Origin of the sequence: Coleofasciculus sp. C1-SOL-03 (assembly GCF_040220555.1) — a bacterium.
GTDB lineage: Bacteria > Cyanobacteriota > Cyanobacteriia > Cyanobacteriales > Coleofasciculaceae > Coleofasciculus.
The window spans coordinates 1-51,900 of record NZ_JAVJUO010000130.1; the positions used below are offsets into that span (position 1 = coordinate 1).

General features: G+C 45.6%; 35 protein-coding genes and 2 pseudogenes. 16 read left to right on the top strand and 21 right to left on the bottom strand.

What is annotated here, in order from left to right; translation table 11 throughout:
- The coding region (locus RIE73_RS20110) for a DUF4114 domain-containing protein (RefSeq protein WP_446402867.1) at positions 1 to 1,328 on the bottom strand (1,328 nt) is incomplete at its 3' end.
- A 369-nt stretch (positions 1,329 to 1,697) separates the two neighbouring features.
- Between RIE73_RS20110 and RIE73_RS20115 the strand changes: the two genes are divergently transcribed.
- The gene (locus RIE73_RS20115; RefSeq protein WP_446402868.1) at positions 1,698 to 1,949 is read left to right on the top strand and encodes an AbrB/MazE/SpoVT family DNA-binding domain-containing protein; all 252 of its coding nucleotides are present in this window, start codon (positions 1,698 to 1,700) and stop codon (positions 1,947 to 1,949) included.
- A 418-nt stretch (positions 1,950 to 2,367) separates the two neighbouring features.
- Here RIE73_RS20115 and RIE73_RS20120 read toward each other — a convergent pair whose 3' ends face one another.
- Together RIE73_RS20120 and RIE73_RS20125 are read right to left on the bottom strand one after the other, a co-directional pair.
- Positions 2,368 to 2,565, bottom strand: a complete 198-nt coding sequence (locus RIE73_RS20120; RefSeq protein ID WP_446402869.1) for a hypothetical protein — start codon at positions 2,563 to 2,565, stop codon at positions 2,368 to 2,370.
- Positions 2,566 to 2,728: 163 nt separating this feature from the next.
- Positions 2,729 to 3,661: a PEP-CTERM sorting domain-containing protein gene (locus RIE73_RS20125; protein WP_446402870.1), complete on the bottom strand. Its 933-nt coding sequence runs from the start codon at positions 3,659 to 3,661 to the stop codon at positions 2,729 to 2,731.
- 682 nt (positions 3,662 to 4,343) lie between these two features.
- On the opposite strand from RIE73_RS20125, the gene RIE73_RS20130 reads away from it, so the two are divergent.
- The 3 genes from RIE73_RS20130 to RIE73_RS20140 all read left to right on the top strand — a co-directional run bounded on the left by RIE73_RS20130 (position 4,344) and on the right by RIE73_RS20140 (position 9,103).
- Entirely contained in the window at positions 4,344 to 5,681 is a 1,338-nt protein-coding gene (locus RIE73_RS20130; RefSeq protein WP_446402871.1) for an AAA-like domain-containing protein, read from the top strand.
- A gap of 167 nt (positions 5,682 to 5,848) precedes the next feature.
- A complete protein-coding gene (locus RIE73_RS20135) occupies positions 5,849 to 8,302 on the top strand; it encodes a CHASE2 domain-containing protein (protein ID WP_446402872.1) in 2,454 nt (817 codons plus the stop codon).
- 30 nt (positions 8,303 to 8,332) lie between these two features.
- Positions 8,333 to 9,103, top strand: a complete 771-nt coding sequence (locus RIE73_RS20140; RefSeq protein WP_446402873.1) for a DUF928 domain-containing protein — start codon at positions 8,333 to 8,335, stop codon at positions 9,101 to 9,103.
- Between the two features lie 46 nt (positions 9,104 to 9,149).
- Here RIE73_RS20140 and RIE73_RS20145 read toward each other — a convergent pair whose 3' ends face one another.
- Together RIE73_RS20145 and RIE73_RS20150 are read right to left on the bottom strand one after the other, a co-directional pair.
- Positions 9,150 to 9,698 carry a Uma2 family endonuclease gene (locus RIE73_RS20145; RefSeq protein WP_446402874.1) on the bottom strand — a complete coding sequence of 183 codons (549 nt, stop codon included), beginning with the start codon at positions 9,696 to 9,698 and terminating at the stop codon, positions 9,150 to 9,152.
- An 85-nt stretch (positions 9,699 to 9,783) separates the two neighbouring features.
- A complete protein-coding gene (locus tag RIE73_RS20150) occupies positions 9,784 to 12,768 on the bottom strand; it encodes a CHAT domain-containing protein (protein ID WP_446402875.1) in 2,985 nt (994 codons plus the stop codon).
- 235 nt (positions 12,769 to 13,003) lie between these two features.
- On the opposite strand from RIE73_RS20150, the gene RIE73_RS20155 reads away from it, so the two are divergent.
- The 3 genes from RIE73_RS20155 to RIE73_RS20165 are packed head-to-tail and all read left to right on the top strand — an operon-like array spanning position 13,004 to position 14,016.
- Positions 13,004 to 13,324, top strand: a complete 321-nt coding sequence (locus tag RIE73_RS20155) for a DUF433 domain-containing protein (protein WP_446402876.1) — start codon at positions 13,004 to 13,006, stop codon at positions 13,322 to 13,324.
- Positions 13,325 to 13,376: 52 nt separating this feature from the next.
- Entirely contained in the window at positions 13,377 to 13,640 is a 264-nt protein-coding gene (locus RIE73_RS20160; protein WP_446402877.1) for an AbrB/MazE/SpoVT family DNA-binding domain-containing protein, read from the top strand.
- Entirely contained in the window at positions 13,627 to 14,016 is a 390-nt protein-coding gene (locus tag RIE73_RS20165) for a type II toxin-antitoxin system VapC family toxin (protein ID WP_446402878.1), read from the top strand. Before RIE73_RS20160 ends, RIE73_RS20165 begins: the two co-directional genes overlap by 14 nt.
- A 242-nt stretch (positions 14,017 to 14,258) precedes the next feature.
- On the opposite strand, the gene RIE73_RS20170 is transcribed toward RIE73_RS20165, so the two are convergent.
- The 3 genes and pseudogenes from RIE73_RS20170 to RIE73_RS20180 all read right to left on the bottom strand — a co-directional run bounded on the left by RIE73_RS20170 (position 14,259) and on the right by RIE73_RS20180 (position 21,904).
- On the bottom strand, positions 14,259 to 18,332 hold the full coding sequence (locus tag RIE73_RS20170) for a two-partner secretion domain-containing protein (RefSeq protein WP_446402879.1): 4,074 nt from the start codon (positions 18,330 to 18,332) through the stop codon (positions 14,259 to 14,261).
- Positions 18,333 to 18,544: 212 nt separating this feature from the next.
- A pseudogene (locus RIE73_RS20175) lies at positions 18,545 to 19,201 on the bottom strand (adenylate/guanylate cyclase domain-containing protein); the annotation flags it as partial.
- Between the two features lie 1,161 nt (positions 19,202 to 20,362).
- Positions 20,363 to 21,904, bottom strand: a complete 1,542-nt coding sequence (locus RIE73_RS20180; RefSeq protein WP_446402880.1) for an FAD-dependent oxidoreductase — start codon at positions 21,902 to 21,904, stop codon at positions 20,363 to 20,365.
- A gap of 459 nt (positions 21,905 to 22,363) precedes the next feature.
- Between RIE73_RS20180 and RIE73_RS20185 the strand changes: the two genes are divergently transcribed.
- On the top strand, positions 22,364 to 23,479 hold the full coding sequence (locus RIE73_RS20185) for a hypothetical protein (RefSeq protein ID WP_446402881.1): 1,116 nt from the start codon (positions 22,364 to 22,366) through the stop codon (positions 23,477 to 23,479).
- A gap of 573 nt (positions 23,480 to 24,052) precedes the next feature.
- Here the strand turns inward: RIE73_RS20185 and RIE73_RS20190 are convergent.
- Positions 24,053 to 24,454: a CU044_2847 family protein gene (locus RIE73_RS20190; RefSeq protein ID WP_446402882.1), complete on the bottom strand. Its 402-nt coding sequence runs from the start codon at positions 24,452 to 24,454 to the stop codon at positions 24,053 to 24,055.
- Positions 24,455 to 24,884: 430 nt separating this feature from the next.
- Here RIE73_RS20190 and RIE73_RS20195 point away from each other — a divergent pair, with 430 nt between their 5' ends.
- Positions 24,885 to 27,239, top strand: a complete 2,355-nt coding sequence (locus tag RIE73_RS20195; protein ID WP_446402883.1) for a tetratricopeptide repeat protein — start codon at positions 24,885 to 24,887, stop codon at positions 27,237 to 27,239.
- A 44-nt stretch (positions 27,240 to 27,283) separates the two neighbouring features.
- Here RIE73_RS20195 and RIE73_RS20200 read toward each other — a convergent pair whose 3' ends face one another.
- Positions 27,284 to 27,604 carry a DEP domain-containing protein gene (locus RIE73_RS20200; protein ID WP_446402884.1) on the bottom strand — a complete coding sequence of 107 codons (321 nt, stop codon included), beginning with the start codon at positions 27,602 to 27,604 and terminating at the stop codon, positions 27,284 to 27,286.
- Between the two features lie 183 nt (positions 27,605 to 27,787).
- Between RIE73_RS20200 and RIE73_RS20205 the strand changes: the two genes are divergently transcribed.
- Positions 27,788 to 28,111, top strand: a complete 324-nt coding sequence (locus RIE73_RS20205) for a DUF433 domain-containing protein (protein WP_446402885.1) — start codon at positions 27,788 to 27,790, stop codon at positions 28,109 to 28,111.
- A 7-nt stretch (positions 28,112 to 28,118) separates the two neighbouring features.
- Positions 28,119 to 28,475, top strand: a complete 357-nt coding sequence (locus RIE73_RS20210) for a DUF5615 family PIN-like protein (protein ID WP_446402886.1) — start codon at positions 28,119 to 28,121, stop codon at positions 28,473 to 28,475.
- A 197-nt stretch (positions 28,476 to 28,672) separates the two neighbouring features.
- Here RIE73_RS20210 and RIE73_RS20215 read toward each other — a convergent pair whose 3' ends face one another.
- The gene (locus RIE73_RS20215; protein WP_446402887.1) at positions 28,673 to 30,772 is read right to left on the bottom strand and encodes a mechanosensitive ion channel domain-containing protein; all 2,100 of its coding nucleotides are present in this window, start codon (positions 30,770 to 30,772) and stop codon (positions 28,673 to 28,675) included.
- A 153-nt stretch (positions 30,773 to 30,925) separates the two neighbouring features.
- Between RIE73_RS20215 and RIE73_RS20220 the strand changes: the two genes are divergently transcribed.
- Positions 30,926 to 31,501, top strand: a complete 576-nt coding sequence (locus RIE73_RS20220) for a hypothetical protein (RefSeq protein ID WP_446402888.1) — start codon at positions 30,926 to 30,928, stop codon at positions 31,499 to 31,501.
- An 8-nt stretch (positions 31,502 to 31,509) separates the two neighbouring features.
- Here the strand turns inward: RIE73_RS20220 and RIE73_RS20225 are convergent, their stop codons facing one another.
- Positions 31,510 to 32,103: an FHA domain-containing protein gene (locus tag RIE73_RS20225; RefSeq protein WP_446402889.1), complete on the bottom strand. Its 594-nt coding sequence runs from the start codon at positions 32,101 to 32,103 to the stop codon at positions 31,510 to 31,512.
- 246 nt (positions 32,104 to 32,349) lie between these two features.
- Between RIE73_RS20225 and RIE73_RS20230 the strand changes: the two genes are divergently transcribed.
- Positions 32,350 to 34,335 (top strand): protein kinase domain-containing protein, encoded by a 1,986-nt coding sequence (locus tag RIE73_RS20230; protein WP_446402890.1) that lies wholly within the window; start codon positions 32,350 to 32,352, stop codon positions 34,333 to 34,335.
- A gap of 170 nt (positions 34,336 to 34,505) precedes the next feature.
- On the opposite strand, the gene RIE73_RS20235 is transcribed toward RIE73_RS20230, so the two are convergent.
- From RIE73_RS20235 to RIE73_RS20275, 9 genes are all read right to left on the bottom strand, one after another.
- Positions 34,506 to 35,981 carry a hypothetical protein gene (locus RIE73_RS20235; protein WP_446402891.1) on the bottom strand — a complete coding sequence of 492 codons (1,476 nt, stop codon included), beginning with the start codon at positions 35,979 to 35,981 and terminating at the stop codon, positions 34,506 to 34,508.
- Positions 35,971 to 36,324, bottom strand: a complete 354-nt coding sequence (locus RIE73_RS20240) for a hypothetical protein (RefSeq protein WP_446402892.1) — start codon at positions 36,322 to 36,324, stop codon at positions 35,971 to 35,973. The genes RIE73_RS20235 and RIE73_RS20240 overlap by 11 nt, the downstream gene beginning before the upstream one ends.
- A 32-nt stretch (positions 36,325 to 36,356) precedes the next feature.
- Positions 36,357 to 39,548, bottom strand: a complete 3,192-nt coding sequence (locus tag RIE73_RS20245) for a CHAT domain-containing protein (protein ID WP_446402893.1) — start codon at positions 39,546 to 39,548, stop codon at positions 36,357 to 36,359.
- A gap of 555 nt (positions 39,549 to 40,103) precedes the next feature.
- Positions 40,104 to 40,310 carry a hypothetical protein gene (locus RIE73_RS20250; RefSeq protein WP_446402894.1) on the bottom strand — a complete coding sequence of 69 codons (207 nt, stop codon included), beginning with the start codon at positions 40,308 to 40,310 and terminating at the stop codon, positions 40,104 to 40,106.
- Positions 40,311 to 40,402: 92 nt separating this feature from the next.
- A complete protein-coding gene (locus RIE73_RS20255; protein WP_446402895.1) occupies positions 40,403 to 41,065 on the bottom strand; it encodes a phage tail protein in 663 nt (220 codons plus the stop codon).
- A gap of 2 nt (positions 41,066 to 41,067) precedes the next feature.
- Positions 41,068 to 42,252 (bottom strand): AAA family ATPase, encoded by a 1,185-nt coding sequence (locus RIE73_RS20260; RefSeq protein WP_446402896.1) that lies wholly within the window; start codon positions 42,250 to 42,252, stop codon positions 41,068 to 41,070.
- Between the two features lie 388 nt (positions 42,253 to 42,640).
- A complete protein-coding gene (locus RIE73_RS20265) occupies positions 42,641 to 42,832 on the bottom strand; it encodes a hypothetical protein (RefSeq protein WP_446402897.1) in 192 nt (63 codons plus the stop codon).
- A 163-nt stretch (positions 42,833 to 42,995) separates the two neighbouring features.
- Positions 42,996 to 46,100, bottom strand: coding sequence for a phosphoenolpyruvate carboxylase (ppc, locus tag RIE73_RS20270; protein WP_446402898.1), 3,105 nt, complete (start codon positions 46,098 to 46,100; stop codon positions 42,996 to 42,998).
- 99 nt (positions 46,101 to 46,199) lie between these two features.
- Complete coding sequence (locus RIE73_RS20275) at positions 46,200 to 46,439, bottom strand: hypothetical protein (RefSeq protein WP_446402899.1); 240 nt, start codon at positions 46,437 to 46,439, stop codon at positions 46,200 to 46,202.
- 221 nt (positions 46,440 to 46,660) lie between these two features.
- Between RIE73_RS20275 and RIE73_RS20280 the strand changes: the two genes are divergently transcribed.
- From RIE73_RS20280 to RIE73_RS20290, 3 genes and pseudogenes are all read left to right on the top strand, one after another.
- The gene (locus tag RIE73_RS20280) at positions 46,661 to 49,699 is read left to right on the top strand and encodes a DUF1574 domain-containing protein (protein WP_446402900.1); all 3,039 of its coding nucleotides are present in this window, start codon (positions 46,661 to 46,663) and stop codon (positions 49,697 to 49,699) included.
- Positions 49,700 to 49,911: 212 nt separating this feature from the next.
- Positions 49,912 to 51,429, top strand: coding sequence for an MBOAT family O-acyltransferase (locus RIE73_RS20285; RefSeq protein ID WP_446402901.1), 1,518 nt, complete (start codon positions 49,912 to 49,914; stop codon positions 51,427 to 51,429).
- 142 nt (positions 51,430 to 51,571) lie between these two features.
- Positions 51,572 to 51,900, top strand: a pseudogene (locus RIE73_RS20290) (photosystem II q(b) protein); the annotation flags it as partial.

A 51,900-nucleotide genomic window follows, 5' to 3' on the forward strand; every position in this document is an offset into this window, starting at 1 on the left:
ATTCGGCTATAGTCAATATCAGGATTATTGTCACTGAAACCTGTATCAATAATGCCCACTAACGGCTGATTTTCCTGGGGAAACTCATACTCAATAGGTTCAGAATCAGTTGTCGGGTCAGTGATAATTTCACTGGTGTTAACGGGTTCATCGATAACAACATCCGTTGATTCATCAGTCGTGGGTTCGGTAACGATTTCACCCTCATCAGGCGTATCTGGAGTAATATAAGGTCTGGCATATTCAATCAACGCTTCACCCATATCCGTACCACGCCAATCGTGATTGGGGTCAACCACATCATCCATCAACGCGGCTTTACCTGTCGCCCCCCGCACCTGGAAAACAACATCGTTATAATCCTGGTCATTCCAATCAGCATCTACGCGCAAATCTTCCATGACAAATGTGCTACCATCGCCCGTGACATCGGCGATTTGTCCGGTATGAAACGCATCTTCTGGATTCGCGGTTGCCATGGAAAATAGAGGACGGATTGTACCCTCCGCATCCGGGTTATCAAATACCTGCTGTACTGTACCATTAGGTACTAGCATCACGCCAAATTCATCTCCTGGACGCATTTGGACTGTTTTTACACCCAAATAGTCGCCAGCATTGTTATCTGCTTCTCCAAGTTCACCGGAAAACCGTGCGCCTTCTGTTTGATCTGCAATAGCAATATGACCTAATTCTGAATCACTCAATGCACGAGAGGCGGCTTCCTGGATAAATTCCTCTGAACCGGGTTCAAATTCATTCATGCCATCTAAACTAAAGATGGCTAATTCTCCCTGATAGCTACCCCCATCAAAGAGGAAATCAATACTCACCTCCCCAGTTTCGCCGACGGTGAATGTGCCAGACTCAAAGGTAGGATTGATAAAGGGAATGTCTTCGAGTTGATCGGTTAAAAGTGGCGTCTCTGGCGTTGTTTCGGCACTGCTATCAGCCGTATCTTCTGGGGTTAAATCGACATCCCCATCCATATTGCTAGAGGTTTGACTTTCCCCATCTGAGATATCCCACTCCTCACCCAATTCTGGGAGTTCAGGGGTATCAATGTCCATTGTCGCTAAGTCGGGTGTCTCATCAATGCCATCCACCAAACCACTAGGAGTGTACATAGGTTCGAGGATAAAGGCTTGTAGCAATACCGGGGACTTATCATCCAGGGATTGGGGATGGGGTGGTGATTTTGACCCGAATAAACCCTGCCAAAAACTCGTCAGCCATCGAAAAACAGGATTGTGCCGCGCCTTATTGTCCGATGCTGGAGAGGGGACAGTGGCTGTTGGTTTGCTTGTCGATACTTCTAAACGGTTCATAGCATTCGTTTCCTTAAAATTATGATCGAGAACTATATCCATTAAAAAGGGGTTTCTGGGTGCAGAACCCCCCGTTAGGTATCAACTTCAATCGGGTTATTGCTATCAAAAGGTATCAAAAGCTATCAGGAGGTATCACAACCAGACAGTTACCCCCTTTTGAGGAGGCGATTGAAATCGCTGCTACACAAACCAAGTCCGCCTGCGCGGACTGAATTATAACGGGGGTGGGGATAATTGATTTTTAGATAATTTGGATAAAATAAGGATATCGACCGTTTATTCTCGGCGTAAGCGATCACACAACGAGAAAACATTAGTTTGTTGGTTCCGGATAAACGATAAAAATTGCTATATGATTGAAATCAAATGATTCAGGTTGACGCGATGACTGTGGCTCAAGTGAGTAGCAACTATGAAATTGAGATTCCGGTGACGGTTCGAGAAGCATTAAAGCTGAAGCCGGGGGATGCCTTAGAAATCAAAGTCGTGGATGGTGCTGTGGTGATGATGCCCGTTCCCAGTTACACATCGCGCCTGTTTGCCAAGCATCAAAATCTCTGGCAGGGGGTGGATGCTGTTGCCTATATTCGTGGGGAACGGGAGTCATGGCGTGATTAGATGACCTGGATGGGGTTGCGATCGCTCTTTTGAGAAGAAATTAGCGTTAACCGGGAGAGAGAGGGCGATCGCGTGGGAGTCCAGGTATTTGTAGGGGCGGGCGCGAGCCGCTTAATTTTGATGCTTGTGATAAGGTTTCAACAAAACCCGCCCGGACTCAAAATGGAGGTGTGTTTTAGGCGATCGCTTCTGCGTTTATTTTGAGCTATTGCCTTAGCTTGTATGATTGATTGTATTCCCATCATGTCTATCATTATCTCTGGCAAACTGGTATAAGGGCACAACAGTGTCGTGCCCCTACGAACAGGAATTTTTTTGCTGGAAATCTATCGATGAATTTTTCCAACTATATTAACAGATTGTGCGTAGGGGCGCACCGACGTGCGCCCTATTCCCAACCTGCGCCCTACCCTGCATTCTATGTTTCAGCGCTCAATTCTCGCGACTTTTGCCTCACCATTCCCGCAATTACGGCTTGTTGTAATTTCATAAAAGCGTTGATGTCTTCTAAACCATATTTTGTGGTTTGGAGTAATTGCCGGAGTTGGTCTTCTGCTTCAACGCTAAGATAACCATTGGTGAGCGCTTGTTGGACAATTTGTCGAATTAAAATCATCGTCTTTATCCCTCCTTGGAAACTGTCATAAACGACGGGTAGTTAACCTGGCTCAAGACTCTAAATTTTCACGGAAATAAATCGGCGCTGGGGCGGGTTTAGTTTAATCTGGGTGCAACCGAAAAGTTGTAGAGACGTTGCATGCAACGTCTCTACAATTTGTTTAAATCCGACGACGCTTGCGAAGTTGACTGGCAAAAATCAAACCTACAGTGACTAACCCAAACACTGTACCCGGTTCAGGTACAGATTCACAGTAATCCCGTTCACAAATACCGGATTTTTCAAATTTAAACGCAATATTGTGGTTGCCATCAAACTGATTTAAGTCGTAACCTGCCGTTATTAAATCAGAATCGCTCAGATATATAATATCGGCAATAAACTCTCCTGATCCAATAGAGTTGAGACTTTGACCTTGATCAAAATAAGTTGTTGTGGCGGGTAAATCCCCGAAACTGGGTTCACATAAACCGGGAATACAGTCTCGGGTAACCACAGCATTATTATAGGCTTCTATGCTGCCAAAACCATTGTTAATTCCTGTAACACTTTTGGCGGTAACATTGGCGTATAGACCCACTTCGGGTGCGCCGGAATCACTGTTGGGAGAGAAACGAACGGCAAATAAATCACCCGCGTCACTGGCGGTGGTAAAGTCTTGATCAGTCAAGTTGATGAATAAATCACCCCAACCCGTATTCCCGTCATCCGCGTCAGTTCCCTCCACACCGGTTAAGGGCATATTGCCATTGAGGACAACTAAAATGCTATCAACTGTTTCCTTGACAGACATCCCGTAGAGTTCATAGCGATTATCTTTGCCGCCAACGATATTGCCATCAACGCCATCATTGGGGGAATCTTGACTATGATCCCAGGGGGCGTCATCACTCGGTTTTGGTCTGGGTTTTTTGCCGGGATCAAGTGCGCCGCCATCGTTGAGACATTCTTCAAAGATACTGAGAACAGAGCCTTCATTTAAGGCTCGTAATGTGGCAGATTGGGCGGCTTCTCCTGTGGTGAAAATTAAGCCAAATGCAGCGGTTAAACTAATTAGTTTTGCGCCAATTAAGGGTATGTTACGATTAGACATGATTTTCTCCTTAAACTGGTATGTAGTCAGGGCTTTAGCCCTAAATTCTGTTGGTTTTCATGGCGGGGCTGTAGTCAGAGCTTTAGCCTATCAACGCACGTTGGTTAATCCCTTGGAACGAAACCAAAATCGGGTTAGCTAACCTGGTGCGTTACGCTTCGCTAACGCACCCTACGACTAGAATACTGCCTAGTGTACAGGAGTTGGCGTTTTCTTTGTAAACCGATACAAACTCAGGTTCGTCATTTTTCATTTGTCCTTGGAAAATAGAGAATCCGGCGTGATTAGACTTGCTTCGCTCCAATTCGTGGATTTTTAGACTACTCTTATTAAAGAACAGATTTACTCGCCCTAACCCCCCGCAACCTATCAATTTTCCCGCTAACCCATGACACGGAAATTGACAGAAGGTATCAAAAAGGATCAAAAGGTATCAAAAGGTATCACCGTTTTGAGTCAGGATGGGTTTTGTGGAAAAGTTATAGCGCTACGCGCTAGGCAATAGGCAATAGTGAAGAAAAAAGCTTATCTTACCAGGGATTGACCCTTCGACTTCGCTCAGGGTCAAGCGATTTTAATTTTTTGTCATTTGTCCTAACTAGAGTGCGTAGTGCTATATCGGTGGTATCCTCTAGTTATAGGCTACACTCGCCCCTACAGGTGATTACAGGGAAATGGCTATATGTTGTGGGATGCATTTCTAACACGAGTCGCTGATGCTCATGATTTGTTTGAAGAAGATGAGCGACAAGCTTTCTTGGTTCGGTTTACTGAGCGAAATTTACCCCGTTCTGATATCCAAGTCGCACAGGATTTGAATATTAGTGAAGTGACGCTGCAACGGCGGCTGGGAAAGGGAGTGTATACTCATTTAGTCACCAGTTGTCCTCAGCTTAATACCGATAAAAAGGGAAAATTTAAGATTGTCAGAGATTGGTTGAAAAAGGGGTATGTTCTCTGTCAAGGGAATGGTACTATGGGAATACAAAAAATGGCGGTAAGTTCACCCGCTCCAATCGCCAATCATCCTTATGTCGAACGTCCCCCGCTTGAATCGCTGTCCTATCAAACTCTTTTTAAACCCGGTGCGTTGATTCGGATTAAAGCATCCCGACAAATGGGGAAGACGGAGTTAATGGCAAGGATTTTGAATGCCGTTCAACAACAAGGCTATCACAAAGTCTATTTAAATTTTTGCCAACCGGAAGAATCGGTAGTGCAAGATCTGGATCAATTTTTGCGTTGGTTGTGTATCAGTGTCAGTCGTCAACTACAAAAACCGCTGCAACTCCAGGACTATTGGGATGTGGATCTTAGTAGTAATGATAACTGTTCGGCTTATTTTCAGGACTATTTATTAGAACAAATTGATCGCCCCCTCGTTTTGGGTTTAGACACGGTTGATCGACTTTTTACCCATTTGCCGATTGCACAAGATTTCTTTGGAATGCTGCGGGCATGGCATGAAGATAGTAAAATTATTGATAATTGGCAAAAACTGCGATTAATTGTGTCTCATTCGACCGAAGCTTATATTCCGCTAGATATCAATCACTCACCGTTTAATGTGGGAAGAACGATTTCCCTACCCGAATTTACAGCCGAACAGGTGACTGAGTTAGCTCAACAGCATAAACAGGTATTAAGTCAGCAGGATGTGACTTTATTAATGAATCGCGTGGGAGGACATCCGGGTTTAATTAAAAAAGCGTTGGTTGAACTACAACCATTGGGGACAATGACCTTAACTCAGCTATTGAATGAAGCGGCGACGGAATCAGGGATTTATGGGAGTTATTTACGAAAGATTTGGCGCGAATTGCAGGACAATCCAGCCTTGATTCCGGCGCTGAAAAAGGTGATTGAAGCCAACCATAGCGTGAAATTACCCTCCAAACTTGCTTATCAGCTTGAAAGTCTTGGACTGGTGAATTTAACTGGAAATCAGGTAATGATGCGATGTGAGCTTTATCGTGACTATTTTGGTTCTCGCTTGGCGAATTTTGGGGAGGTTTCGTAGTTCGTAGTAATGGCTTTAGCCTTTGACGGGAGGCGTAGCCTCCCCAATAGCATTCCCTTAAGAGGAATGTCATTGACTTAAGTCTGGTGGGCAATGCCCACCCTACGGTATATCTGGGAACGAGAATGACAAATGACGAATGACGAATGACAAATGACGAATGACAAATGACGAATGACTATCATGTAGGCGGAAGCTTACCCCCAAATGCGACAAGCTATGTCATGCGTTCAGCAGATAAAGAACTCTATGAAGGATTAAAAGCTGGCGAATTCTGCTATATCCTCAATTCCCGACAAATGGGTAAATCCAGCTTACGAGTACACACCCAAAAACGCCTCGAAGCCGAAGGAATTGTCTGTGCGGTAGTTGATTTAACTCGGATTGGGCGTCAGGCGAACGAACAACAATGGTATAAAGGAATTGCTTATCGTTTAGTCAGTGAATTACGACTGGCGAACCGCGTCAAATGGAAACTGTGGTGGGATGAACATGACTCCTTATCACCTGTACAGCGGTTGGGAGAATTTATTGAAGCGGTTGTCCTCGATATTATCCCTCAAAATTTAGTCATTTTTATTGATGAAATCGACATTACCCTAAATTTATCCTTCCCCACCGATGATTTCTTTGCCTTAATTCGATCCTACTATAATGGACGAGATACGAAGCAACGCTATCAGCGTTTAACCTTTGCATTGTTAGGAGTCGCCAGCCCATCGGATTTAATCCAAGATAAAACCAAAACGCCGTTTAATATTGGCAAAGCGATAGAATTACGGGGATTTAAACTCGATGAAGCGCTAATTTTAAGCCAAGGATTTGCCGGAAGGGTGAAGCATCCCCGAAAAGTGCTAGAAGCGATATTATATTGGACAGGGGGTCAACCCTTTCTTACCCAAAAATTGTGTCATTTGGTACAACTGTCCTGTGACTCTCAGTTAGACAAAATTATCGATAAGGGGAGGTTGAGTCAAGTTATCGATTTTCGCGATAATTTTAGCCGTAAACCTCTAAGGATAAATCCGGCGAATTTCCCTAGATTAGGGGGTTTATCAAGAAGGCTTATGAGTAAAATTCGCCCCGACACCAATGAACAGGAATTCGTCAAACAAATCGTGCGATCGCAGATTCTGCTAAACTGGGAATTCACCGATCATCCCGAACATCTCAGAACCATCCGCGATCGCATTCTCCTCAGTCACCATGGCGTCATCCCATTACTCCGCCTCTATCAACAAATCTTACACCAAAGGGAAATCCCCGCCGATGAGAGTCACACCCAACAGGAATTGCTACTCTCAGGATTAGTGATTCAGCGTCAGGGTAAACTGAGAGTTCATAACCCCATCTACAAATCCATCTTTAATCGCCAATGGGTCAACGCTCAACTTCCAGCACAAAACGACCATTCTGTCAAGACCCCAGCTTGGACAATTCCGATCCTCAGTGGGGTTGTCAGCATTGCGGTGATTGGAGTGCGATCGCTCGGATTATTGCAAGGGTTAGAATTACAAGCCTTGGATGGATTAATTCGGTTGCGCCCAACTGAAACCCTAGACTCGCGCCTATTGCTCGTTAAAATAACCGAAGCCGACATCAACAACTACCGCCATCCTTTATCCGATGACGTGCTAGTCAAATTATTACAGAAACTGGAATCAATGCAACCGCGAGTAATCGGCTTAGATATCTATCGAGATAACCCCATTCATTATCGCGACACACAGCGAGACGCTTCCCTCGACTTACCCACCTATCTACACCAAACCAATCGAGTCATTCATATCTGTAAAGTTAGCAGTGAAAGCGATAAAGGAACTGCATCCTTCCCCCATCTTCCCTGGCGAAATCTCGGCTTTAGCAATGTATTAGTGGACAGCAAAAACACCGAAACCGGTCCACTACGCCGCCAGCTATTCTATCAAAAAGTTCCTTCAACCTCACCCTGTCCCACCCCCTACGCCCTTAACGTTCAACTCGCCTTTCGCTATTTAGCCGCCGAGGGGATTTTACCGACATTTACCACCAAAAACGGCAACTTACAGCTTGGAGACATCATTTTTGCCGATTTAAAACCCCGTGCTGGCGGATATCAACGCTATGATTTTAGAGGTCAACAAATCCTCCTCAATTACCGTGCGGTTCACCCCATCGCCCAATCCGTGACACTAACCGAAGTTCTCCAAGATAAAATTAATCCCCAATGGGTCAAGAATCGGGTAATATTAATAGGCGTTACCGCCACCAGCATCAAAGATAGTTTCTCTACCCCTTATGGAGAAATGCGCGGCTTAGAGATTCAGGCGCATGGCGTGAGTCAGATACTCAGCGCGGTACTCGATCAACGTCCCTTAATTCAACCGGGGAATTTCTGGAGTGAGGTATTGTGGATTGGGGGATGCTCCTTAATGGGCGGACTATTGATTCAGTTAATCCCCAAACGCCCCTACCAAATCCTCGCCACAGGCACAGCATTAATTCTATTATCAGGACTAAGTTTAATCCTATTAATTCACGGCTATTGGATACCCCTAATCCCATCCGCGATCGCCTTAATTGTTTGTAGTAAGGGAACCTTAGCCTTTTACCAGCCTCAAATCGTGACGACACAAGTATAACAAAAAACAAATAAAAAGGACAAACAACAAATGACCAACAAACTATTCAACCTTGCCATCATACCCCTTCTGATCATCGCCCAGAAATCCCCCCTCGACGCCCTCATCTTCAAGCAACCGCCACCCCCACCGGATAAAGACACACCGGGACAACAATCGGATTCAGGAACCCGTGGACCCTGTGACGCACAGCCCTCGCAAACTGATAATGAATTAGTCGCCCTTATCCCCGCCATTGAAAAACCAGCGCCAGAAAATTCTGGGATCAGCTTATCAGAAACTCATGTTTGGGGATTAACCCAGAGTAAACATCCAACATTGTGGTTTTATCTTCCAGACACAGCAACATCGGCTCAAGTCGCCCAATTTAGCCTCGAAAATGAAGCCGATTATCAAGCAAACTTTCAATTCAATCTCCCCCAAACTCCCGGAATTATAAACCTAGCCATCCCCACCAATGAACCCCCACTGGAACCCGGTCAATGGTATCATTGGTCACTAAAACTCTATTGCGATACTCCAGCATCCCCGCCTAACTTCTTGGTTGATGGCTGGATTAAACGGGTAGAGATTGAGACACCCTTGAACGGTGATACGCCCCAAGACAAAATTGTCATTTATGCTCAAAACGGTTTATGGTTTGACACCCTCACCGAACTAGCCAACCTCCACCGCAAAAAACCCCAACACACCCAAACAGCCTGGGCGAACTTACTAGAATCTATCGGTTGGGAACAACTTACCGAAATGCCGATTCTTCCCTGCTGTACCTTGGAAACAATCGAAATTGATCATCAATAATTCCTTTTGTTCCAGATGCGCCATGGTACGTCTGGAACAAGATGCCCTATATATCTGCCCAAAATCGATCAATTGACACCTCAATTGTAGAAAATGCCTGGGATACAATCGTACCTTGACTGATTACCAATGACTCTAAATAATCGTCTGACTGAGGATGTCGAAATATATGAATGTGATGCGCCCTGACATTAACCACCCAATACTCTGGAATACCTGCCAAAGCATAAGTTTTTTTCTTATCATTGAGATCATACTCTAAGGTAGACTGAGAAATTTCAATCAGCCAAAAAATATCCTGAGGATAAGGATGGCGCTGGCGATATCGTTGTCGAGGCGGTTGCACAATGGCTATATCCGGTTGGGGTTCAGAATCGGATAGAGTAATCGGATGTGCTTCTCGAACTACGGCTAATCCTTGTAACAACGAACGTAGATAGTGAACGCTTCCTTCAGTTATATAACTATGAATGGGTCCTTCTGGAGGCATTTCCACTAATTCTCCTTGCAAAAGTTCCACCTGACGGTTGCCAAGAATGCCTGTCTCAATCAGACTATGGTAGTCGGTTACTGTCCATTTGACTAGAGTTTTCATAGTAAAAAGAGTTGGGAGGTAATGAGTATTGTATCGCGTCCCTACAGTTTTAATTTATCAAATTATATCCCACACCAGGATGAATTTATCCAGGAAATAACGAGAGCCAATTTCCGATTAATACAAAGGGCGCCCAATAATAGGGATGCCGATAATTCGCATTGTTTAAAAATTCATTCTGAACCATCTGTATCGCTTCCGCTTTGCTCATCGGTTCCGTGGAATTAGTCAACTGTTCATAGAGTAACCGAATAAAATCAGTCGTTGATTGATCATTCACATCCCATAACGTTCCAATCGTACTCCGCGCCCCAGCCCGAACCGTTATTCCCGCCAGCCCTAATGTCGCCCGACTATCCCCATTGGCAGTTTGACAAGCACTCAACACTAACAGTTCAATCGGATCAGGTAAATTTTCCTCGCGACTTTTGAGATAGTGACTTAATTCATTCACCTGAATCCGTTTATCCCATGCCAAAATAAAGGTTTCATTGGGATTAGAACTAAATTGTCCGTGGGTGGCGAAGTGAACAATAGAAAAGGGACGGGCGTTAATTTTAGATTGCAAGGCTTGACTGGTAAATGCATCATTCATCAACTTGACATCTGAGGGAATTTGTGACAATTCTATTTCAACATTGGTGAGGGGAGTAAAGCCTTGATGGGCCCGAAATTGCGATCGCACCTGAGATAGTCCAAAAGCCAGCGTCTGTAAGGGGTACTGGGAGAGGGGTACAGGGGACAGTAATTGAGGTTCTCGATTCAGCGCGATCGCATATTTTTCAATTAGGTACTGATTCCCATCCCAAAGCACCGCCATGGGAACGGTTTGTAAGGCACCATCGAGGACAAAAACTAAGGTATTTATCCCATTCGCTTTAAGCTGAGATTCAAAGGGAGCAACTAACCAATTATAGATCGGTTGAGAGGTATTTTGAATCGCTTTAGTATAGCGAGAAGTCCGTTGAGGATTAGTGAGTTGAGTGCGGAGTTGATCAACTCTTTCTTCCACCTGACGAGGGGAAAGCTTGACGCGATGGTGTTGTAAGGTTGGCTGGGTTCCAGATTGAGAATGACTGGGATTAATTTTCGATTGCGATGGTGTAGAGACGTTGCATGCAACGTCTCTACAGTGAGGTAGTTTAAGCATAACCTCTAATCGATCCTCTAAAAGAATCGTATAAATAACCGCCGTATTCGGGGCGTGTTCATCGACAATTGTGTCAATTAAAGCCGGATCTGATGACGCACAGGCTTCTTGTAAGTAGTTCTCTAATTCCGCTAATTGCAGTTGGGCTAAAACCTCTCTGGCTTGGATTAAATTTTGCGGTGATGGCGTTTCATCTCGCAACAGCAAATCAATCAATTCCCGATAAATCGGCTCAACTTCATCGCGAAAAGAAAAGCGAACATCAGGATTAAGAGTCGCTAAATCTGGGCGAATCGTATTGACAGTATTAACGGCGGCTTGATAAGCGGCGATCGCGCCCAATCCTCCCTCAATATTTTCCTGGGCTTTCCGTAAGCGTCCCAGTTGCCATTGCCATTGATAAGCAATATCCCACGCCTGAATCGATTGGCTAATTTGAATCGCTTGATTTGTTAACTCCTGGGCATTTTCTAGGTTCTGAGTCGATTCATAGAGTTTACCACTAATCCCCGTCGCATAAGCCTCACTACGCCGATCCTCTAACTCGTGAGATTGTTGAATAATCTGTTGATTTTTGTCAAAGGTTGCCGTTAATAAACTATCCAATCTTGTCCAAATGCTGTGACGATAAATTTTGGGAACCTGTACCTGGTTTTGGCTAACCGTTTGCTGAATTTGGTTTAACGTAACCAGAAGTTGAGCAAACTGAATTTGGCAATCAATAGCGGTGTGATTAGTGGGTAATGTGGTGATCTTGGCTTGAATTTGGGTTAAAATCGGCAGTTGCGGTACAAGTTTGTCCTGCCACCATATTTGAGCATTTGACCAGTGCCGCTGCTTAAGTAACCAGTGTTGGGTATTAAGTAAAACACTCAGGTAATTTAGCTGAGATTGGAGCGGAATTAGGGACGAATTAGATAGAGTTATTGCCTGTTGATAATAATCACCAGCTTGAGTCACAGCATCCAGAACAGGTTGAATATTCTGGAGAGAGGGGCGAGTTCGTTCGTAGAGACTGCGCTGGTGATGATAAGTATCCTTCGCCCAGTTTCCCAACTGGAAATACGCTTCAGCCATCGCGTCTGTATTATCCAAGCTTTGCGCCAGAGTCAAACTTTCATCTAATAAGTATTTAGATTGTTCTAAATTAGTTAACGTATTGAACGGGAAAGATTCTTTTAAAGACAACCAATTAGGATCAGACAGATTAGAATTACCCACAACCCGCACCAATTCTCCCAAACGAGACCAAGCCGTAAATTTAAGCAAAGAATCCGGTTGGCGTTGTAGACGCATAGTTGCCAGAGTTAGCGTTTTAAATGCCTCCCGTAACTGTCCTATATTTTGCAACGCTTGGGCTTGATTAATCAAGCTACCAATACTTCCGGTTTCATCCCCCAAGCGGGTGTAGAGGCGATGTACCTTTTCCCAGGTTTGTAGAGCATCAGCTGCATTACCCAGAGCGAGTTGTAAATGTCCTTGATTATTAAGAACTTGAGCCAAAATTAAAGATTTATCCGGCGAATCAGGAAGAGATTGGAGTTGGTTAAAACTGAGTGCGATCGCGTCTTTCGCCTCTTGCCATTTTCCCAATTCTTGAAAAGCCAAAGCCAGATAACTTAAAACTCGCGCTTGTTGAAGTTGATTCCCTGCATCAGCCAATTGAGATACCGCTTCTTCCCAGAGACTTACCGCCTCTGTAAATTGTCCATTTTGATAATACCCTTGACCTTGTTGAACTAAACCATTGACATCAACAATAGGAGTTTGGCTAAGAATTCGGGGAGGTTCGGTACTCAGTGCCGATTGACGAATCAGATAAGTTTGACCCAAACCAATCAATAGAGTAAAACAGACAGCGATAACCCCATACTTAAAGAATAATTTCAGATGACGCCATAAAACCATCAATTTAGTCATAATTTATAATAACAATCATTCACCCTTATTCGTAATTGCGCTTGTAATTGCGCTCGTAGTTGCGCTTGTAGTTGCGCTTTAGCGCCAGTTCATCGTCACGCTTTCCCCCCAATAGCGGCGGAAAAAAATAACTTACCGCCAACAAAAGTGGAATTGCGATCGCAGAACCCCGCTCTCTACTGTACACATAATATGATAAAATTACAAAAGTATTCTTCTTGCCCAAGACAAAAATATGCGGCTTCAACCCATAAGCACAGAACATATCGCCATCGATCCTAACTATTGCTTCGGTAAACCTCGCATTGCTGGTACAAGAATGCCAGTAGCGACTATTGCCAAACTCTATCTAGAGATGGGAGAATCCCTAGAAAATATTGCTCAGGAGTATGATTTACCCTTGGAATCCGTTGATGCTGCCATTGCGTATTATTACGATCATCGGGAAGAAATGGACCGTCATACAGCCGAAAGTGAAGCTTATGTTGAACAAATGAAGCGCAATAGTCCTCCTTCCCCTCTCCAGGAAAAGTTGAGAGCGATTCGCGATCGCTGATGCGACTGTTATAATTTATACAGATTCCCAATTGTTAAGGCTTGAGCAATTTATGGAAACAATAAAAATATCGTCTCAAGGTCAAGTTATACTTCCTAAGTCTCTGCGAGAGGCTCATCACTGGGAAGCCGGACTTGAATTAATCGCGATTGAAATGGGAGATGGGATTCTTTTGAAACCGAGGAAACCTTTTCCAGAAACGACATTAGATGAAGTCGCAGGCTGTTTAAAGTATAATGGAACGCCTAAAAGTCTTGAGGAAATAGATGAGGCAATTCGCCAAGGTATAGAGGAATTATGGCATGATCGCGGTTGATACGAATGTTGTGGTTCGGCTATTGACTCAAGATGATGAGTTACAATTCAACAAGAGTGTCGAACTTTTTAGAGAACCAGCAGTTTTTATTCCAGATACCGTGATACTGGAAACAGAATGGGTTTTACGTTTTGCTTATAAGTTTAAACCCGCTAATATTTGCCAAGGATTGAGATATCTTTTTGGTTTGTCGAATGTTTATATTACTAATGCTCGGTTAATGGCTCAAGTAATTAATTGGCATGAGAATGGTTTAGATTTTGCTGATGCTTTTCATCTAGCACAGAGTCAAGATTGTTCAGGATTTTATACCTTTGATGATAAGTTTTGTAAAAAAGCTCAAGGGTTAAGCAACTGTCGGATGAATAAGCTGTGAAACTCTAATCTATTTAGGACTTACACAAAGCCTCTACGTGTAGGGTGTGTTAGCGTAGCGTAACGCACCTTTGCCACGATATGTGGTGTAGCTGCGTAAGTCTTGTTATTGTCAGATATTAGAGTTAAACGTGTTTCTGGCTATCCAGGGCGCACGTCGGTGCGCCCCTACGGGACAATCGCGTCATTCGGTACAGGACAAATCGGGGTTTGCCAGGAACTATACAGCGTCGGATTCGGAACTTACGCCACCAATTCCACCTCTCCATTCTCCTTAATAATCCATCCTTGCGCTTCAATAATTTGAGTCGATTTTCTCTCCGTTTGCGGATTATTTCCCCCTGAATTCACCCGATTGTCCCTCGAACGTATCGGATCACGGAAATCAACCCAACCCTGATTATAACCCCCATTATTAATGGGATTAGGCGGTAAACCCCCGCGCCCAGAAATAATAAATTCACTGCTTCCACGCCGTTGACCCACTTGACATCGGGCTTCAATTGGGTCTACAGGTTGTAACTGAGGTAAAGGTTCCAGTTGAGGGCGAGTTTCCGTATTAACCTCTACCGTTCCATCAATTCCTAATTCAGAACTCGCCGTGAAATCACTCTCTGGAGTGCGGCGGTCTTCAAATTGGCGAAACCCTTCAATCAGTAAAGCCGTCGCCGAAATTGTCCCACCTTGACCCGCAAATGCATTAGCCACGACATCACTATTTTCTGAGAGAATCGCCCAAATAATTCCCCCAGCATTAATCGTAATATTACCCCCATTTGCCGTACCAAAGGCTTCCGCCGCAATTTCACTATTGAAGCGCATAATAATAGAATCGGTCACATCTAAACGAATATTCCCCCCTTCACTAGCTGTCGTTGTTGCCCGCAAGCGTCCTTGATTGGTTAAAAAGATCGAATCCGCCGTAATCTCCAAATCCCCAGACGTGCCAGAACCACTCCCACTCACGGTTAATTGTCCGCCATTTTCCACAGTTAAACGACCCGTATTCAGCGTGATTCCTCTGGCATTTGCCAAACTTCGAGACTCAAAAAATAAGCCACTTCCTGAACCGTTAACGTCTACGGATTCTGAAGCGTTAACCTCTATAATTCCGCCCTGTCCCGAATCAAAGGTTGTCGCAGATATTTCTCCACCACCTTGGAGAACTAATCGTTCTGTGTCAATCTTCAACTCTCCCGCATTACCGGAACCCGACGAATCAAAGACTAAACGGCTAGGGGTTTGACCATTCGGTGACGTACCAACAACTTCCACCGATTCAGACGCATTTACAGTTAATTTTCCCGCTTCACCCGTATTCGCCGTTGTCGCGGAAACCAATCCTCCATCTTGGACAATTAACCGACTTGTATCAATGGTTAATTCTCCCGCATTTCCTCCCGTTCCAGAAGCCGACGAATCAAATAATAAGCGACTGGAAGTTATCCCATCAGATGCTGTCCCAATAACCTCAACAGATTCAGAAGCATTCACATTAAGTTTCCCGGCTTCACCCGTGCTAGTAGTAACCGCAGAAACTCTCGCCCCATCTCGAACCACTAACCGATTCGTGTTGATATCTAATATTCCAGCATCACCCGAACCTGACGTGTCAAATAGCAAGCGGCTGTACTTTTCCCCATTCGCCGATGTACCAATAACTTGCACAGAATCAGCATTAACCGTTAAATTTCCTGCTTGACCTTGATCGGATGTCGTTGCAGAAACTCGCCCGCCCTCTTCAACAATTAATGTTCCTGTATTAATCTCCAATTCTCCAGCATTACCGCTACCCGTAGAATCCAAAAACAAACGACTGGACGTTTCACCGTCAGCGGAAGTACCAATAACCTGGACAAAATCATCCGCATTCACTGTTAACGTTCCCGCCTCACCTGGACCAAAAGTGCTAGCTGAAACTAAGCCTCCCTCCCCCACGATTAATTGGTTAGTCGTAATCTCCAAATTACCAGCATTTCCAGAACCAACTGTTGTTCTGGCACGAACCTCTGCATTGATAACTTCCATAGACTCGGAAGCAACTATTTCCAAATCTCCTGCGTTCCCATTACCATTAGTACTCGCAGCAACAGAAGCTCGATCCCGAACTATGAATTTGCCTGTGTTAATTGCTAAATTTCCTCCTTCTCCAGAGCCGAAAGTGAAAGTAAACAAACCACTTGGCAGTCCAGAATCAACTGATCTTCCCAGAACTTCCACAGACTCGGAAGCAAATATAGTAATATTTCCGGCGGAACCACCACCGTCAGTCTGCAAATTACTAGAAGCTGCAACTTCTCCCCCATCTTGAAGAATCAACCGTTTGGTTTCAATTGTGATATCTCCACCATTTCCAGTATCGACAGTCCCAGCAAATAAGCCACTATACAGTACATTAGTTGGCGCACCACTCAATTCAACAGACTCAGAGGCATTCACGGTCAAATTTCCCCCCTGACCGGCTCCATTCGTAACCGTTAATATCCCAGCTCCATCCTGAACAATTAACCGTCCTGTTTCAATGGCTATGTCTCCACCCGATCCAGTACCAGTAGGAAGAGAAGCTAAAGAACTATCTCGACCACTGGCGGAGATACCTATTACTTCCACAAAATCTGTGGCAGTGATGGTTATATTTCCCCCTTGACCGTCACCAGCATTTACAGCCCAAATCCTTGCCCCATCAGTTAAGGAAACTGATCTGGCTTTAACATTAATATCACCACCTATACCAGAACCATTAATTTGATTAGTTACAAGAACATTATTTGAGATAGAAAATGCATCTTCTGCAAAAAGGGTAATATTGCCGCCATTGCCAGCAGCCGTGAAAGAAGAAGAATCTACATTGCCAGTGATGGCAAGAGCGCTTCGAGAATCGAGAAAAACTGAGCCACCGTTATCAACAGTGCTACTCGTATTAATCATTCCGACTTCAATGTCACCTGATAATCCGTTGGAACTATACTGATTGGTTAAAAGAACGAATCCATCTGGCTCAGTAATCCGAATATTCCCTGTAATTTCAATATTGGCATTTGTTGCACCTGTACCAAAAGTAGGAGTCGGGTTTGTTGTTATAGGCAAAACTGTATTTCCTGGTATCCCTCCTGGCAGTAATGTCCAATCAATTCCAGCCCGGATATCCAACGTTGGTCTAGCACTACCATCAATTGAAATAGTTGTGGTATTATCTGAAAGCGTAATAGTTCTAAGCGCTGGATCATTATAGGGAGCCGGGGCATCAGGACTAATCGATGTCGTAGCATTATCCGCACTATCAATCTCAATATCTCCTGTAATTCTCACCCGACCTCCAGCTAAAATATGTAGGGAAGCACCTGTATAATTACCAAATTCAACATCATTCGCTGAAGCAATAATCGGGTCATAAGGACTTGACAAATTCCCTAAACTACTATCTAACTGTTCAATCCGAAAATTTCCACCACTCCAGAAGTGAGCATCTGCACTAACCGTATTGCCAGAACGCAGCACCATATCCCCACCGGAAAATAACCCACTATCGGGATGATTCAAAGCAAAAACATCAACCGCTTGATTTCCCTGCACCAAAAGTTGACCCATCGCTGAAGCAATAAACGGACTCGCTACACTATCCCGCACCGTCAGCGTATCTGTCGCCAATAGAGTCAAATTCCCCCCAGCTTGTACCTGATTCTCTAGGTCAAGATTTCGACCCGCGAGAATCAAATCCCCTGCGACAGCTAAAGTAGCAGAACTGGCGATCGCGCCTTGATAATTCGAGCCATATTGCAATCCCGGCGTCAGGTTAATCGTCAGTAATGGCGGTGCTTGGGGGTTCGTTGCACTAAACTCTGTGCCATTCTCAAACACCCACTCCGCTGCGGTAGACGCCACAAACGCCCCCTGAACATCCAATTGGGCATTTTTACCAAAAACAATCCCATTCGGATTAATCAGAAACAAATTTGCCCCACCCTTGACCCCCAAGGTTCCCAAAATATCCGAAATATCCATACCCGTAACCCGACTGAGAATATTGTCAATTCCCGTCGGATTAGCGAAATAAACCCGTTGTCCCTCCCCCACATTAAACTCCGAGAAACTGTGGAACAGATTCGCACCTCGAATCGCCCCCCCATCAATCTGATCGGTGGGAAGTCCCTGAATGATCACATCTGGCGTCACCACAGAACTTTCCCCCCCTAGAGTAGAATCCGGAATAACTTGGGCAAAAGTCGGAGTTGTCCAATGGGATAGAACCCACGCGATCGCCACTCCTGCGGCTAAACGGATTCCCCGACGTGATTGACTTTGCCTGCATCTGACCATGACACCCTGTCTCCGACTCCGTATTCCTACTGATATTCAAATTAAGCCAGATCGAGAAATGCGATCGCTACCGTAGAATTACGGAATTTTCATGGATTGGGTTTGTCGTCAGGGCTTTAGCCTTGTACACAGACAGATCCCCGACTTCTCCAAGAAGTCGGGGATCTTGCTTAGACGATTAAATCGGTCATGGGTCATTTGTCCCGGTTCCCTTATAATTCAACATATTCAATCGTTGGCGAATTCTGCTTTCTCCCGGTGAGCAAATAACAATTCATTTGCCCCTTTCCTTTCACTTGAATCGGACCACGATCTTCAAAATGATAACGATGCTTGAGGCGCTTATACGTGTCTTCCGTTACCTGAATACTCCCTGGTAACCCGTGAGATTCCATGCGACTGGCAATATTTACCGTATCTCCCCACAAATCATAAATAAACTTTTTAATCCCAATAATCCCCGCAATCACCGGTCCTGTATGAATACCAATGCGAATACTAAAGGATTTCCCGGTTTCTTGACAAAATTGCTCAATTACCCGTTGCATATCCAACGCCATATCCGCGATCGCTTCGGTGTGGTTGAGCATCGGCATCGGTAGCCCGCCAACCACCATATAGGCATCGCCAATCGTCTTAATCTTTTCTAAATGGTGTTCCTCAACCAGTTGGTCAAACTCCGAGAAGATTACATTCAAAATCTCAACCAACTCAATCGGTGAGGTGTGAGACGCCAACTCAGTAAACCCGACAATATCGGCAAAGAGTACCGTCACCTGATTAAAGTGATCCGCGATCGTCCGTTCTTCTCGCTTCAACCGATGAGCAATGGGTGCTGGCAAAACATTCAGCAGTAAATGTTCGGATTTTGCCGTTTCCCGATCCAATGTTTTTAACGCCGAAGCAAACTGTCTGGCAATAATTACTGCCGCAATTAATGCGACCAACACAGCCGCCACTAATAATACCGTCGCCGTATCACTGGTGTCATTAATTATTTGACGCGATCGCTCTGCCTCCACACGCGCCAAGTCGATTAATTTATTCGCTAGTCTCTGTGCCTGTTGATCAAAATTGCGAATTTTGTCCTGAATTTCCTGATCCAGTTTCACGATCTCTTCGGCAACCGCTTGATAAGCATCAAGATATCTCAATGCCTGTCTGCGTTCCGTTTCATCAAACTTAGCACTGGCGTTAATTTGCTCACGTAACTGTTGCGCTGTTTTCGTCAGCAACTCCATTCTGGCAGGTTCACGAGTGGATAAATATTCTTTTTCATAAGATTGCATTTGATTAACTAATCCCAGAAACTCTTGAGCATCGGCTAGTTCCAAGCGTTTCTGCAATAGGGTTAAATTTTGTTCCAGTTGTTCGAGAACCCCAACATTATCAATCGCCAAATTACTCACCAAACCCACCGTTTCCTGGAAACTGCGAGAATATTGCTCAACAATTTCCACATACTCGACTAAATCCGGATTACTCTGCCGTTTAAATATGCCCCCCTGCACCTGAACCAGAAGCTCTTGCAGTTGGCTACTAATATCAATAACTTTTTCAATCTCTTGGCGGTGCTTGTCGCGAAAGTCATTTAGATTGGTACTGGAAAAATTAATACTGGGCCACCGTAAAAAGAAATCAATTTCCACGCGACGGGCATTGCGTAACGCGGCATCCATTTCAAACCCGTGTCGTTGCACCTCAATACTGGTCAGAAGCACCGCTTTAGTCTCATTACGCATTTGCCGCAGCGAGACAAAGCCTGTCATTGAGACAATACCAATTAACAACAGTAGCGCAATAAATGCCAACGCAAACTTGGTGGTGATGCTAAGTTTGCGCCCAGCTCCAGTCAGGCGCTTCCATATCTTCATAGTCCCTTCTTATTTAGTCCTTCGTCATTTGTCCTTAGTCCGAAGTCGCCTTTGAATAACCAATGACTAATGACCCAGCATTTAATTTTGTAGAGACGTAGCATGAGGAGTCTCTACAGCCTCCCCATCTCCCCCACCATCCTATGCAACGTCCGATTAATAATCCCCCCCAGAACCATAGCGCCATGCATCCAGCCAACGGTGGTAATAGTATTGGGGAGTCGGGGGTAATTGGTTTACGGGTTTACTCATCAATTGTCCTAATGGATATAAGCCACTGTAGACACCCAGATTTATGTAATGCACCATCCAATCTAACAGGGTGGTTAACCCAACTTGGGGAATCACAGGCGTCACCAGTCCGGGTTTAGTTAGGGAAATCAGTGTCAGGGTTTGGAATAGTCCAGAAAACTGCACTACATCTTGCAGGAAGGGACGCAGTACGTCATCCCCCAACTGTGCCATTGTTTGAAAAACACCACTCAGCAACGCATTGATTTGATTGGGGGGTATATTTTGCTCAACGCCCACACTCATCGCCCGTTGAAACATCCAGGTAACGGCAATATTTGGCTGATAGGGTTGCAGTAGATTCAAGGCGTCTTGGGTCAAAATGTCGCCGCTAAGGGCGTCCTGGATGCCTTCTGTCAAACGTTTGAGGTGACGTACCATGGAACCAAATCCGCCAAAACTGACGGGGGATTGAGCGCCACTGCTATCACCCACAGGCAAAATTCGATTCCAGGGCATTCTGATGGGGCTGTCTTTGTAGGATGGGAAAAAGCCAAATAACACTCGTTTAAAATCAAGTTGGGAGAGTTCCACCCCTTGATAGTCGGGCAATAGCCGGAAGTATTCCTCCATAAAAAACCCCAAGCTGGGGCGTTGGGGATGGGCGTCGAGATAGCTGAATAGATAGGTAGTTCTGCCATCTCTGGCGGGAAAGGCTTCCCAAAAGTATTGACAATGATTCTGAATCGGTGTAAAAGAGACAATTAAATCTCCTGTATCATTCTGGGTAAAGCCTTGAGCGCAACTACCCACAACCAGACAAACGCCTTCCGGTTTTTCCCCCTGGCGCACTTGTTTAACAATGGGAGAGAAGTTACCCATCGCATCAATCAGTAACCGAGTGTTTAATCCACCCGCCGCCTCGACGCGCACCCCATCGGGATGAATCACCGCCCCCGCGAATGCCGTTTTTTCCAAAAGCTGACCCCCAGCTTCGAGAAACTTGGACTTGAGGGTATCCAGGAGGAAAACCGGGTCAACGCCAATATTCAGGACATCCCGCACCCAGACATCCTCTCCCCCCAAAAAACTCACCCGACCTGGGTTATACTCAGATGCGATCGCCTCTTCTAATTCTTCGGGTGATAACAGGTCAAGTTCCAGGAATACCTCAAGTTCTGGGCGGGAAATATTCCACTCTTGATCCCGCCCCCGCAGAATTCCCCGTTCCAATAGGGCGACGCGCCAGCCTCGCCTTTGCAACGCAGCGCCCAGGAAAATGCCTAAGGTACCGCCACAGATAACGATATCCCAATCGACGGTTCCCAAAGGTTCTGTTGATTCCTTAACCACCTGGGGAATCGGTGTGGTACCGTCTCGCAACGCTTGCCAGAATTGGTCAGCCTTCCGCAAGCCTGCCAAGACATCTCCCGGTAACTGGGAAAGAATGTGTTCAGTTTGACTCATGACTCTCTCGTTTGGCACAGATGCTCCCTCTACATCCTAATCTGCGAGGGGTTAAAGATAGAAGGCAGGAGGCAGGAGGCAGATGGCAGAGGGTAAGGAACAAGGCAATGATATAACGGTTCAATAGAACATGACCTCGGCAGAATGACTCCGACTTAAGCTGAATAGCACTGAAATAAGCCTTTGGGATCGCCGAAACCAGTAATATACCGTAGGGTGGGCATTGCCCACCAACCTTAAGTCAGTGACATTCGACTTAAGCTGGGTTCGTAGTAGGCACGAAGCGTGCCAGCAGCGCTAAAGCACTGACTACAAACTCTCAAGTCAGTTGACATTCGATTTAAACGGGGTTCGTAGTAGGCACGAAGCGTGCCAGCAGCGCTAAAGCGCTGACTACAAACTCTCAAGTTGAACCCTCAATTCCTTCTGTTCGCTGTTCCCTTATTTTAAATCTGAAAAATGAACAAACTATTTTTATTCGCTATTATCGCTATCGGTTCTATGGGATTCGCGACTCCGGCTGTAGCCGAAACCAAAACCGCTGAATCGGGAAATGTTCGAGCTGAGTTTTCCTATCAAAGCCAAGACTTTTGTTTAGATGACGCCCAATTACAAATCAGTCGGGATGGAGAAATTTTACTGAATCAATCGTCATTAACAGAGTTTGGAATTTGTCGGTTGACGGATTTGCAAGTCCGCAACTTAGACGTTAACCCCGAACCCGAAGTTATTTTAGACATCTATACGGGGGGAGCGCATTGCTGTTGGGTTTCTATGATTTATCGCTACGATGCGGCTCAAGATGCCTATACTCTAACCGAACAGTTTTGGGGGAATGCGGGTTATGAATTTAAGGACTTAAATCAAGATAACATTCCTGAATTTTTGACGCGGGACGATAGCTTTGCCTACGCTTTTACGTCTTATGCGGGTTCATCCTTTCCCTTGCAAATTTGGCAGTATCGCAATGGCAAGATGGTAGATGTAACGCGCAGCTATCCGCAACTGATCTACAATGATGCCTATCAACTCTGGCAGCGTTATACAGAAACAGATTATCCCGGTGTGGCTAGAGGAGCATTAGCCGCTTATTTAGCGGATAAGTATATGCTTGGTCAAAGTGAAGATGGTTGGCAGCGTGTTCGTCAAGCTTATCAAGGAAATGACAGAGAGTCATTCTTTAAGGATTTACGCAAATTCCTCCAACAAACGGGTTATATTAGAAACTCTGGAGACACAGCCTATTATCGGCTAGCTGAAGTAGAACAGACGGGATTATATAACCAATGTCCCCAAGAAACTAGCTTAAGAACGGCTGGGGAAACGGACAACTATCGTTTTGCTATCTGTGCGGGTGAGTCGGGTCAATATTATTTGGGACAATCGAAGCGAACAGGAGATTCAATTACTGTGAAACATAAGCAGGATGATCCAGAGAATTCGTTCCGTCGTGGCGATACGGTTTATCGTTTGCAAACGGATGAAGGTGACTCGGCGAATTTGTATCTGGAAGTCTATCAAAATAATCAGCGATTATTGAGAGAAATGGCACAGCAGGTTTATTCATCGATGTAGCAGGGTAAAAAGTTTTTTTGATTAGACAACTATGAGAATATAACTAAAGCGTCAATGAATCCTTTATGCAAGGATCTCCACTAACAAGCTACACTAGAGGTATATAAGCTGTCATGCATTTAAATTGGGTATTAGTAGCGAGCAAGATGCTCGCACTACAAGGCTTTCACCATTATTAACATTAAGGTTTAAATGCCGAACAGCTTACCCAACACCCTCGAAACAAACACAGGCTTTACGCCCAAACGCCTATAGTAGGGGTACGGCATTGCCCATCCGTGTCAACTTAAAACTTTGTATAACTAGCGCTCACAGTTTAGATCCCCCTAAATCCCCCTTCAAAAGGGGGACTTTGATTCCATTTATTATTCCCCCCGTGCAACAAAAAGCGAAGCATCCGCTGGCTTCCCCATGAAACAAAAAGCGAAGCAACATTTGGTCTCCCCCTTTTTAAGGGGGACGGAAGGGGGATCAAAAAAGAGGGACGGGAGGGGGATCTACAAGGGGGGCTAGGGGGGATCTCTTATTAAGTCTGATTAGGTTTGTCTTCAAACTGTCATCAGCAAGTTACACTTATTTGCGATTAGCGTCCTGTTCAGTTGAGTCAGGAAATGAACATTCGACGGTAATCTTTAGATTGCTTTTAGCTGTTCCTTTGGTGACATAAGGAACGCCAGCTTCACCACCCAGCTCGATACCAAATTCTAGGGTAACTTTATTGACATTGGCGATCGCCATTTTTTTAAAGGCGCTTAACGTGTAGATGGTGTACGCTCGAATTGTGCCTTGAATCGCTCGGAAATTCTGCACCATCTGCTTTTGAGCTTCGACGACGCGACCAGATTTGTCAACTAAGGCTTCTTCCTCTTCCTCTTCTTCTTCCTCTGCGGTGATGTCTGGAATGTCTACTTCGTCTGTGGCTTCGATATAGATGATGGTTTGATCGTCAAGTTTAATCGGGATGAGTTGAGGCATAATTATTTGATGGGGTGGCACTGGTTATTATTTACTATAGATCCCCCTTTTCCCTTTTAGAAAGGTGTAGGGTGCGTTAGGCGCATAGAAAGGTGTAGGGTGCGTTAGGCGCATAGTTAGGTGTAGGGTGCGTTAGGCGCATAGAAAGGTGTAGGGTGCGTTAGGCGCATAGTTAGGTGTAGGGTGCGTTAGGCGCATAGTTTTTATTTAGTTTTGTTCCTAACAGAACACCCGTGCGCCGTAACGCACCAATTCAAATGGTGTGACGCACCAATTCAAATGGTGTGACGTACCCATTAAAATGGTGTGACGTACCCATTAAAATGGTGCGTTACGCTTCGCTAACGCACCCTACGAATATTAATGGTTGGAGACGATCAGCCGAAAGTTTGTCATGATGAGGAAATAACAGGAATAAAAATTGTTGGCGATGAGTCGGGATGCCTTGGTTGTTGGTATAAATAAGTATGACCGATTGAATCCCCTGCAAGCACCAGGGGGAGATGCTGAGGCAGTAGCTCAACGACTCGAACAGTATGGTGAGTTTATTGTTACCCGACTCCCAGGGGTTAAGGATAAGCAGAATAACCGGATTCGGGTGGGTCAGAAAACCAAGGTAACACTGAGTCAGCTAGAAGACGCCATTATACAATTGTTTATGCCAGAGGGTCGGTCTGTCCCTGATACTGCGCTATTATACTTTTCTGGGCATGGATTGCGGAAAAATCGGGGGATTCAGGAAGGGTTTTTAGCTAGCAGTGATGTGAATCCAGAGGGGGGAAACTGGGGATTACGTTTCAAGTGGTTACGTGACTTGCTGCTGGAAAGTGAGGTGCGACAGCAAATTATTATCCTGGATTGCTGTTACAGTGGGGAGGTTCTCAATTTTGCTGAAGCTGATCCAGGAGATAGAGGGAAAGCACGCGATCGCTCTTTCATTGCTGCATCACGAGAGTTCGAGGTAGCATACGAGGGGATTGATGGAAGTCATAGTGCGTTCACGGCGGCGTTACTAGAGGCGCTGGAACCCCAGTCAGAACGGTGGGTGACGAATCACACGGTAGTGGATCGTCTCCATCAAATGGGTTCAGCGTTTCCCCAACGTCCGATTTGTAGCAATTCTGGGACACCGATTCATCTTACTCGTTGCCTGACACCACGACAACCCCAGTCAGAGACGCTGAAAACTGAGTTAGCAGCTTCTCCCCATAATTTAAAGCATAGTGGTGTGATTGAATTTGTGGGACGCGCGGAAGTTCTGGAAAATCTGCACCAAAGGTTACAGCAAACTGAGCGCATCGCGATTTGTGCGGTAGCTGGGATGGGAGGCGTGGGTAAAACTGAATTAGCTTTGCAATATGCTCTACACCACCAGAAACAGGGAACCTACCCCAGTGGCTTGTGCTGGATACAGGCGGGGGATGGAGTTGTGGGAACTCAGATTGTTAGTTTTGCTCGAACTCAATTAGATTTACAGTTACCCGATGGGTTAGAGTTAGCTGAACAGGTGGCTTTCTGCTGGCGACATTGGCGGGGAGGGGATGTTCTATTTATTTTTGATGATGTGCGAAATTATCGGCAGATAAAACCCTATCTCCCTCCTGCGGAATCCCGGTTTAAGGTGTTGATTACCACCAGACGGCAAAGGTTAGGGGCATCTTTTGAACGGATACATCTGGATGTACTGACTGAAGCAGCAGCGATCGCTCTGTTCGTGTCATTGATTGGACAAGAACGAATAGAGGCGGAACCGGAACAGGCAAAACGTCTATGTCAACAATTAGGCTATTTACCCTTGGGATTGGAATTAGTGGGGCGGTATTTACAGCGTAAGCCTGATTTGTCAGTAGAGAAAATGTGCCAACGTTTGGAGTTAAAGCACCGTTCTCTAAGGAATCCAGATGGGGACATGACCGCACAATTGGGAGTTGAGGCGGCATTTGAGTTGAGTTGGGTTGAACTGAGTCAAGAGGCTCAGAAATTAGCTTGTTTTCTGAGTGTATTTGCCTTAGCTCCCATTCCCTGGGCATGGGTAGAAAAATGCTGGTCAGAGGAAGATATAGAAGAGTTAGAGGATAGTAGAGATGATGAATTAGTGAATCGGAGCTTATTGGAACGGGTAGATAAAGAGAGTTATCAACTGCACCAACTGATTCGGGAATTCTTGAACGGGAAGTTAGAAGAGTTAACTGAAGCATCAGAACTTAAACAACAGTTTTGCCAGGGAATGGTTAAGGCGGCACAGCAAATTCCTGAAACGCCAACTAAAGATGATATTGTCATAGCCACCCCGATGATTCCGCACCTAGCAGAAGCCGCAACGACTCATAAAGCTTGGTTCAGTGATCAGGATTTAATTTTGCCCTTTGTTGGTTTAGGTCGATTTTATCAAGGTCAAGGACTTTATACACAAGCGTTACCCTGGTACAAGCAGTGCTTATTAGTAGCAAAGGAACGTTTAGGAGAAGACCATCCCCATGTGTCAACCAGTCTCAACAATCTGGCTAATCTCTACAGATCACAAGGAAGGTATAGTGAAGCTGAACCTTTATATCAGCAAGCCTTAGAGTTATATAAACGCCTGCTGGGTGATGACCATCCCTCTGTAGCAACCAGTCTGAACGATCTAGCTGGACTCTACGAATCACAGGGAAGATATGATGAAGCTGAACCTTTGTATTTGCAAGCCTTAGAGATGAAAAAACGCCTGCTGGGGGATGACCATCCAAACACAATTACTGTCCGTGACAATTTGCAAGGAATGCGCGAACAATGGAATCAATAGCTTCCAATGCACTGATATCCAAACTACGCTTTCAATCCCCTGTGTCAAAAATCATCCCGATAAAATCGATAAAATGAATAATCATCTTGAAACGGATAATCATCAATCGCATGATGAATAATCCCGCTATCAATCAGCATTTGCCCAATACAAATCGCCTCTTGTCGAGACCCCTGAATCCGTTGCGCTAACCATTCCACCGCTTCTGCACCAATGAAACAGTGCGGATAAAGATTTCCCCGATAACGGCGGTCTTTTATTTCCACCCCATCTGCACCCCGCATCGCTGCAACTAAAGCCTCAAGCTCTGTCTCCGTCAGCGTTTTTAACCAATGCGAATTATCAGCATCCTTATTATTGAACACCTTTTGTTTTAATCGGAAATTGGCTCTCGTTGTTTCAAGGATGAATTTGTCCCTAGATCAGGGCGCGATACGTTCTGAAAGAACACGCTCCGCGATCGCGGGAATTTAACCAAACAGAAGAGTTCAAAATGGTATAATATTGCTATATCTTACGTTTTAACTTTAAACGGCAGTTAGACCACTATGCAAATCGAAGACTATTTCAATATTCTCGCTCCCAATGATATTCGGCTTAAGGGTTCGCGGATTGGAATTGAGACAATTTTGTATGAGTACATTTATCGCGCTCGTACTCCAGAAGAAATTGCCAAAATTTATACGACTCTTTCCCTAGAACAAGTTTATGCCACAATTCTTTATTATCTGCATCATCAAGAAACAATTAGTAACTATATGGCAGATTGGTTAGACTGGGGGCAAAAAATGCGGCAAGAACAACGACGTAATCCATCACCTGTCGTGAGAAAACTCATGCAATTAAAGGCGGAAAGTGAGGCAATACATTAGAAAACTAATGCTCAGGTATCTAATGGATGAAAATATGAATCCAATCTATATTAATCAACTGCGACGACGAGAGCCAAGTTTGGTGATCCGGGCAGTTGGAGAACCATCTACTCCGATAAAAAGCACATTAGATCCAGAAATCCTAATTTGGTGTGAAGAGCATAACTTTATTCTAGTTACTAATAATCGTACTTCAATGCCCGTGTATTTAGCTGACCACCTCAGTCAAGGTCGCCACGTACCAGGAATTTTTATCTTAAACCCTGATATGGGTATTGGTGAAACAATCAATGAACTCATACTTATTGCTGAAGGAGCTTTAGATGACGAATATCAAGACCAAATTATTTACTTACCCATTTGAACCTGACAATACTCATTACCTCCCTGAAATTTTACTCTCCTAGTTATTGATATCATGATTATGTTTGTTTAACGCAGAGGTACGCAGAGAGGGTTTGTCGTTGTTCGGCATTTTGTTATTCAACTATCGGTTAAACAACGATCGCTTACGCGCCCTATCATTCTGTGCCAGCCGCACTACGCTATCACTCCCCTGGATCAAAAATCATCCCGATAAAATCGGTAAAACGAATAATCATCTTGAAACGGATAATCATCAATAACATGATGAATAATCCCGCTATCAATCAGCATTTGTCCAATACGAATCGCCTCTTGTCGAGACCCCTGAATCCGTTGCGCTAACCATTCCACCGCTTCTGCACCAATGAAACAGTGCGGATAAAGATTTCCCCGATAACGGCGGTCTTTAATTTCCACCCCATCTGCACCCCGCATCGCTGCAACTAAAGCCTCAAGTTCTGTCTCCGTAATGGTTTTCGCTGAAGTCATTGTCTGAGAAACTGCTCCAGATGTCTCAGTCGTAGCCGCCAAAGACTCTTGGGCTTGAGCAGGGGAGGTATGATTAGATTGATTCCCATTTGTCGGCGCAATTGTTCGCCCAGAAGATGTCGATGCATCCCGATATAATAACTGATTAAAAATTTCTTCAAGTTGAGGCGATCGCAGATGTAAATCCCGCTGTGGAAAGGGAATCTCAATCTCATAACGGCGCAGACAGGCTTCAATCCGATAGTTGAGATCACTTTTAACTTTAAACTGTTTCTTCGGTTCTCCTGTCCACACCAGTAACTCAAAGTCCAGGGAACTTTCCCCAAACCCCTCAAACCAAACTTGGGGTGGCGGTTGCAGCAGCACTTCGGGATGATTTTTTATGGCTTCAAGTAAGGCGGTTTGGACTTTCTCGATATCTGAACCATACGCCACACCCACAGGAATTCGCAGCCGAGAAATCGGGTTTCCATGACTCCAATTAATCACCTCACTCTCTAAAAAGCGGGAGTTGGGGACAATAATCGTCACTTGATCTAAGGTACAAATCTCCGTACTGCGGGCGCCAATGCGTTCTACAGTTCCCAGTAAATCCCCCACTTTGACAAAATCCCCGATTTGAATCGGGCGTTCAAAGGTAATAATAATCCCACTAATAAAGTTATTGGCAATATTCTGCACCCCAAAACCAATCCCCACACCGAGAACACTGGCAAGAATCGTTAAAGATCCAACATCTAACCCCCAAATTTGTAACAGAACAATCAGTCCGAGAAACGTAAGAAGATATTGGGTGAGAACCGTAATCACTTCTTGTAATCTCGGTTCAGCCCCGGTGTGGGCTAACACATAGGATTTAAACAGCTTAGTGAGAGAACTAACCGCAAACCATAAGCCAATGGTTAAGCCCAAAAGCAATGATAATTCTAGGGCAGAATATTTACTACTGCCCAAACTAATTACAGGCGCATTGAGAATATCAAAAACCTTAGCGATGAAATCAAATAACTCATAGCGCCAGATCCGACTCACCGGAAACAAATCAGTCACATAATAGGCGATCGCAATCCATAATCCGCCCTGTAATCCCAGTCTGGCAAGGCGTACCATGAATTGAGCCGGATCTTCCCAGGCGTGAAACGAGGATGTCGGTTGTCCCAGCCACACCCTTAAACGATGAGACACCCATTTCCCCAGAAACAGCAAACCCAAATGAATCGCGATCGCCACCAGGATCGCCCCCAAAACAAAACCTAACGCCTGACGAATATAGGCGGGCGATCGTTCAAATTGGGCTTGTACAAATGCCCGTTCCAAAATTCCCTGCCAAATTCGGGCTTGCCGAAAAGCAGTAAGTTCTGGTAAGACATCCTTATCGGTTACTGTAAGCAGATGATCTGACTCAGGCAAGGAAGGAATAATTAGCGTGGTTTGATCCTCTGTCTGTTTCACTTCAACGCTGACAGGTTGAGAGGATTGCACCGCTTGCGCCAAAATATCATTAATCCGCTTTGCTCGATTTTCTGCGGTATAATTATTATTTAAACTTCTGACCTGTAATAAAACACGACCATCTAGCACGATTGGTGCTTTGTCATTATGATTGGTTGGCGAGGTTTGGGCAAAGCTGGGAAATGGGTTCAGCGTCAGCAGTAGCGTCAGCAATGCCAACAGGATAAACCGCCAACGTCTTAGAGGGAGTCGGGGGAGCAGGGGGAGCCGGGGGAGTAGGGGGAGTAGGGGAAGCCGAGGGAGCATTTTGATGAGTGAGTTATTTTTATAAAGTTCTACTAAGCTGTTCGGCATTTAAACCTTAATGTCAATAATGACGAAATTCTTGTTGTAGTGTGAGCATCTTGCTCGCTACTAATATAATATTGAGTTGAGGAAGCCGGAATCGGAGATCGGTTCAAAAAGCAGTTTTGGTATCGCGTCGCTGATACGGCGGAGTCCTTGGGCATGACCAACGCCGCACGTCACATGAGGCACTATCTTAACAATACAGGAACACCACTTAACGTCAACGTCGATCAGATGCTGCGAGATCTAGATGGTCTTCAGACACGGGTTCAAACTGAGATAGAAACAGCTAAAGCAGAAGCAAACTCTCGGATTGCTGCCGGAGATCCAACCCAACATATGCGCTTCGCTCTTGAGGGTCAGCGGCGCAACTACTATGCAACTAAATCGGAGTCACAGGACTGGTTCTTTGCCCTCGGAGGCTTCACCTACTGGTACACCGCTGAAATTGAAGTTCACACCGAGTCCGGTATTGACACGTTGATCGTCCTGCGGTTTGCTCTCGATCAAAGTGCCTTGGACAGTTTTCTGACTAATGCTGGATATACCGAACCATTAAAAGAAGGATTTCGTCCGTTCAGTTCACAGGAGCTTAGGGATGTTCCTTGGTGGAATCCAGACGAAGCCAAGGAAGTTATGGGCGGATTCCTGAATACCTCAGACTGGGCTAGTGAAGTCATGGTAGATGTTTCAGGGTCTCAGCCAGTCGTCTACTTAAAGACTCATGATTTGTAGTTTTCTCTTCAGCCTCGGCTGTGGTGGTATAGAGCCGCGTTTCTCACAAACGCTCCATTGAACAGGCGACTACTAGACGGCGCTGTGGGCGACGGTTGAGGGCGCGATCGCTCTAAAATTGTGCTAGCTATCGCCCAAGCCGCAAACGCGGTTAACAACAAAACCCCGATCCCAATCACCCAAATCACTACTTTCTTCTGGGGAATCGACTTCACCGACGGTGTAAAACTGGATACATTGGGACTTTGGGCGGTGGCGTTGAGATCATTACTGTGGACTAAAGTGGCGGTCATTTTATAGGGACCCATCCGTAGGGTATCTTTAAAGGAAATCGGTTGATTGGCTTGGCGCAGAGGTCGCCCATTCAGAAAGGTACCGTTAGCACTGCGTTGATCGGTAATATACATTTGGTTATTTGCCACCGTAATCAAGACGTGAAACCGGGAGATCTCTGGGTTAGCCAGTTCTAACCGAGACACCGACTCTCCTCCCCAATACTCTGGCATTTGATCCAATTCTCGACCGATCGCGATCGGTGCAGCTAAGAGCGATCGCTTGACTTCCCCCATTTCTGGGTCTTCCCAGGTTAATTGAATATACATAGACGTGGTAGACCTCGAACACCTGCTATAGTAATGGTTCCCATTTTTTTTTGAGTGATCGTGCAGGCATTCGCAGAAACCGCAACGCCTGTTGTCACGTCAAATGCTTTGGGTATTGAATTCAACGATTTGGTAAAGGAATCTGGAGCAAGATAAAGATGATTCGGTCACTATCCAAATCATATCGTTAAAAATAATTAAGATAGTAGGTCAAGGATTCAGTTTTCCTGTAGAGAGCGGTAGGGTATGAGTTTCAATCTTTTCCGTCGATTTCAATCCACGAATACGGATCAACCTCTGGGTGGACGCTATAAAATCGAGCGTCAACTAGGAATAGGCGGATTTGGTCAAACCTTTCTGGCGCAAGACCTCCACTTACCTGGACACCCCCAATGCGTGATTAAGCAGCTTAAACCCAAAACCACTGACGCCGCCAGCCTGGAAACCGCTAGACGCCTATTTGACACCGAAGCTCAAGTCCTCTATCAACTGGGTAATCATGACCAAATTCCCCGGCTGCTAGCACATTTTGAAGAGAATCAGGAATTTTATTTAGCACAGGAATTAATTCTGGGCAATCCCCTCACCCAGGAATTGAAAAAAGGTCAGCATTGGTTAGAATCTAAAACCATTGCCCTACTAGAGGATATTCTGCAGGTTTTGGCGTATGTGCATCAGCAAGATGTGATTCATCGCGATATCAAACCCTCTAACCTGATTCGCCGCCAGTTGGATGGCAAAATTGTCTTGATTGACTTTGGTGCAGTAAAGCAAGTCACCACTCAATTTAGTCATCCTCAAGGACAAACTAATTTAACTATTTCCATTGGTACCCAAGGCTATGTTCCCAAAGAACAGTTAGGCGGACAACCCCGGTTTAGTAGTGATGTCTATGCAGTGGGTATCTTAGGGATTCAAGCCTTAACCGGGACACATCCTCGACTACTGCGGGAAAATCCGGAGACAGGAGAAATTCAGTGGCGTGATTTAGCCCCTCATGTTAGTCTCAACCTAGCGGAGGTTCTGGATCAGATGATTCAGTATGACTTTCGCGATCGCTATCAAACCGCCACCGAAGCCTTAGACGCCCTGCAACGTCTCTCCAGCAATATCCCAGCTTCCGATACAACCCAACGATTAGCCGATTCCGCAGACACCACCGCATCACTTCCAGAACAACCCTCCACCCAGATTTGGACACCAACCGATTCCCCAACCCCATCCCCCCCAGACAGCAGTAGCACTCCGTTACTGGAAACCCAGCGGAATTCCCAATCTGGATCAGGAAGTTCCGTTCCCACAGTGGTTACACCGGGTTCTAATCCGCAGCGACGGCTGAATCTGTGGTTAGTTGTGGCAATTATCGGTATTGTTGGCGGAATCGCTGGAGTGGCGACAACGCTACTAATTCCCCAATTTACCAGCAAAACGACGCATCAGAGTCAAGAATTAACCGCCAAGTCTGCGAACCCGACAACTCAACCTTCCCCAGCATCATCCCCTGAATCTTCCCCCAGGGATGAGACAGCGACGAATCCCCGTCAAGATTCAGAGTCACCCCCATCTGAACAGACTACCTCGGATACAACAAAACCTGATCAACAACCCTCTCCTGTTCCTTCACCGGAATCCACTCCCTCCCCTTCTGTACAGAAGTCACCCCCAGTAACTCAAAATCCCGCACCCCCAAAACCACCTACTCCAACGCCAAAGCCAAAAAAGGTTCAGCCAACACCATCACCCGTTCCCTCAGCTTCTCCTTCCCCCAATACCGCCACCGCCAAAACCCATTGGCAACGCTGCTATGATTTAAACACCCAGGTTCGTCCAACCGAAGCAATTCAGGCGTGCGATCGCGCTTTGGCAATTAACCCTGATTATCCCGAAGCCTTGTGGAGTAAAGGTGCAGCGTTGGATCAGTTAGGACGACACCAAGAAGCGTTAAACCTCTACGAAAAAGCCACAACCCTGAAGCCAGATTTTGCCGAAGCCTGGATAAATCAAGGTGTGGCGTTGATTTTATTAGGTCAACCAGAGAAAGCGATTCCGGTTCTCGATCGCGCCATTCAGCTTAAACCCAATTCCGCCAACGCCTGGATTAACAAAGCCGAAGCCTACATGGAATTGGAACAGTTTGATCATGCGATCGCCTCTCTGAAAAAGGCGCTAGAAATTCAACCCAATAATGAATATGCAGCAACCATGTTAATCGCAGCCGAGGCGAAAAAATGAGAAGTAATTAGGGCTTGCTGCACAAAGCCAAAACCTTTAGCCATCAATGCTTTGAGCCGTAGAGAAAGCTTTCCCTGCTCCCAGACGTAGCATGCTACGTCTCTACATTGCTTCCCCTGCTTCCCCTGCTTCCCCTGCTTCCCCTCACCTCACCACTTATTCAGCATCCCCTACTTATCAGTCATCCACCCGGTAATCCACCACGTCGCCAAGCCAGCGAGTAGGGCGGCTAATACACTCCAGAAGAATGTGGAAATAACCGGGTGCGGTTTGTTGGTTGAAAAAGGCGGTAAGAAGGGCTTGTCAATATGATTAAAACTGGACGCCACCAGTCCGCCCGTCCCTAACCCGATACCCAAAACTTGGATGGTTCGTTCTAGGCGATAATCCCGGTCTTTCTCTTCTTGTTCGCGGGTTTTATCTTGGTCTTCTCGAATGCGATCGCGTTGGGCTTGGTCGATTTCAACAATACCCCGAATTGAGGAGATGGCTTTCTCTAGTAAGTTTGCACCGGGGACAAAATAGCCTAAGTCGCCTTGAATTTGTTCTTGAAATACTTGACAATTTTCTTGATAAAAGCTATCCAAAAAACTGATGTCTTTATCTTTGTCTAAGGTGAACTTATTCTGAATCAGTTGCAGTTTAGTGTTATAGTTATCCGCATTAATCGCAATACTGTTCCGGCGAGACTCTAAATCGCGTAACAAATCAGAATATTCAACCGTTTGCTTTGCCATTTCTTTCAACTGACCCTTGAGATACTTTAAACTCTCTTCATCCAGCGTATCGGTGGTTTGGGGGAGTTGGTTGAAGGTCTGACGAATCAGGTGTTGAATATATTTATAGGCTTGATACGCATCGGTATAGGTGTCTCGGCTATGGCGAAATTCGGTGATAACTTTATTTCTGTAGAAAAATAAATCGAGTAATAACTGGTAGCCTTCTTGGAATTTGGTATCCGTTACTGGGTCAGAAAATAACCAGACTAAAATATGGCGATAGGTATCAGGCGTGCTGATTAAACCATACTCAAAAATAGGACTACCAAACAATTGTCCTTTCCGGTAAAGTTCCGGGCGTTTGTGCGGGTCATAAGCAAATTCTCGGATACATTCATTCGCTAAGTCTTCTAGGAATTTATCGCCCTGGCGTTTTTGGTTATCGCTTAGCAAAGCCGTAATAATCACTGTTTGTCCAAAATAACTTTGGATGGTATCGGGGAGAAAACAGTAATCGGGATTAAACGCCTCTAAAACAGAGGAATCGACGGGCTGCATTTTATGACCATTGTTCAGCGGCGGATCAGGACAGCCGAGATTTAATCCTAAGCCGTAGCTATCATAGAGTTGCAGCGGATAGGCAAACCCTTCTAGTTTTAAATCGGCGTTTTTATAGGAAATTTCGGTGTGGATGGGTAGGACAAAATCATTGGGTTTTGCGCCATCGAGTAAATCAAACCGATCATTATGAGGTTGGGGTGAATGCAGGTTGAGTTGTTCCTTGATATGGAACTTGGCAAAAATATCATGACATTTATCCCACAACAAGTCCGGGTCTTTTATCGACACATTGCCATCAACATCCGGTGTCTTGAACAGGTGGAACGCAAACAGGTAAACTTTCGGGGCATAGAGTTTAGTCGTCATTCGATACCGTTTGATTAGAATTGGGGGCGGGGGGTTGTGGGTTAGCGGCTTTCTGTTTCACGGTTTCCCGGATAACCGAGATATTTTTCTTAATTCCTTCTTCATCAGCCGGATTAGCTTTTTGCGGTGTCCAGCGCACAGCCACCATTCGTAAGGTTTCGCCCAAGGGCTGATGGGCGGCGCACCAGTCAACAATTGCATCAGCAACGGAGTTAAAGTCATCATCACTGAATTGATCCAGAGTTTGTGCTAACTGGGGTAAGTCTTGCCCAGCTTGGCGGTCAAAATTGTTGGATTCTGCCAGTAATTCGCGAAAACCGAGGATAATTTGGGCGTAGTTCATCAGAGTCTTGTCCTAAAATAAAACAGCAGTTTCTATTGTCCAATGGCACAGAATGCAGCCCAATACGCAGGCTGAGAAAAGGGTCGTTCGTTCAATGATAACTTTAATTCGCGTTCTACTTCTTGCTGGCGTTCTGGGCTTAAATTGAGCGGTTTTAACCAGTCTAGCAATTCATCCTTGGTCACATCGCGCAGCCAACATTGGGCAGTTTTCAGGGCTTTGGCGACGGATGTTGGTGTTGGCGATAGTTCAGACAGGTTTTGACTCTGCCCCACCAGATTACGGTAAAATTCAATCATCAAAAATGCCGTTGCTACGTCGCAGACTGTCCATTGACTCCCAACAATGCTGGGACTTCCCGCCACTAGGAAACCACTGGGTAAGCTGATATATTCATCACTGAGGCTTTTTGGGTCAGTCAAACTGGTTTCGCAGGCGGAGAGGGTGACGAGACAACAGGGACGTAAATCTAAGGCGAAAATCTCTTCTAGGAGTAAGCATTTTTCCAGGTCAATCTGGTGTTTGTCGGGGGATTGGATATAGCGCGTTTCATCGGCTTCGGGAATTTCGGATAGAGTCGCACCAGATAACACTAAGGCAGAACGCAGGGGTGATTCAAAGTTAAAATAACCGTGACCAGAAAAATGGATAAAATTCGCCAAGCGTAACTGGTTTTGAGTATTCTTTTGCTTCCAGATCTCTTTAGTGGCGCGTTGACTGGGTAGGATATCGGCGGGGTGGAAATATCTGCTAATCGCTTCCACTTCCACATCGGCGAAGTTTAAGTCTTCCGTCGGGTTTTGCATGGCAAACAGATGCTTTGATGGGGTTGTCTGGGAAAACTGAGGTTCATAACAGCGTTTTTGGCTAAGTTGTAGGAGTTGGCAACTGGGTGCATAGCGCACACCGTCAGGGAATTGATCTAGGAGAACGGCGGTCGTATTTCCTGTATCCTGTGGGTTGTCAACTGAAGAGGATAAAACAGGCAAAGCATGGAGGGGGAATAGGTGCAGGTAGCGATGGGGAATCAGAATCAGTTGCTGACAGTTTTTGGGAAGGGGAGATTGAGTCAGAATGTCGTCAAGATGCAGAATCTGGGAAAGTGTTTCTAGGCGAGAGGAGAGACAATTGCACCATTGACGATTATGGTGTTGATAGTCGTTAAGATAGTCCTGCTGCCATTGGTTTAACTGGGTCAAGTCGTCGGGTTGAAATTGCCAGACGTAGGGTTCTTGATTACGGGTAATGACAAAGGCGAAGAATCGTTCCTTGGTAATATACCATTCGATGATTGCGGTTTTCTCGTCTAACAGGTGCATAATCTCCGCAAAACGGATGGGTTGAACCGCTTGGGTGAGGGCGTAGGCGGGGTCAGCCTCTAGGATTTCATCGAGAATCTGATCGAATTTTGCTTGTAATTCCTTCAACTCCTGGCGCAATCGCTGGGCATACAGTTGATTGGGGTTACTATTTTCACTGTCCTCCGTGGCGGATGTTTTTAAACCTCTCTCCAAACCTCTCTCCTGCGAGGAGAGAGGCTTTGAATTCTCTTGTGAAGAAAAAGCTTCCCCCTGCAGAAAAAGCGAAGCATCTTTTGGTCTCTCCCTGGTCTCCCCCATGGAACCAAAAGCGAAGCATCCTTTGGTCTCCCCCATGGAACCAAAAGCGAAGCATCCTTTGGCTTCCCCCTTTTGAAGGGGGACGGGAGGGGGATCTATAAGGGGGACGGAAGGGGGATCTATAAGGGAAGCGGGAGGGGAATCTAAAGCAGGCTGGGGGGTTTGGTTGGCAGTCTCATTAATGGCTTCTTCATCCCAGAGTTCATCACTGAATCTAAACTGCATCGGGTTGGTTTTCAGTCCCGCCTCTTCCCCCAGATTATCCAGTTGTTGCTGTTTATCAGTAATTTGGGCTTTCAGGCGTTCGATGCGCTGGCGGATGTTTCGGTCAAGTTGATTGCCTTTGGGGTGGAGGGTACTCTCTGCATCGGCAAAGAGTTGGACAAGGTTGCGGGCTTTGCTGCGCTCGACGTATTCTAATGCTAATTTAGGTTGATGATTATTCAGGCAAGCTTGCACGATTTGGGTATAGACATCCATCGCCTCGGTTAAAATCTCTTGTCGTCGTTGGTTGGTACTTGCCCAACTACAGCTAATTTCTACCGCTTCAATGGCGGCGGCATAACCCTCAATCGCGGTTTGCCATTTTTCAGCATTAAAGGCAGTATTGCCTAAATCTCGTCCAGCTTGGAGGCATTTAATAGGAAAGGCGGCGGGTTGGAAAATTTCTAGCGATGCGCGGAAATAGGTAATCGCGGCGTCAATTTGTCCTAGATCACTGTAGGCAGTCCCTAGATTGTATTGAGTTATTGCCCCATCTTCCGGAAATGCCTCACGAGTCCAAATTTCCAATGCAGCTTGTAAACAGGGAATCGCTAGTTCACTCTGTCCGGCTTCCCGGTAAGCATAACCCAGATTATTTTGGGTATTTGCCCACTTTTGAGGAAACGTCTGGCGGGTGTAAACTTCTAAGGCGTTTTGGTAGGCTGCGATCGCCTCAGCAAACTGCTTGGTTTCTGTATAGGCAACACCCAGATTATTTTGGGTCAATGCCCAATCTTCTGGAAACGCCTCGCGGGTGCGAATTTCTAAAGCGTTTTGGTAAGCAGTGATCGCCTCAGCAAACTGCTTGGTTTCTCTATAGGCAATACCCAGATTCATTTGAGTCGTTGCCCAATATTCCGGAAACGCCTCGCGGGTGTGAACTTGCAATGCCGCTTCATAGTAGGATATCGCAATTTTGAGATTATCTGCGCGATCGCCCCGTATCCGATTTCTATAGCAAACACCCAGAGTATTTTGAAGCATCGCCCACTGCACTGGAAAGGCGTGGTGGGGAAAAAACTCAGTTAAGACTTGGCAACAGGCGATCGCAATCTCAATATGACTTGCTCTGTTTCCCCTAGGAAACTCGTCAATGAAGCCGCTAAACTTCCAAAGCTTTGCTGTCAACTTTCCTCGCTGTCTTGGATTCGCTCTGCTCAGCTTCAACTCAGCATCTTCGCGCACCAGCCGATCAAAGTTATCCGTCAGCTTGTCAGCATTCTCCTCCAGCAGTTGATACACCTGCTCCCGGTTTCCCGCTTCAGATGCATCCCACAGCCTCTCAAAGAACTGACGCCCCGTTTTCCCCTTACTGGTCGATTGTCCAAAGCCTTTTGCCATGCAGTCGCCAATTCCCCAGTTGATGCCATTTTCTTATGATGACGCATTAGCCGCGACTGGGGCAATTGTCAGAGTCAATCCTCACCGGGTAGAGAGGTTGCGCCTAGAGAATTGGTATAATTTTTGACCCTTGGCGTCGTTCGATGGCATAGCGCATGACTGTGTAGGGGCGGGTTTCACGACTATCTTTGCGGTTGCACCCAGATTGGACTAAATTCACCCCGACGCCGATTTTGCTGATTTTGCTGATTTTGCTGATTTTGCGATCGCGCTACCCCACCTATTTTAGATATGCGCCCGGTGGCGAAACTTACAGCAGATTTGGTGGTTGATGAGGTACAGCCTTAAGCAAGATCCCCGACTTCTCCAAGAAGTCGGGGATCTGTATGATTGAGGGGGCAACATAGTCGCTTATGGCACTAAAGTGCCTACTACGAACCTAGTTTCAGTCGGGGACATTTGATTAAACTAGGTCATCGTCTATAACAATATTTTTCGCCTGCATTCCTTCGGCAAAGGGTCAATTGTAGGGGCGGGTTTAGCCATTAATGTAAATTATTCACCACTAACTGAACAACAAAACCCGCCCTTGCCACAGGGATGCGACCCTTCAATTTTGTTGGGTTTCGGCGCGTCAACCCAACCGACAACCTGTTCCACAGTAGGGGCGCACAGACGTGCGCCCGATTCAATGATAATATCTATTCCACAATTTTCGCTGCGCCGCGCCAGTGGAGGGCGACCCGAGTTTATTGAGTACATTGGTGTTGTTCATTAGTGCAGGCGGGTCGCCCCTACAACGACCTTCACCAAAGAGGCTGGGGCGCTGATGCAATATTTTAATTAAACTTATTTTAAACAACTTCATCGTCTATAACAATATTTTTAGCCTGAATTCCTTCTACAAAAATCTTTAGGCTGGGATTTCGGGCGTAATTTTTCATTAACACTTTATTTTTGCAGTATTTTCTTGAAAGAGAATCATACTCATTATAATTTTTACGGATAGTTTGCTGGCATTGGCGGCTTAATCGCTGGAAACAATTTTTAGTTTGTGCTGCTTGTTTATTATTGGTGCAGTAAAGGGGAAGCAGCCAACACTCCGTTGAATGAACAGAAATGGCAAAGATTATTCTGGCTTTGTATTTACGGTAAAAGGCTTCCCCTATTAATCCTTGGCACTTTTCCACGACTTTATCAATTAACGCTTCAGGAGTCAATTCTTCCCCATCTTGATACTTAGGAATATCATAATGCACTTCTTCTGAGGTATCCGTATCGACTTGGATAATCAGATAATCGCTAAATTGAAACGCTTCTTTAAATTTACTAGAAGCACAATAATCAAATACTTTTAACCAATTGCTATAATTTTCAATTCTGTTTTTATCGGTTTCATCCCGGAGAGGCAACAGGGGGTTAATGACAATATCAGGATTATTAAAATACCCGATTAAAATATTTTCAATAACCACTTGATCCGTTATGCCTTCTGCTATCAAGCCAAAAGTTGTCATTACTAGAAATTTTTCGGAAGTCCGCCGATGTAGCCTCTCATGAATGCTTCTGATAATTTTACCGGATCTTGTCCTTCCAGAGGAGCAGGCTTTTCAACAGGTCTAGCTTTGGTATGTCCAAATTTATTCCGGTAAATAACCCAGAGTTGTTGCTCCGGATCATCTAAGTCTAATCCATCTAAAATTGCTGGATTATGGGTAGTGACGATAACTTGCTTATCATACTTTTTGGCTAACTGAATTAATTCTCGCATTAACTGGCTGCATAATTTGGGGTTCAGCGAAGCGTCAATATTATCTATTGCAAAAAAGCGCGGTGTATCGTCACTAATAAAAAGCGCAAAGTAAAATAATAAAAATAGAAATCCTTCATTGGCACTTTTTTGGTCAAAGGCAGATAAGTCTGGAGCTAAATACCTATCTTTTGTCTTCAGGCTTTTTTCGCTATCAAGGAAGTCAGCCTGAATGGTGAAATCCTCAAACCAAAACAGCAACTTTAGTTTTTCTTTGAGTTCAGTAATCTTGCTTGGATCTAAACTCAATACTTTGAGTAGTTTAAATAATCCTTCACCATTAATTCCTAGTGGTTGAATTTGCCCTTCTTTCTCAAACTGTCTTAATGCAAAAATTTCTGGAGAGTAAATCAAAAAATTATCTAAGCAATTTTGATGAAATTCTTTTTTTATAAACTGTTTCTTTTTTCTTTCAATCGTTTCTAAAATAAAATCATTATCGTTATTATCGAATTCAATTTTTAAATTCCTTACATTAACTGGAATAATTGGATTATATTTTTCTCGTATATCATTATCGATTTCTTGTTCCTTTCTTTTGTCAATTTTATTTTCTTCTATTAACCATGAAGAATAGGGTTTATTGTTATTTTGAAGGACATAACCAAATTTAAAATCTGAATGTTTTCCGTAAAAATTAATTTTTATTCCTTGTGTAATCTGCTCTTTATCGAAAGCTGAACGCATATATTCAGGCTCTGTAACCCTGATGCCTCTTGAAAACAAAAATTCATTATCTAATTTATCATTTGCAGCGGCTGAGGCTAACGCGATCGCTTCCAGTATATTACTTTTACCCGAACCGTTTTCACCGATTAATACGGTTACACGCCCCAAGCCTAATTTTAGCTTTTGAATGGATTTGTAGTTTTCTATATGGATTTCTTGGAGCATAATTCTAGAGCGTTGGCTGAGTCATTTTTGTTGGGTTTCGGCGCGTCAACCCAACCGACAACCTGTTCCACAGTAGGGGCGCACCGACGTGCGACCGATTCAATGGTAATATCTATTCCACAATTTTCGCTGCGCCGCGCCAGTGGAGGGCGACCCGAGTGTATTGAGTACATTGGTGTTGTTCATTAGTGCAGGCGGGTCGCCCCTACAACGACCTTTCACCGATTAATACGGTTACACGCCCCAAGCCTAATTTTAGCTTTTGAATGGATTTGTAGTTTTCTATATGAATGTCTTGGAGCATACAGCAGTTTGCTCTGCTATGCGGTACATTGTCGATCCCCCTAAATCCCCCTTAAAAAGGGGGACTTTGATCTACTGTACTTTATTACAGAATTAAGCGCTGTAAGTCTAGAGTATTGGCTGAGTCATTTTTGTTGGGTTTCGGCGCGTCAACCCAACCGACAACCTGTTCCACCGTAGGGGCGCACCGACGTGCGCCCGATTCAATGATAATATCTATTCCACAATTTTCGCTGCGCCGCGCCAGTGGAGGGCGACCCGAGTTTATTGAGTACATTGGTATTGTTCATTAGTGCAGGCGGGTCGCCCCTACAACGACAAATGACATAAGACCAACGACCAATGACCAATGACAAAGGACAAATGACCAATCACCAATCACCAATCACCAATCACCAACGACAAATGACATAAGACCAATGACATAAGACCAATGACAATCAACCCGTATTCCGCATACCCGCAGCAATCCCGTTAATCGTCAACAACGCACCCCGCAGTAACTCACCTTTACTATACCGAGATTGGACAAACCCCGATGCCATCTGAGTGCTATGCTGGCGCAACCGTTTCAGCAAAGAGACTTGCAAGAAACCCAGGGGAACAATCGTACCATTCCGCAAGTGTACCGATCGCTGTAATTCTGGATCACCATCCAGTAACTGCTTGTGTCCGGTAATTAACGAGATTAACTCGCGAGTCAGGTTAAATTCATCGGTAATTTGCTGAAATAACCGACCAAACCGTTCCTGATCATCGGGATGGGACAATTTCTCCACATAATGACCCGCAATTTGCAGATCCACTTTTGCCAATGTCATCTCTACCTTAGAAATGACCATCTTAAAGAAGGGCCACTTGAAGTAAAAATAACGCAACAGCTTCAAATTTTCTTCCGGTTCCTCATCCAAAAACCCTTTCAACGCTGCACCCACACCATACCAACTGGGTAATAAGAAACGACTTTGTGTCCAACTAAACACCCAAGGAATTGCCCGTAGACTGCTAAAATCTTTCTTACCACCGCGACGAGTGGGACGGGAACTGATTTGCAGTTGACTAATTTCCTGAATTGGCGTCACTTCATTAAAGAAATCCAAGAAATCTGGCTGCTCATAGACAAACCCCCGATAATGTTGGCGCGATCGCACGGCTAATTCTTCCATGATTTCGTTCCACGGTTCCAGGTTGTCAAAACCACTTCCCAACAAACTCGCTTGAATCACCGCCGTGGTTACGGTTTCCAGGTGATACAGTGCTAACTCTGGCAGAGAATACTTCGACGCCAACACTTCACCTTGTTCAGTAATCTTAATCCGTCCCTGGATACTCCGCCCTGGTTGCGCCAGAATCGCCTCATACGCCGGTCCACCACCACGCCCTACAGAACCGCCGCGTCCGTGGAAAATGCGTACCGCAATCCCATATTCTTCAGCCATTTGCTGTAGGGCTTTTTGGGCTTTGTGAATTTCCCAATTACTGCTTAAGAACCCAGAATCCTTATTGCTGTCTGAGTAACCCAGCATTATCTCTTGCAACGGTTGATGATGAGATGGGAAAGTCGGGTAATTCTGTTTATCCGTTACCCGTTCGCACTCCTCTAGCGCTTCATAACCGCCAGCTAAACATGCCCGATACAGGGGTAACTCAAATAGGGATTTCATCACGCTTGGTGCCCGCTTCAAGTCGTCTACGGTTTCAAATAAGGGGACAACCTGAATACTACTCCTCCCCGTTGCTGGATCATAGAGTCCGGCTTCCTGAGCCAAGAGCAACACTTCCAACAAATCACTGGCTTCGTGACTCATACTAATAATATAGGTTTGGCAAATTTGTTCACCAAACTCTTGGTGCAGCCGCCGCAACATGCGGAAGGTTTCTATGGTTTCACAGGCTTCGGGAGAAAAGGGGAGTTCAGCCGGAATTAAAGGGCGGCGCGTGGGTAACTCTTTGGTTAACCATTCAGTGCGTTCGGCTTCGGATAATTCGTTATAGGGCTTGGGTAGAATTTGCAGATAGTCGGTAATCTCGTGCATCGTATCACTATGACGAGAACTTTCCTGCCGAATGTCCAAATGTGCCAGATTAAACCCGTAAATTTCCACCTGACAGATCAGTGTCTCCAGTTCCTGACAACTTAACCCCGTCTCCGCTAGATTTCGTTGAATCAGTCGCAACTCTGCCAAAAACTCCTGGTCAGAATCGTAAATACAGGGATCAGTGGTTTCCAGATCCATTGGTTGTAGCGGTTTACACTCAGAAAGGTGAAAATTACGCGCCAACGTATTTTCCAGTCGTTGCTGAATATAGGAAAGTTTGAGGCGATAGGGTTCTTGGCGGTAGCGAATCGCCAGTTGTTCATAAACCTCCGGGATTTGGGAGCGATCTTGTTCTAGAGAGTCCAAGAGTTCAGGTAGGACATCACTCCAGTGCAATGACAAGCTCAACAAATTGGTTAGATGCTCAACCGAGTTGATATATTTTTCCAGAACCAAATTTCGCTGATAGCAAGCCGTTTGCCAGGTTACTTCCGGTTTAACTGAGGGGTTTCCATCTCGGTCGGCTCCCACCCAAGACCCAAACTTACAGAAGTTTTTCCGGGGGGGATTTAGCCAGGGAAAGGACGATTGGATACCCTGTTTTAAGCGTTGATAGAGTTGGGGAATCGCATCAAACAAGACTTCTTGAAAATAGTGGAGCGTGTAATCCACTTCATCCAGAACCGTGGGCTTAAATTGATGCAGTTCATCGGTACGCCACCACAGCCGAATTTCTTCTCTAAGTTGTTCGGTATAGTCTTCTACCTCCCAAGATGATTTAAGTCCTAAGGCGCGAGAAGCTTCCTCAGCTTGGTCAAGCTGTTGCAGGATATTAGAAATACGCCGTTGTTTTTGCCGAATCGTGTGTCGGACAATTTCCGTGGGGTGGGCGGTAAAGACTAGGCGAATATCCAGATTGTCAATTAGCCGCTGAATGTGCTGGGGGGGGACATTGAGATCCCGTAGATAAGGAAATAGCCAATGGAAGGTACTGTTGGTGTTTGAGGCGTTCTTATCGTCCTGCCAACGTTTTTCTAATATATCCGCCATCGGTTCACTCCCGGATGCGGCGGCATCGCCAGCCTTGTGGGAGGAAGTAAGTGAACTACCATTCGCTTTGATCGAGGTGCGATCGCTCCCCGCTATTGTATTGTAGGTCACCCGTCGTGAAAGTTGTTGGTCGCGCTGTTCGTAATGTTGTTCGACACTGTTAATCAGTTGGAAGTAAAGCGCAAAAGCACGAGAGGCTCGAATCGCGGCGTTGAGGTCAAGCCGTTCGATGACTTCCGGAATCGAAGAAAGCGAAAACCCCGTGGCTTGTCCTTCTGGCGAACTTAATTGGCGCAAAGACGCCAGCAAATCGACCAGTTCCTGACCGCATTCAGAAAGGAGAACCGACTCCCATAACTGTTCCACAACTTTGATGCGATGACGCAACAGCAGTTTGGATGGGGATGTAGATGGGATGGCAAATTCCTGATCGGATGAGTGGAGAAGGGAACTCATAGGGTCTGTTTGCAGTAGACAAGGATAATCCATTGTACGGGGTTAATGTTACCCTGTATAGTTTCATTATTGACAAATTCGTTGAAGTTTCCCACCTACTTAGTCGTTAGAGGAGGAGGGAGGCGCATCGGGAAAGGGTAGAATCGGTAAGCGATCGCCCCGAAAGACTTCTTCGCTGGCTTCCCCAACCTGTTGCAGCCATGAGCCAATCGTGTTTAGGGAAATCACCCCCACAAGCATCGGACCTGTCGCTAAACTTAATAAGAGTTCTGCTGAATGTTTAGCAGACTCCGGTAAGGGGTTAACTGTCACCTGTGGATCTGGGTTCACTGATGCCATAACTAAAATTAAACCTCGCACGAACAACGGTTAATCGTTTACAAAACCGATCCCAATTTGATACTAAACTAAAGTTGTTCCAACTTCCCCAGCTCCCAGACGTAGCCTGCTACGTCTCTACTCCTCTGCTCCTTGTGCCCCAACTCCTCCGTTTTTCGCGGAATGTGCAATCATGAGAGGAAAAATCAGCCGCCGTTATCAGTCCAGGTCACAAATTTGTAATGTTGGATGTCGAAGAGCGCAACTACAACAATCGTCCGTCCTCTTTGGCTCAATGGGTCTACGATGCCATCGGTCAACCGGGGGTGTGCCTGAGAGTCCGGTTACGTGGGAATAATTTGCATATTCTTTGTGAGAGCCGTGAACGTATTCCGGCTCAAACAGTCGTCAATCGCTTACTCCAAGCTCTCAAAGCTCAGCCAGAAACGATGAGCTTCCCACTCGATCTGGAAACCCCGATCTACCAAATTATTATCTACGGGCGTCAAGTTTCCCAATCACGTCCTGAATGGGTCAAAGAAATTCGCCTCAACACAGATACCCATGACACGGAATCTCGTCCTGAGTCATCGTGGGAAACGACACCTGTTCAATCGGCATTTGTCATCTCCCATGAAAGTCTTGCCCGTTCTGGTTCCCCCGATGCGATCGCTCGGTATCTAAGTGCTAATCTGAGTCATTTGGGTGTGAGTGTCAATGTCCAGATTCAGGACTTGCCAACGAAGGACAATCAAGAACAGTCCCTCGTCAAGCAAAAACCCAAAATTCCGTCCCAATCCTCACAACCTTATCATCGGCGGCTGTGGGTGATCTGTACGTCGAACTATAGCCCAGATGTGGCACTACTGTCTGAGCCGATTGTGCAGCAGTTACGCTCGCTGGAACTGACTGAGTTGAAAGACGCCGCCATCTGCGCTCAAGTGCGCGGAGAAGCCAAGCCAGAATGGATGGTGCGGGTGGATTTGACCCCCTCTGACCTGATGCTCAAGGATTGGGCGCGTTGGGGAGATGTGCAAGCGATCGCCACACTATCGAATCAAATGCTAGCGCGAGTGGGGATGACGGTGCGGGCGGTCTTGAAAGAAACTACCCTACATCTGTTTTGCAGTGCCTTGGATCTGGGCAAAACCCCAGTTCCTGACCAAACCACTGCCATGAATGCGATCGCGCCTCTCATCAAATCATTAAAGCCCCAAGGGATTAAAGCGGCAACCATCTATGGCGTTGAATCGGATTACTTTTCCCTCGAACCTGAACCGGAAAAACCCGTCTGGGTGGATTGGGTAACCTTACCGGCGAGTGAAAAACCCCAACTCGCCCCTTCTAGCTATACATTGGGTCAACAGGGCAATCTAAATGCCCTCACCTTTTTACTACAACGGTTGCTCAATCCCGATTTGGATCAGCGACTCGCCACGGGTGGGATTCAACTCAAAGTGCGTCGTCAACACGACTTGCTGCACATTATGAGCGAAGCGCCCCTGTGTCCCTCTAAAGCGCAAGTGAGCCTACCCATTGTACGGCTGCTACGTCAGCTTGCCATCCCCAATATCGCTGGCGTCCGGATTTACGGACGTTCTGCTGGCTCAACCTCTCCCGCCTGGAATTATGGGGTAGATTTTAGCGAACGCCGACGGTTGACCTCAGACTCCACTCCGGAATTTGTTACCTCGAATACAGACATTAGCGAGTTAGTTGTTCCTACCGAACAATCGGTATCGCGTCAGCATAAACCAGACACAACCCTCAAAGATGATGTACAGCGCAGGTCAAAAACCGCCGTTGGCACAATTGGACGCTGGTTGTGTTCGACCCAGCTTTTTGTCCCCACCCCAGACAATCAACGTGTCACCGTCGATACCCAACGCACCAGTTCGGAATCGTCACAAGCGGTTAAAGTGTCATTGGTGTGGGGGATTATGGGCTTATTGCTGATGTTTCTAATTGATCGACCCGTTGGTCGCATTCTGCAACCCCAAGGCAGTTTACCCCGGCGAGATGCGGTCTCAGCAGCAGAGGAGTCACCGATTCCGGTAGATTTGACGGAATTCTCGTTACAACAGGATAACAATCAGGATGCCGAAGACTTCAACGCCTCTGGGTTTACCCGCGAAGGCGACAAAAGCATCATCATTGATGATTCCTTACCCTCGGAGCGAGGAGATGCCACTCAAGCGGCGATGTTAGCCCTCGCCCGTTCCTCGAATCCCCCATTTAATAACGAATTGCTCGATCAAAAGTTAGCCCTTTACCAAGAGCGCCTGCAACAAGGAAATCGCCCTGATGTGCTAATTATGGGCAGTTCCCGAGCCATGCGCGGTATTGATCCGGTGGCATTAGAAGAGGCATTAGCGGTTGAGGGATATTCAGGCATTGATGTGTTTAATTTCGGCATTAATGGTGCCACGGCTCAGATTGTAGACTTAATGACACGCCGGATTCTCACCCCGGATCAATTGCCGAAATTAATTATCGTGGCAGATGGCGCTCGCGCCTTTAATAGTGGTCGAGTGGATGCTACCTTTGAGGCGATCGCAGATTCAGAAGGCTACCGTGAGCTTAATGCTGGCACATTTCCCAATACCCCCGGTCAGTCATCCACCCAAGCCAACCAAACCTCCCAACCGTTGGCAGCATTGAGGAGACGTTATCAATCCATTGGCGAGGGAACGAATCAACTTTTGGCAGGACTATCCTCAACCTATCCCCAACGAGATCAACTCAAATCCCTGTTAAGAGATCAGTTTGCCTCTTTTGTCAAACAAACCTTGCCAAATGCTTCCAGTTCCGATGAACCCAAGCAGGGTGTAGACCAGGATATGTCCATTGATATGGATGGCTTCCTGCCCTTATCCATTCGCTTTGACCCAGAAACGTACTACCAAAACCATCCCAGAGTGGCGGGGGCGTATGATGGCGATTATCAATCCTTCCAGCTTCGGGGTAAGCAAGATCAGGCATTTGACGCCTTGTTAACATTTGCTCAGGAACATGACATTACTGTGGTTTTTGTGAATCTACCCTTAACCAACGATTACTTAGATCCAGTCCGGCTTAAGTACGAACAGCAATTTAAGCAATACATGCACGCGAATGCTGTCGAACGGGAACTCATTTTTCGGGATTTAAGTGGATTATTACTCGGCAAACCCGATCATTTTTCTGACCCCAGTCATCTGAATCGCTTTGGCGCGTATGACGTTTCTAATCAGTTGGCGAAAGACCCGATGATTCCTTGGGCTTTATTAGTTGGGGATTAGTTATTGGTCATTTGTCATTTGTCATTTGTCAGGGAACAGGCAATAGGCAATAGGCAATAGGCAATAGGGTAATGGGCTATAGAAATTTTGTCTCCCATCTTCCCCATCTCCCCCTGCTCCCTCAGCTCCCAGACGTGCCATGGCACGTCTCTACATTGGCTTCCCCAACTTCCCCAGCTCCCTCTGCTCCCTATTCCCCATTTCCTAAAAAAATGGCATTTATCTCCATCACTTACGGGTTGTTTCTGCTAGGTGTCCTGCTTATTTACTGGAGCCAGCGTTCTTCATCGTGGCGATTATGGGTACTGCTAATTGCCAGTTTACTGTTTTATAGTAGCTTACAAATTCAATACATTCCGCTGCTATTGTTCATAGTTTGGCTCAATTTTTACTTGGGGCAGAAAATTGCGGTCAATACATCCCCTGGGTCGCATCTCAATAATAACCGTCTCTCTAATGAAGAGTGGTTAATGGCGCAGGAACTTTGGAATCAAAAACGTTTGAGACTCTTGTGGCTAGGGATTGGGTTAAATATTCTCTGTTTGGTTAGCTTTAAGTATGTCCCATTTATCCTGACGAATATCTCCGCCCCCTTGAATTTACCCGTGGCGCGAGAAGGGGCAAGCTGGATTAGCGATCGCTTAATTGCTCCCTTGGGACTTTCGTTTTTTGTTTTTGAATGTATTGCCTATCTAATTGATCTGTATCGAGGCGCACCCGCGACGCGCCAAGGCTTACAATTTGCCACCTACAAATTATTTTTCCCGAAACTAATTTCTGGACCTATTACTCGTTACCATCAGTTTGCTAGCGAGTTTAAAGATATCCAATTTCCCAGTTTTGATCGCTTGAGTGAGGGGCTATGGTTGATTGCCAGTGGTGCGGTTAAAAAGGCACTTTTAGCCGATCGCATCGGCATTTTTGTTGATCTGTGTTTTGGCAACTTAGAACGGGCGGGTAGTGGCGATTTGTGGCTGGCTATTTTTGCCTACGGATTACAACTGTATCTGGATTTTAGCGGGTATGTTGATATTGCCCGGGGAAGTGCTATCCTCTTGGGATTTAACCTGCCCGAAAACTTTAATTTTCCTTACTTTAGTACCAGCATTGCCGATTTTTGGCGGCGCTGGCATATTACGTTAGGAGATTGGATTCGCAACTATCTCTATTTTCCCTTAGGTGGGTCGCGTAAAGGATTAGGGCGAACCTGTCTAAACTTGTTTGTGGTCATGCTGATTATTGGCATTTGGCATGGTGCAGCTTGGGGATTTGTCGTCTGGGGAGGATTGCACGGTTTGGCTTTGGTGGTGCATCGCTTAACTCAAACCCTATCTGACCGCTTGGCTTGGTTAAAGGGGTGGTGGCAAACGGGAGTCGGGGTGCTAGTGGCGTGGGCAATTACGCAATGGATGGTGTTCATGTCCTGGATTTTCTTCCGCTTACCCAATCTCAAACAAGCTGGCTTTGTCATCCAGAACCTCTGGGGTCAACCCGCCGATGTGCAGTTTGCCGAAAATGTTTATTTGACCGCCTTTGGCTTAGAACGCTTGGAGTTGACACTGCTATTGGTCATCGTTTTTCTGTTCATGGCAGGTGTTTATGGGATTCATCGGGGTTTGAAGTTACAACTCAATTGGCCCCTGAAGTTGCTATTGGTGCCGCTGTGCCTGTATGCGGTGTGGTTACTGGCGCCTGAAGGCGGTTTACCTTATATCTACTTTGACTTCTGATTAATAAGTTAAGCTTATGAAATTAATCTAATAAATTAATAAAACCATTGGATGATTCAAATGAAGATGAATACCATTAGAGAAGAGGCAAAAATTTTGCCTTGCTTCAATCGAATCATGAAGTAATAGCACTAATCGAATTATGACTACCACAGTACAACGTCGCGAAAGCGCGTCTTTGTGGGAACGGTTCTGTAACTGGGTGACTTCCACCGAAAACCGCCTGTATATCGGCTGGTTCGGTGTCCTGATGATCCCCACCCTCTTAACCGCTACCACCTGTTTCATCATCGCTTTCATCGCTGCTCCCCCCGTGGACATCGATGGAATCCGTGAGCCTGTTGCGGGAAGCTTACTGTACGGTAACAACATCATCTCTGGTGCTGTTGTTCCTTCCTCCAACGCCATCGGCTTGCACTTCTATCCCATCTGGGAAGCTGCTTCCTTAGATGAGTGGCTTTACAACGGTGG

Coding starts and splice junctions, on each gene's coding strand:
- RIE73_RS20125 (WP_446402870.1), bottom strand. CDS start 3,661: ATGTCTAATCGTAACATACCCTTAATTGGCGCAAAACTAATTAGTTTA.
- RIE73_RS20215 (WP_446402887.1), bottom strand. CDS start 30,772: ATGCCGAACAGCTTAGTAGAACTTTATAAAAATAACTCACTCATCAAA.
- RIE73_RS20240 (WP_446402892.1), bottom strand. CDS start 36,324: ATGAACTACGCCCAAATTATCCTCGGTTTTCGCGAATTACTGGCAGAA.
- RIE73_RS20235 (WP_446402891.1), bottom strand. CDS start 35,981: ATGACGACTAAACTCTATGCCCCGAAAGTTTACCTGTTTGCGTTCCAC.
- RIE73_RS20285 (WP_446402901.1), top strand. CDS start 49,912: ATGGCATTTATCTCCATCACTTACGGGTTGTTTCTGCTAGGTGTCCTG.
- RIE73_RS20160 (WP_446402877.1), top strand. CDS start 13,377: ATGGAAACAATAAAAATATCGTCTCAAGGTCAAGTTATACTTCCTAAG.
- RIE73_RS20230 (WP_446402890.1), top strand. CDS start 32,350: ATGAGTTTCAATCTTTTCCGTCGATTTCAATCCACGAATACGGATCAA.
- RIE73_RS20155 (WP_446402876.1), top strand. CDS start 13,004: ATGCGGCTTCAACCCATAAGCACAGAACATATCGCCATCGATCCTAAC.
- RIE73_RS20280 (WP_446402900.1), top strand. CDS start 46,661: ATGTTGGATGTCGAAGAGCGCAACTACAACAATCGTCCGTCCTCTTTG.
- RIE73_RS20180 (WP_446402880.1), bottom strand. CDS start 21,904: ATGAGTCAAACTGAACACATTCTTTCCCAGTTACCGGGAGATGTCTTG.
- RIE73_RS20195 (WP_446402883.1), top strand. CDS start 24,885: ATGAGTCGGGATGCCTTGGTTGTTGGTATAAATAAGTATGACCGATTG.
- RIE73_RS20130 (WP_446402871.1), top strand. CDS start 4,344: ATGTTGTGGGATGCATTTCTAACACGAGTCGCTGATGCTCATGATTTG.
- RIE73_RS20275 (WP_446402899.1), bottom strand. CDS start 46,439: ATGGCATCAGTGAACCCAGATCCACAGGTGACAGTTAACCCCTTACCG.
- RIE73_RS20150 (WP_446402875.1), bottom strand. CDS start 12,768: ATGACTAAATTGATGGTTTTATGGCGTCATCTGAAATTATTCTTTAAG.
- RIE73_RS20170 (WP_446402879.1), bottom strand. CDS start 18,332: ATGGTCAGATGCAGGCAAAGTCAATCACGTCGGGGAATCCGTTTAGCC.
- RIE73_RS20265 (WP_446402897.1), bottom strand. CDS start 42,832: ATGTACTCAATAAACTCGGGTCGCCCTCCACTGGCGCGGCGCAGCGAA.
- RIE73_RS20115 (WP_446402868.1), top strand. CDS start 1,698: ATGATTCAGGTTGACGCGATGACTGTGGCTCAAGTGAGTAGCAACTAT.
- RIE73_RS20245 (WP_446402893.1), bottom strand. CDS start 39,548: ATGGCAAAAGGCTTTGGACAATCGACCAGTAAGGGGAAAACGGGGCGT.
- RIE73_RS20260 (WP_446402896.1), bottom strand. CDS start 42,252: ATGCTCCAAGAAATCCATATAGAAAACTACAAATCCATTCAAAAGCTA.
- RIE73_RS20255 (WP_446402895.1), bottom strand. CDS start 41,065: ATGACAACTTTTGGCTTGATAGCAGAAGGCATAACGGATCAAGTGGTT.
- RIE73_RS20145 (WP_446402874.1), bottom strand. CDS start 9,698: ATGAAAACTCTAGTCAAATGGACAGTAACCGACTACCATAGTCTGATT.
- RIE73_RS20220 (WP_446402888.1), top strand. CDS start 30,926: ATGACCAACGCCGCACGTCACATGAGGCACTATCTTAACAATACAGGA.
- RIE73_RS20210 (WP_446402886.1), top strand. CDS start 28,119: ATGCTCAGGTATCTAATGGATGAAAATATGAATCCAATCTATATTAAT.
- RIE73_RS20190 (WP_446402882.1), bottom strand. CDS start 24,454: ATGCCTCAACTCATCCCGATTAAACTTGACGATCAAACCATCATCTAT.
- RIE73_RS20250 (WP_446402894.1), bottom strand. CDS start 40,310: ATGTACTCAATAAACTCGGGTCGCCCTCCACTGGCGCGGCGCAGCGAA.
- RIE73_RS20140 (WP_446402873.1), top strand. CDS start 8,333: ATGACCAACAAACTATTCAACCTTGCCATCATACCCCTTCTGATCATC.
- RIE73_RS20120 (WP_446402869.1), bottom strand. CDS start 2,565: ATGATTTTAATTCGACAAATTGTCCAACAAGCGCTCACCAATGGTTAT.
- ppc (WP_446402898.1), bottom strand. CDS start 46,100: ATGAGTTCCCTTCTCCACTCATCCGATCAGGAATTTGCCATCCCATCT.
- RIE73_RS20185 (WP_446402881.1), top strand. CDS start 22,364: ATGAACAAACTATTTTTATTCGCTATTATCGCTATCGGTTCTATGGGA.
- RIE73_RS20135 (WP_446402872.1), top strand. CDS start 5,849: ATGACGAATGACTATCATGTAGGCGGAAGCTTACCCCCAAATGCGACA.
- RIE73_RS20205 (WP_446402885.1), top strand. CDS start 27,788: ATGCAAATCGAAGACTATTTCAATATTCTCGCTCCCAATGATATTCGG.
- RIE73_RS20165 (WP_446402878.1), top strand. CDS start 13,627: ATGATCGCGGTTGATACGAATGTTGTGGTTCGGCTATTGACTCAAGAT.
- RIE73_RS20225 (WP_446402889.1), bottom strand. CDS start 32,103: ATGTATATTCAATTAACCTGGGAAGACCCAGAAATGGGGGAAGTCAAG.